Source organism: Mesorhizobium sp. M0136 (assembly GCF_040322515.1).
Taxonomy (GTDB): Bacteria; Pseudomonadota; Alphaproteobacteria; order Rhizobiales; family Rhizobiaceae; genus Mesorhizobium.
Genome location: NZ_JAMYTP010000028.1, coordinates 1 through 53923, shown reverse-complemented (window position 1 = coordinate 53923; position 53923 = coordinate 1). Strand labels below are relative to the sequence as shown.

60 protein-coding genes and 1 pseudogene (1 of these 61 cut by a window edge) are annotated in these 53923 nt (G+C 62.8%); 35 read left to right on the top strand and 26 right to left on the bottom strand.

Annotation, left to right across the window (positions count from 1 at the left end):
• Together NKJ35_RS26630 and NKJ35_RS26625 are read left to right on the top strand one after the other, a co-directional pair.
• A protein-coding gene (locus NKJ35_RS26630; RefSeq protein WP_254817449.1) for a carbohydrate ABC transporter permease crosses the window boundary here: on the top strand, positions 1–48 show its end. It extends 810 nt beyond the left edge of the window; only the last 48 of its 858 coding nucleotides appear in the window; its start codon lies beyond the left edge, outside the window; the stop codon is at positions 46–48.
• 27 nt (positions 49–75) lie between these two features.
• Positions 76–2058, top strand: coding sequence for a glycoside hydrolase family 127 protein (locus NKJ35_RS26625; RefSeq protein ID WP_352650370.1), 1983 nt, complete (start codon positions 76–78; stop codon positions 2056–2058).
• Here the strand turns inward: NKJ35_RS26625 and NKJ35_RS26620 are convergent.
• Positions 2045–2785, bottom strand: a complete 741-nt coding sequence (locus tag NKJ35_RS26620; protein ID WP_352650369.1) for a gamma-glutamylcyclotransferase — start codon at positions 2783–2785, stop codon at positions 2045–2047. The two genes, NKJ35_RS26625 and NKJ35_RS26620, sit on opposite strands and share 14 nt — an antisense overlap.
• 309 nt (positions 2786–3094) lie before the next feature.
• Between NKJ35_RS26620 and NKJ35_RS26615 the strand changes: the two genes are divergently transcribed.
• Positions 3095–4252, top strand: coding sequence for a putative hexosyltransferase (locus NKJ35_RS26615; protein ID WP_352509451.1), 1158 nt, complete (start codon positions 3095–3097; stop codon positions 4250–4252).
• On the top strand, positions 4239–4871 hold the full coding sequence (locus NKJ35_RS26610) for a hypothetical protein (protein ID WP_352509452.1): 633 nt from the start codon (positions 4239–4241) through the stop codon (positions 4869–4871). The genes NKJ35_RS26615 and NKJ35_RS26610 overlap by 14 nt, the downstream gene beginning before the upstream one ends.
• On the opposite strand, the gene NKJ35_RS26605 is transcribed toward NKJ35_RS26610, so the two are convergent.
• The 5 genes and pseudogenes from NKJ35_RS26605 to NKJ35_RS26585 all read right to left on the bottom strand — a co-directional run.
• Positions 4868–5308 (bottom strand): GtrA family protein, encoded by a 441-nt coding sequence (locus NKJ35_RS26605; RefSeq protein ID WP_352650367.1) that lies wholly within the window; start codon positions 5306–5308, stop codon positions 4868–4870. The two genes, NKJ35_RS26610 and NKJ35_RS26605, sit on opposite strands and share 4 nt — an antisense overlap.
• Positions 5301–5993, bottom strand: coding sequence for a class I SAM-dependent methyltransferase (locus NKJ35_RS26600; protein ID WP_352650365.1), 693 nt, complete (start codon positions 5991–5993; stop codon positions 5301–5303). Before NKJ35_RS26600 ends, NKJ35_RS26605 begins: the two co-directional genes overlap by 8 nt.
• On the bottom strand, positions 5968–7008 hold the full coding sequence (locus NKJ35_RS26595) for a glycosyltransferase family 2 protein (RefSeq protein WP_352650388.1): 1041 nt from the start codon (positions 7006–7008) through the stop codon (positions 5968–5970). Before NKJ35_RS26595 ends, NKJ35_RS26600 begins: the two co-directional genes overlap by 26 nt.
• Before the next feature lie 473 nt (positions 7009–7481).
• Entirely contained in the window at positions 7482–7613 is a 132-nt protein-coding gene (locus tag NKJ35_RS26590) for a BBE domain-containing protein (protein WP_352650386.1), read from the bottom strand.
• A gap of 789 nt (positions 7614–8402) precedes the next feature.
• Positions 8403–8763: pseudogene (locus NKJ35_RS26585) on the bottom strand (FAD-binding oxidoreductase); the annotation flags it as partial.
• 328 nt (positions 8764–9091) lie between these two features.
• Here NKJ35_RS26585 and NKJ35_RS26580 point away from each other — a divergent pair.
• Positions 9092–10099 carry an AraC family transcriptional regulator gene (locus tag NKJ35_RS26580; protein WP_352452294.1) on the top strand — a complete coding sequence of 336 codons (1008 nt, stop codon included), beginning with the start codon at positions 9092–9094 and terminating at the stop codon, positions 10097–10099.
• 131 nt (positions 10100–10230) lie between these two features.
• On the opposite strand, the gene efp is transcribed toward NKJ35_RS26580, so the two are convergent.
• On the bottom strand, positions 10231–10797 hold the full coding sequence (efp, locus tag NKJ35_RS26575; protein ID WP_352650363.1) for an elongation factor P: 567 nt from the start codon (positions 10795–10797) through the stop codon (positions 10231–10233).
• 114 nt (positions 10798–10911) lie between these two features.
• Here efp and epmA point away from each other — a divergent pair, with 114 nt between their 5' ends.
• Positions 10912–11958, top strand: coding sequence for an EF-P lysine aminoacylase EpmA (gene epmA / locus NKJ35_RS26570; RefSeq protein ID WP_352650361.1), 1047 nt, complete (start codon positions 10912–10914; stop codon positions 11956–11958).
• Between the two features lie 46 nt (positions 11959–12004).
• Here epmA and NKJ35_RS26565 read toward each other — a convergent pair whose 3' ends face one another.
• Positions 12005–12175, bottom strand: a complete 171-nt coding sequence (locus tag NKJ35_RS26565) for a hypothetical protein (protein WP_352650359.1) — start codon at positions 12173–12175, stop codon at positions 12005–12007.
• A gap of 104 nt (positions 12176–12279) precedes the next feature.
• Between NKJ35_RS26565 and NKJ35_RS26560 the strand changes: the two genes are divergently transcribed.
• Positions 12280–12954: a DUF8692 domain-containing protein gene (locus NKJ35_RS26560; protein WP_352650358.1), complete on the top strand. Its 675-nt coding sequence runs from the start codon at positions 12280–12282 to the stop codon at positions 12952–12954.
• A 12-nt stretch (positions 12955–12966) separates the two neighbouring features.
• Here NKJ35_RS26560 and NKJ35_RS26555 read toward each other — a convergent pair whose 3' ends face one another.
• Together NKJ35_RS26555 and NKJ35_RS26550 are read right to left on the bottom strand one after the other, a co-directional pair.
• Positions 12967–13278: an ABC transporter permease gene (locus tag NKJ35_RS26555; RefSeq protein ID WP_352650356.1), complete on the bottom strand. Its 312-nt coding sequence runs from the start codon at positions 13276–13278 to the stop codon at positions 12967–12969.
• Positions 13272–13412, bottom strand: coding sequence for a hypothetical protein (locus NKJ35_RS26550; RefSeq protein WP_352650354.1), 141 nt, complete (start codon positions 13410–13412; stop codon positions 13272–13274). The genes NKJ35_RS26555 and NKJ35_RS26550 overlap by 7 nt, the downstream gene beginning before the upstream one ends.
• Before the next feature lie 20 nt (positions 13413–13432).
• Between NKJ35_RS26550 and NKJ35_RS26545 the strand changes: the two genes are divergently transcribed.
• The 8 genes from NKJ35_RS26545 to lpxK all read left to right on the top strand — a co-directional run bounded on the left by NKJ35_RS26545 (position 13433) and on the right by lpxK (position 19669).
• Positions 13433–13657: a hypothetical protein gene (locus NKJ35_RS26545; RefSeq protein WP_352650352.1), complete on the top strand. Its 225-nt coding sequence runs from the start codon at positions 13433–13435 to the stop codon at positions 13655–13657.
• Complete coding sequence (locus tag NKJ35_RS26540) at positions 13657–13860, top strand: hypothetical protein (RefSeq protein WP_352650350.1); 204 nt, start codon at positions 13657–13659, stop codon at positions 13858–13860. The genes NKJ35_RS26545 and NKJ35_RS26540 overlap by 1 nt, the downstream gene beginning before the upstream one ends.
• A gap of 224 nt (positions 13861–14084) precedes the next feature.
• On the top strand, positions 14085–15428 hold the full coding sequence (locus NKJ35_RS26535; protein WP_352650348.1) for a TldD/PmbA family protein: 1344 nt from the start codon (positions 14085–14087) through the stop codon (positions 15426–15428).
• Positions 15415–16221 (top strand): 3'(2'),5'-bisphosphate nucleotidase CysQ, encoded by an 807-nt coding sequence (locus tag NKJ35_RS26530; RefSeq protein WP_352650347.1) that lies wholly within the window; start codon positions 15415–15417, stop codon positions 16219–16221. The genes NKJ35_RS26535 and NKJ35_RS26530 overlap by 14 nt, the downstream gene beginning before the upstream one ends.
• A 74-nt stretch (positions 16222–16295) precedes the next feature.
• Positions 16296–16541, top strand: a complete 246-nt coding sequence (locus NKJ35_RS26525; protein ID WP_023674378.1) for a DUF4170 domain-containing protein — start codon at positions 16296–16298, stop codon at positions 16539–16541.
• Positions 16542–16546: 5 nt separating this feature from the next.
• Positions 16547–17326: a lysophospholipid acyltransferase family protein gene (locus NKJ35_RS26520; RefSeq protein WP_023717166.1), complete on the top strand. Its 780-nt coding sequence runs from the start codon at positions 16547–16549 to the stop codon at positions 17324–17326.
• Positions 17323–18639, top strand: a complete 1317-nt coding sequence (gene waaA / locus NKJ35_RS26515; protein ID WP_254817457.1) for a lipid IV(A) 3-deoxy-D-manno-octulosonic acid transferase — start codon at positions 17323–17325, stop codon at positions 18637–18639. Before NKJ35_RS26520 ends, waaA begins: the two co-directional genes overlap by 4 nt.
• A gap of 1 nt (position 18640) precedes the next feature.
• Positions 18641–19669, top strand: coding sequence for a tetraacyldisaccharide 4'-kinase (gene lpxK, locus NKJ35_RS26510; protein ID WP_352650345.1), 1029 nt, complete (start codon positions 18641–18643; stop codon positions 19667–19669).
• 253 nt (positions 19670–19922) lie between these two features.
• Here lpxK and NKJ35_RS26505 read toward each other — a convergent pair whose 3' ends face one another.
• Both NKJ35_RS26505 and NKJ35_RS26500 read right to left on the bottom strand, forming a co-directional pair.
• The gene (locus NKJ35_RS26505; RefSeq protein ID WP_031211156.1) at positions 19923–20156 is read right to left on the bottom strand and encodes a DUF2093 domain-containing protein; all 234 of its coding nucleotides are present in this window, start codon (positions 20154–20156) and stop codon (positions 19923–19925) included.
• A 230-nt stretch (positions 20157–20386) separates the two neighbouring features.
• A complete protein-coding gene (locus NKJ35_RS26500; RefSeq protein ID WP_352650343.1) occupies positions 20387–21313 on the bottom strand; it encodes a LysR family transcriptional regulator in 927 nt (308 codons plus the stop codon).
• Positions 21314–21403: 90 nt separating this feature from the next.
• On the opposite strand from NKJ35_RS26500, the gene NKJ35_RS26495 reads away from it, so the two are divergent.
• Together NKJ35_RS26495 and NKJ35_RS26490 are read left to right on the top strand one after the other, a co-directional pair.
• Positions 21404–22297, top strand: coding sequence for a DMT family transporter (locus NKJ35_RS26495; RefSeq protein ID WP_352650342.1), 894 nt, complete (start codon positions 21404–21406; stop codon positions 22295–22297).
• A 124-nt stretch (positions 22298–22421) separates the two neighbouring features.
• Positions 22422–23120, top strand: coding sequence for a hypothetical protein (locus tag NKJ35_RS26490; protein ID WP_352650341.1), 699 nt, complete (start codon positions 22422–22424; stop codon positions 23118–23120).
• 89 nt (positions 23121–23209) lie between these two features.
• Here the strand turns inward: NKJ35_RS26490 and mutL are convergent, their stop codons facing one another.
• On the bottom strand, positions 23210–25069 hold the full coding sequence (mutL, locus tag NKJ35_RS26485) for a DNA mismatch repair endonuclease MutL (RefSeq protein ID WP_352650384.1): 1860 nt from the start codon (positions 25067–25069) through the stop codon (positions 23210–23212).
• A 604-nt stretch (positions 25070–25673) separates the two neighbouring features.
• Positions 25674–26576, bottom strand: a complete 903-nt coding sequence (locus NKJ35_RS26480) for a LysR family transcriptional regulator (protein ID WP_352509566.1) — start codon at positions 26574–26576, stop codon at positions 25674–25676.
• A gap of 103 nt (positions 26577–26679) precedes the next feature.
• Between NKJ35_RS26480 and NKJ35_RS26475 the strand changes: the two genes are divergently transcribed.
• Positions 26680–27669 carry a zinc-dependent alcohol dehydrogenase family protein gene (locus tag NKJ35_RS26475; protein ID WP_352509568.1) on the top strand — a complete coding sequence of 330 codons (990 nt, stop codon included), beginning with the start codon at positions 26680–26682 and terminating at the stop codon, positions 27667–27669.
• A gap of 17 nt (positions 27670–27686) precedes the next feature.
• Here NKJ35_RS26475 and NKJ35_RS26470 read toward each other — a convergent pair whose 3' ends face one another.
• Positions 27687–28589, bottom strand: coding sequence for a LysR substrate-binding domain-containing protein (locus NKJ35_RS26470; RefSeq protein ID WP_352509569.1), 903 nt, complete (start codon positions 28587–28589; stop codon positions 27687–27689).
• A gap of 91 nt (positions 28590–28680) precedes the next feature.
• On the opposite strand from NKJ35_RS26470, the gene NKJ35_RS26465 reads away from it, so the two are divergent.
• From NKJ35_RS26465 to NKJ35_RS26445, 5 genes are all read left to right on the top strand, one after another.
• Positions 28681–30231, top strand: a complete 1551-nt coding sequence (locus NKJ35_RS26465) for a trimethylamine methyltransferase family protein (protein ID WP_352650339.1) — start codon at positions 28681–28683, stop codon at positions 30229–30231.
• A 41-nt stretch (positions 30232–30272) separates the two neighbouring features.
• Positions 30273–31922, top strand: coding sequence for an ABC transporter substrate-binding protein (locus NKJ35_RS26460; protein WP_352650338.1), 1650 nt, complete (start codon positions 30273–30275; stop codon positions 31920–31922).
• Between the two features lie 105 nt (positions 31923–32027).
• Complete coding sequence (locus NKJ35_RS26455; RefSeq protein ID WP_352650336.1) at positions 32028–32507, top strand: DUF3828 domain-containing protein; 480 nt, start codon at positions 32028–32030, stop codon at positions 32505–32507.
• A gap of 4 nt (positions 32508–32511) precedes the next feature.
• Positions 32512–33063: a hypothetical protein gene (locus NKJ35_RS26450; RefSeq protein ID WP_352650334.1), complete on the top strand. Its 552-nt coding sequence runs from the start codon at positions 32512–32514 to the stop codon at positions 33061–33063.
• A gap of 11 nt (positions 33064–33074) precedes the next feature.
• The gene (locus tag NKJ35_RS26445) at positions 33075–34259 is read left to right on the top strand and encodes a mandelate racemase/muconate lactonizing enzyme family protein (protein ID WP_352650332.1); all 1185 of its coding nucleotides are present in this window, start codon (positions 33075–33077) and stop codon (positions 34257–34259) included.
• Positions 34260–34288: 29 nt separating this feature from the next.
• On the opposite strand, the gene queF is transcribed toward NKJ35_RS26445, so the two are convergent.
• Entirely contained in the window at positions 34289–34750 is a 462-nt protein-coding gene (queF, locus tag NKJ35_RS26440; RefSeq protein WP_023674394.1) for a preQ(1) synthase, read from the bottom strand.
• Positions 34751–34864: 114 nt separating this feature from the next.
• Here queF and NKJ35_RS26435 point away from each other — a divergent pair, with 114 nt between their 5' ends.
• Positions 34865–36910 carry an oxidoreductase gene (locus NKJ35_RS26435; protein ID WP_352650331.1) on the top strand — a complete coding sequence of 682 codons (2046 nt, stop codon included), beginning with the start codon at positions 34865–34867 and terminating at the stop codon, positions 36908–36910.
• Positions 36911–37051: 141 nt separating this feature from the next.
• Here the strand turns inward: NKJ35_RS26435 and NKJ35_RS26430 are convergent, their stop codons facing one another.
• Positions 37052–37459, bottom strand: a complete 408-nt coding sequence (locus tag NKJ35_RS26430) for a hypothetical protein (protein WP_352650330.1) — start codon at positions 37457–37459, stop codon at positions 37052–37054.
• Between the two features lie 117 nt (positions 37460–37576).
• On the opposite strand from NKJ35_RS26430, the gene NKJ35_RS26425 reads away from it, so the two are divergent.
• The gene (locus NKJ35_RS26425) at positions 37577–38005 is read left to right on the top strand and encodes a MarR family winged helix-turn-helix transcriptional regulator (protein WP_352650328.1); all 429 of its coding nucleotides are present in this window, start codon (positions 37577–37579) and stop codon (positions 38003–38005) included.
• Positions 38006–38026: 21 nt separating this feature from the next.
• Entirely contained in the window at positions 38027–38269 is a 243-nt protein-coding gene (locus tag NKJ35_RS26420; protein ID WP_352650326.1) for a type II toxin-antitoxin system Phd/YefM family antitoxin, read from the top strand.
• Between the two features lie 5 nt (positions 38270–38274).
• Here the strand turns inward: NKJ35_RS26420 and NKJ35_RS26415 are convergent, their stop codons facing one another.
• Positions 38275–40347, bottom strand: a complete 2073-nt coding sequence (locus NKJ35_RS26415) for a putative bifunctional diguanylate cyclase/phosphodiesterase (RefSeq protein ID WP_352650325.1) — start codon at positions 40345–40347, stop codon at positions 38275–38277.
• Positions 40348–40611: 264 nt separating this feature from the next.
• Between NKJ35_RS26415 and NKJ35_RS26410 the strand changes: the two genes are divergently transcribed.
• Together NKJ35_RS26410 and tdh are read left to right on the top strand one after the other, a co-directional pair.
• A complete protein-coding gene (locus NKJ35_RS26410; RefSeq protein WP_352650323.1) occupies positions 40612–41799 on the top strand; it encodes a glycine C-acetyltransferase in 1188 nt (395 codons plus the stop codon).
• 53 nt (positions 41800–41852) lie between these two features.
• Positions 41853–42887 carry an L-threonine 3-dehydrogenase gene (gene tdh, locus NKJ35_RS26405; RefSeq protein ID WP_352650321.1) on the top strand — a complete coding sequence of 345 codons (1035 nt, stop codon included), beginning with the start codon at positions 41853–41855 and terminating at the stop codon, positions 42885–42887.
• A gap of 66 nt (positions 42888–42953) precedes the next feature.
• Here tdh and NKJ35_RS26400 read toward each other — a convergent pair whose 3' ends face one another.
• On the bottom strand, positions 42954–43391 hold the full coding sequence (locus NKJ35_RS26400) for a MarR family winged helix-turn-helix transcriptional regulator (RefSeq protein ID WP_352650319.1): 438 nt from the start codon (positions 43389–43391) through the stop codon (positions 42954–42956).
• A gap of 153 nt (positions 43392–43544) precedes the next feature.
• On the opposite strand from NKJ35_RS26400, the gene hmgA reads away from it, so the two are divergent.
• Genes hmgA through NKJ35_RS26375 form a run of 5 tightly spaced genes read left to right on the top strand, consistent with a single transcriptional unit; the run spans position 43545 to position 47688 of the window.
• The gene (hmgA, locus tag NKJ35_RS26395; protein WP_352650317.1) at positions 43545–44858 is read left to right on the top strand and encodes a homogentisate 1,2-dioxygenase; all 1314 of its coding nucleotides are present in this window, start codon (positions 43545–43547) and stop codon (positions 44856–44858) included.
• A 10-nt stretch (positions 44859–44868) separates the two neighbouring features.
• The gene (locus NKJ35_RS26390) at positions 44869–45768 is read left to right on the top strand and encodes an MBL fold metallo-hydrolase (RefSeq protein WP_352650315.1); all 900 of its coding nucleotides are present in this window, start codon (positions 44869–44871) and stop codon (positions 45766–45768) included.
• A gap of 48 nt (positions 45769–45816) precedes the next feature.
• Positions 45817–46839: a fumarylacetoacetate hydrolase family protein gene (locus NKJ35_RS26385; RefSeq protein ID WP_352650313.1), complete on the top strand. Its 1023-nt coding sequence runs from the start codon at positions 45817–45819 to the stop codon at positions 46837–46839.
• Positions 46836–47129: a hypothetical protein gene (locus NKJ35_RS26380; RefSeq protein ID WP_352650312.1), complete on the top strand. Its 294-nt coding sequence runs from the start codon at positions 46836–46838 to the stop codon at positions 47127–47129. Before NKJ35_RS26385 ends, NKJ35_RS26380 begins: the two co-directional genes overlap by 4 nt.
• Before the next feature lie 4 nt (positions 47130–47133).
• Positions 47134–47688 carry a DinB family protein gene (locus NKJ35_RS26375; protein ID WP_352650310.1) on the top strand — a complete coding sequence of 185 codons (555 nt, stop codon included), beginning with the start codon at positions 47134–47136 and terminating at the stop codon, positions 47686–47688.
• Here NKJ35_RS26375 and NKJ35_RS26370 read toward each other — a convergent pair whose 3' ends face one another.
• The 3 genes from NKJ35_RS26370 to hppD all read right to left on the bottom strand — a co-directional run bounded on the left by NKJ35_RS26370 (position 47689) and on the right by hppD (position 49471).
• Positions 47689–48066 (bottom strand): type II toxin-antitoxin system VapC family toxin, encoded by a 378-nt coding sequence (locus NKJ35_RS26370; RefSeq protein WP_352650308.1) that lies wholly within the window; start codon positions 48064–48066, stop codon positions 47689–47691. It abuts the gene before it with no gap.
• Positions 48063–48287, bottom strand: coding sequence for a type II toxin-antitoxin system Phd/YefM family antitoxin (locus tag NKJ35_RS26365; RefSeq protein ID WP_254817725.1), 225 nt, complete (start codon positions 48285–48287; stop codon positions 48063–48065). The genes NKJ35_RS26370 and NKJ35_RS26365 overlap by 4 nt, the downstream gene beginning before the upstream one ends.
• 68 nt (positions 48288–48355) lie before the next feature.
• Positions 48356–49471, bottom strand: a complete 1116-nt coding sequence (gene hppD, locus NKJ35_RS26360; RefSeq protein ID WP_352650307.1) for a 4-hydroxyphenylpyruvate dioxygenase — start codon at positions 49469–49471, stop codon at positions 48356–48358.
• Positions 49472–49610: 139 nt separating this feature from the next.
• Here hppD and NKJ35_RS26355 point away from each other — a divergent pair, with 139 nt between their 5' ends.
• Positions 49611–50078 (top strand): Lrp/AsnC family transcriptional regulator, encoded by a 468-nt coding sequence (locus NKJ35_RS26355; RefSeq protein WP_352650305.1) that lies wholly within the window; start codon positions 49611–49613, stop codon positions 50076–50078.
• Between the two features lie 9 nt (positions 50079–50087).
• Here the strand turns inward: NKJ35_RS26355 and NKJ35_RS26350 are convergent, their stop codons facing one another.
• The 4 genes from NKJ35_RS26350 to aztA form a co-directional block, all read right to left on the bottom strand.
• Positions 50088–50426 carry a protein tyrosine phosphatase family protein gene (locus NKJ35_RS26350; protein WP_254817489.1) on the bottom strand — a complete coding sequence of 113 codons (339 nt, stop codon included), beginning with the start codon at positions 50424–50426 and terminating at the stop codon, positions 50088–50090.
• Positions 50427–50608: 182 nt separating this feature from the next.
• Positions 50609–51550, bottom strand: a complete 942-nt coding sequence (aztC, locus tag NKJ35_RS26345; protein ID WP_352650304.1) for a zinc ABC transporter substrate-binding protein AztC — start codon at positions 51548–51550, stop codon at positions 50609–50611.
• A 22-nt stretch (positions 51551–51572) separates the two neighbouring features.
• Complete coding sequence (gene aztB, locus NKJ35_RS26340; protein ID WP_352650382.1) at positions 51573–52448, bottom strand: zinc ABC transporter permease AztB; 876 nt, start codon at positions 52446–52448, stop codon at positions 51573–51575.
• On the bottom strand, positions 52448–53254 hold the full coding sequence (aztA, locus tag NKJ35_RS26335) for a zinc ABC transporter ATP-binding protein AztA (protein ID WP_352650302.1): 807 nt from the start codon (positions 53252–53254) through the stop codon (positions 52448–52450). Before aztA ends, aztB begins: the two co-directional genes overlap by 1 nt.
• Before the next feature lie 211 nt (positions 53255–53465).
• Here aztA and NKJ35_RS26330 point away from each other — a divergent pair, with 211 nt between their 5' ends.
• Positions 53466–53810, top strand: a complete 345-nt coding sequence (locus NKJ35_RS26330; RefSeq protein ID WP_023674415.1) for a RidA family protein — start codon at positions 53466–53468, stop codon at positions 53808–53810.
• The last annotated feature ends 113 nt before the right edge of the window (positions 53811–53923 follow it).

Genomic DNA, 53923 nt, shown 5'->3' with positions numbered 1-53923 from the left:
CTGCAGCGCTTCTACATCCGCGGCCTGATGGCAGGGGCCGTGAAGTGACCAATCGAACCGAACCGGAGTGAATTGATGACCGCATCGCAATCCGCCAGTCAGGGCGCCAAGCCGAAACTCGCCTTCCGCCCGCTGCCGGTGCCGCAGGTCGACGTGCGCGGCTTCTGGGGCGACCGCGTCGATGCCGTCGCCTCGAAGACCGCCGGCATCCTTTACGACCGCTGCGTCGAGGCGCGCATGCTCGAGCAGATCGACCCGGACCGGCCGTCGCCGGGCGTCGTCATTCCCTTCCACTCACCTTCACCGGACGAGGCCGCCACCGCCGGCAACGAGTTCACCGGATCGACGGTGACGACGCAGATGTTCTGGGATTCGGATTGGGGCAAGACCATCGAGACCGCCGCCTATTCGCTCTACCGCCGCCGCAACGACGAGCTGGAGAAGAAGATCGACGCCGTCATCGATATGTACGGCAAGCTGCAGCAGCCCGATGGCTATCTGTCGAGCTGGTACCAGCGCATCCAGCCCGGCCTGCGCTGGACCAATCTGCGCGACTGCCACGAGCTCTATTGCGCCGGCCATCTGATCGAAGGGGCCGTCGCCTACTACCAGGCCACGGGCAAGCGCAAGCTGCTCGACATCATGTGCCGCTATGTCGACCATATCGCCGAGACGTTCGGTCCCGAGCCCGGCAAGAAAAAGGGCTATTGCGGCCATGAGGAGATCGAGCTGGCGCTGGTCAAGCTGGCGCGGGCGACCGGCGAGCGCAAATATATGGAGCTTGCCAGATACTTCATCGACCAGCGGGGACTTGAGCCGCATTATTTCGACGAGGAGGCGCGGGCCCGCGGCGCCGACCCGAAGGCGTATCATTTCAAGACCTACGAATACAACCAGTCGCACAAACCGGTACGCGAGCAGGATAAAGTCGTCGGCCATGCGGTGCGGGCGATGTATCTCTATTCGGGCATGGCCGACATCGCCACCGAATATGGCGACGACACGCTACGGGTGGCGCTCGACCGGCTGTGGGACGATCTCATGACCAAGAACCTCTACGTCACCGGCGGCCTCGGGCCGTCCTCGCACAATGAGGGTTTCACCGCCGACTACGACCTGCCCAACGACACCGCCTATGCCGAAACCTGTGCTTCGGTCGGCCTGGTGTTCTGGGCGAGCCGCATGCTCGGCATGGGTCCCAATGCGCGCTATGCCGACATCATGGAGCGGGCGCTTTACAACGGCTCGATCTCGGGGCTGTCGCTCGACGGCTCGCTGTTCTTCTACGAAAATCCGCTCGAAAGCCGCGGCGCCCACCACCGCTGGAAATGGCATCGCTGCCCGTGCTGCCCGCCCAATGTCGGGCGCATGGTCGCCTCGATCGGCAGCTATTTCTATGGCCTGTCGGACGACGCACTCGCCGTCCATCTCTATGGAAACGGCACGGCTCGTTTCGATATCGCGAGCCGGCAAATAGAGCTGAGCCAGACCAGCAATTATCCCTGGGACGGTGCGGTCTCGATCTCCGTCGAACCGGAAGCGCCGACCGCGTTCACCTTGCACCTGCGCCTGCCGGGCTGGTGCCGCAAGGCAACGCTCAAGGTGAACGGCGCCGATGTCGATCTGGCTGCTGTCACCAGCGACGGTTATGCCGCGATCCGCCGCGAATGGCGCAAAGGCGACCGCGTCGAGCTCGACCTCGAAATGGCGGTCGACCGTCTATACGCCAACCCCCAGGTGCGGCAGGATATCGGCCGCGTCGCACTGGCGCGCGGCCCGCTGATCTATTGCGTCGAGGAGACCGACAATTCCAGCCAGCTGCACCGCATCGCCCTGCCTCGAACGGCCGACATCGAGGCGCATCAGCAGCCGAACCTTCTGGGCGGCGTCGTGACACTTTCGGCGATCGCCAAAAAGGAGGCTTTCGAAAACTGGGAAGAGGGGCTCTACCGCACCGAACCGCCTGCGGTGGAGGAAGCGAAGCTCACCGCCGTGCCGTATTTCGCCTGGGACAACCGCGACCCCGGCGAGATGCTGGTCTGGCTCAGGGACGAATGAAGCCCGGCGGCAGCGCCCGACCGATCTCCTCGGCCACAAGTTCCTGCAACTGCCAGAGATTGCGGTCGCGGATGCCACAGGCGTCGAGATGGCGAATGGTCTCGAACAGATATTCGGCGCCCGAACCCCAATGGCCGACGGCGTTGGCCAGGGTCGCCGCTATCGCTCGCTTGTCGAGTTTGCCGGCATAGCGCGGATTGGCGCGATCGACAACGAAACCAAGCGCTTGGCCCATGCCGTCGGCTGTCCTGACCTGCAGCCAGCGCGGCACGTTGACGGAGGGCAGGATGGTCATCTCGCGGCGCAGCAGCGCTTCGAGATTGGCCGCCACGGGCTCGGCGATCTCGAACACCATGCCCTGGCATTGGCCGCCGCGGTCGAGCGCCATCATCAGGCCGGGCTGCTCGACGGTGCCCCTGAAGCGCTGCACCGTAAAACAGAACGAACGGTGCCAGCCCGTCGCCACGGCCCGTTCGCCACCCCTGACCTCGCCGGCCGGCTTCCACAGCAGCGAGCCATAGGCGAACAGCTTCAACGGCCCGGCCGGCGCGCCGGCCAACACCTCGTCGCGAATGCGCGCGTAATCGGCATCGGTCATGTAGACCATGCCCGGTGTCGGCCCGGCATCCTCGACCGCACGCAAGGTGCGGGCGACCTGCGCCTCGGTCAGCGCCATCGGTGTCTTGCGCGGCGAACGCCGTGATGCGGCGGAAATGACCTTGCTCATCCTCATGCTCTCAGCCTTGCCGCCATGTTGCCGAAGGCTGAAAGATTCTCAAGGGCCGAGTACACCAGCGCGGTATCAGGATTCGAACTGTCGTGTACAACAGCTTGACTGCACAAATACCTACGCGACGGGTTAAACGCGTCGACTGAACCCATTTCAACGTGATGCAGCGAGATGCTGGTCTGGCTCAGGGACGCCGGATCGCTGGTATCACCAATTTGAGCCGCCAAATGCATGCCTTGAATTCGCCCGGGCGCGCGTCATCTAGCTTTGAGTGGCGCCAGTCACTTGAACGGGTGGAGGCAGATTGTGGCGCTCGAAGCTGTCGCGCGTCCCGGCGGTCGCTATATTGCGGTCGCCGTCGTGGCGGTGCCATTGCTGTTCGTCGTCGGTGGACTGGCCATTCGCTATGCGGCATTTGCCTCGATCTCGGCGGAACCAGGCTTCGCAGCCTATGCCCAGGCGCTCTGCCGGTGGGATTGCGCGTGGTATGTCGACATTTCCGAACACGGTTATGAGCGCTTTCCCATTCCAGGCCAGAGCAATGTCGGACGCTGGGGCTTCTTTCCGCTCTATCCGATGCTGGTGGCGGCAATCCGGTCTGTTTTCCCTTTGCCGACGATACTGCTCGCGTCGATCGCATCGATTGCGTGCAGCTACGCGGCCTGTCTGGTGGCGTGGCCGCTGCTCGAGAAGAACATGCGCGCTTATGTGCTGTATTGCGCCTTTCTGCTCAGCGGCCCGTTCTCCTTTCACTTCACGACTTTCCTGACCGAACCTCTTTTCGTGCTCCTGACGTCGTGCGTTTTTCTGGCACTCAAACGCTCCAGCTATCTGACCGCGGGGCTGTCATCGGCTCTGCTGTCGGCAACCAGGCTCGTCGGAGTGCTTGTTGTATTTGCGACCGTCATTCAGATGTTCAGGGATTACCGCGCAAAGGGCGGATCGGCGCTTTCGTTCCCACGTTGGGTGCTTGGCCGACCGGATCTGCTCGTTGCAATTCTCATCTCGCCTGCCGGCTTGTTCGCCTACATCCTGTTCCTCTATCTGACGGTCGGGGACGGCTTTGCCTTCCTGCACGTCCAGCGCGCGTTTGGACGGGTGGCGGGCAATCCGCTCGCCTTCATATGGGATGGACTCTCGGCCGTTCCGACGACTGGATGGCTGCCTACGGCGCCGCAATGGAGCGCGCTCGCCGCACTCATAGGACTGGCATTATCGGCGGTTCTGGCGGTTCGCAGGCAATATGGCGCCGCGCTGTTCTGCGCCTGCTGCATCATCCTGCCGCTGATCACGAACCTGGCCTCCATGGTCAGATACGTCATTGGGCTGGCGCCTCTGACAATGTTGCTGACCACGTTGTTGTCGGCGTCGAAGCTGACTTTTCTTTCGGCTCTGGGTCTCTTCCTTGGCGCCTGCTATTTCATGACGGTGGCATGGATCGGGGGCTATCTTGCCCTGGTCTAGCACTCCGGGCCCGCATCGGCGCGCGGCCTCGCTTGGCGGCTACACGCTGGCGGCGGTTCTGGCCGGGGCGGAAGTCATCATCCTTGCGCTTGCTGTCAATCCAAACGTCAATGCCGACTATCGCGCCTATTACATCGACTGGATGACAACCTGCCTCAATCGCGATGCGGTCGGCAGCTACACCCTTGGCCAGACGGTGTCGTTCCGGTCCGACGGAGCCAAAAAGGCAGCCGGCATGAGGGTCTGCGGCTGGTCGGGACCGGTAGCCGACGGCACCCATTCGCTGGGCGAGACCTCGCGGCTTCGCCTGAAGATACCGCCGCTCCGCGACGGCCTGACGGCTACGCTGCAAATGGCCGCCGTCATTCGCCCGCCACAGGTCACGCAAAGGGTCGTGATCTCGGTAAACCGCGTTCGGGCGCATGCGGTCACGCTGTCCGGCAAAGAGCCACGAACGGTCTCGTTCGTTATCCCACCGGCGGCTCTCGCCGAGGCTAAAACACTCGACATCGCTTTCGACTACCTCGACGGCATTCCGCCAAGTCCGGCCGCCAGCAACATCTACAAGCGCTCCATCAAATTGTTGTCGCTCCGGCTCGATCCCATTGAGGCGGATTAGGGCAGGCGATCACGCTGCTGGCCGCGTCTTCGCTGCGCGAAAACCCAGCGGTCGAGCATGAGAAGATTGACCGCCGGAACAAGCAAGCATGTAACCAGGATGGCGATGATCGGTGGAAGGCCGAATTTCGCGGTCAAAAGTGCCGGCGCCGCGTAGGCAACGGCGAAGCTTGTCGCCGTCAACAACAGAAAACGCGGAGCCTCCGATCGATGCGATCCGCTCGACGCGAAGGTCACGAACTTATGCGCGAGATAAGAAAACAGGGCGGCAGCGGTATAAGCCGCGAGCGAGGCACCGACCGGCGAGAGGCCGAACCGTTGCCATTTGACCAAAGCGGTGGCCATCACTGCATATAGGATCGTTGCAACAATGCCGACCGACCCGAAGCGCGCCAGCAGCCTCAGCCCAGCGTCGCCGGTCGAACGGCGCTCAGACATGCGCACTGCACGCATACTGCGCTCCAAGCGGCAGGGCGGAAAGCAGGCGCTCGACCTTTTTGGCCAAGGGCGTTGCCGAGGGTAGCAGCAGAAAATGCTCGGAGCGGATGTCGCTGAAGCCTGTTTCCTGAAAGAGGGACCTTGCTCTGGCGGCTTTGAGCAGGACTGCGTCCTGATCGAACGGACACCGGAACACCGCAAGGCGCGTCATCGGATTATAGGGATTGTGCTCGATGATGCAGGCGATGCCGCCTGGCCGCACGACGCGCCGGATTTCCAGGAAGAAATCGAGCCAGGAGGAGGGCGTAACGTGATGGACGACGCAACTGGCGAAAGCCAGATCGAACGTGCCGTCCTCATAAGGCAGCCCCTGCGTGCTGCAGGTCCTGTAGGCCACACGCGGATTGTGTTGGCTGGCGCGCAAAATCGAGTCTTGCGAGACGTCGCAACCATCGAGGCTGTCGAAAGCGCCGTCGAGATAGGGGTGGAGCGAACCGATGCCGCAGCCGACATCCAGCGCCCTTACAGCCGACCCACCCTGCCGAAGCTTTCGCTCGACCACCAAACGCCGCAGCAGGTCCGCCTTGGCGATAAGGAAGAAGTCGTGCCTGAGTCCGGAAAACCGGATGGACCCTTCGACCGCCTCGCCATAGTTGGAATTATAGCTGTCGAAGAGTTCGCCCATTGGCGGGGACTCCACTCCTGGGCTTGTGAAACGATTGGCGGCGCTTACCAGAGACGGCACGCATCGCCTCGTCGAAGCCGGTGAGCCGATCGATCACGTACAGCGGGCGGCGTTTCACCTCGGCGTGGATGCTGCCGACATAGAGCCCGACCACGCCGGTCATGAAAAGATTAATGCCGCACAGGAGCGACACGATCACCACCGTGGATGTCCACCCGGCAATGACGCCGGCTTCAAAAAACCAGGCAAACATGGCGTAGGCACCAAAGACCACCGCCAGCGCGGAAATGGCCAATCCGCCCCAGAGCGCCAGGCGCAACGGCTTCTCGGAGAAACTGACGATGCCGTGAACCGCAAGGTGCATCATCTTCCAGAACGGGTATTTGGTCTGGCCCAGGGTTCGCGCGTGGCGCTCAAATGGCACTGCCGTCTGCTTGAAGCCCATCCAGCCGAACATGCCCCTGACGAAGCGGTCATGTTCGGGCATATGCTTGAAGGTTTCCAGCGCCTTGCGGCCGACCAGGCGAAAGTCGCCGACGTCGCGCGGAATATCGACCGACGTCATTTTCTCCAGCAGGCGATAGAAAAGACTTGCCGTAAAGCGCTTGAACCGGGATTCGCCGTCGCGCTTGACTCGGCGCGCATAGACGATCTCGAAGCCTTCCTTCCACTTTGCCACCAGATCGAGAACGACCTCCGGCGGATCCTGCAGGTCGGCATCCATGACGATGACGGCATCGCCCGCAGCGGCATCCATACCGGCGGTAATGGCCATCTGGTGGCCGAAATTGCGGGAAAATTCGATCAGCCGAAAGCGCGGCTCGGCGGCAACCACCTTTCGCAGGTATTCGACGCTTCCGTCGCAGCTTCCGTCATCGACGAAGATGGCCTCCGTGTCGCCGTCCAGCCGGCCGATCAGCCAACTGATCCGCTCGATCAGCCGAGGCAGCACCTGTTCTTCATTGTATATGGGCAGGACCAGCGAGTAGCGAGGCGGTGACCTGTTCACCGTCATTCCAGGGTCGTGGACCACAGACTCTCGCATGCGGTTGAAAATGGAACGCAAGCTACAAAGTTCCAAAGGCACTTAAGAAACTGCTAATTTATCTAATTCTGGAGGGAATACCGGTTCTCGATGAGCACTGGAGGGTGTCGTCGTGAGGTCGGACGTCCACATCGAGGCGTAAACTATCGGTGGCTGCTGGCGCGATCGGCCTGGCGAGAAACAGTCGTTGAGGCATAACGCGTTGACCGCGAGGCCTACTCCCGGACTTGCCGATTGAAGCGGGCTGCGGGTCACCCTAAGGGTGCGGGCCGACCGCTTTTGACGCATGCCGGACATCGCTCATGGAACACGGTCGGCGAGCGCGGCCGAGTATCCCGCTTGCCGGCTAGCGAGCGCCCTGACCGGCCGCCTTATCGTACCGGCCGAGGCTTAGCTGGCCCCGCAACCGGTACGACACTTGCCGGCCTGGCCGGTCGCCGCCGTCAAGCAGCCGGTCGAATGTTGTGGTTCACCCGGAAGAGGTTGTTTGGGTCGTATTTCTTCTTCAGCGAGGCCAGGCGCTCATAATTGTAGCCATAAGCCGCCTTGAGCCTTCCTTCGCCCTCGTCATCCATCATGAAGTTCAGGTAGGCGCCACCCAGATCGAACGGATGCACGGCCTCCCAGTAGGCCTTGGTCCAGCGGGTCACCGGCCCGGCTTTCTGTGGGTCCGGATCGATCCCGGCGATGACCATCGACCAGGTCGCATCCCGGTAATTCCAGGGTGTCTCGTCTTTGCCGACGCGATGGACCGCGCCGTCGATCGGGTAGAGGTGCATGAGCGATAGCTCGCTCGGCGTCTTCGCCGCCTGCTCGAGATGGGCCTCGATCGCCTCGTCGGACAGCGTCTTGACGAAATCGCCCCGCCAGTACCACTGCATTCCCTTCGGGTAGAGCCCATCGAACATGCTCTGCACTGCGGGATAGGGCATCGTTCCCATCCAGTTGAACCAGGGCGCGGGCAGCGCATCGAGCAGCGGGGCCAGCGCCTCTCTGCCCTTTTCCTCCGGGCCGTTGTAGCAGCACATCAGCAGGCACATCCGCTTTCCCCAAAACTCTTCCGGGAACGGTGCGCTCGAGAGGACGGTCTTGAGCCCGAGAAAGATCCCGAGTTCCTCGGGCGCGTTCGGCAGGAACTCGCGGTAATGCTGCATGATGGTGCGGGCGTGGCGCTGATCCCATGCGATCGGCCCCGCAAAGACCATGCTGACCTGGTGGAGCTTGAACACAAAGCTGGTGACGATGCCGAAATTGCCGCCGCCGCCGCGAAGCGCCCAGAACAGGTTGGGGTTCCGCTCCCTGCTGGCGGTGACGAAGCTTCCATCGGCAAGCACGACATCGGCCTCGATCAGATTATCGATGGTCAGGCCATATTTGCGCGTCAGATAGCCATGGCCGCCGCTCAGCGTCAGTCCGGCGACCCCGGTGGTCGAAATGATGCCAGCCGGTACGGGCCAGGCCAAAGGCATGGGTGGCATGGTCGACGTCGCCCTGAGTGCAGCCCGCGCCTACCCGCGCCGTGCGGGCATCCGGATCGACGCGCACACCGTTCATCGCCGACAGGTCGATCACCAGACCGTCGTCGCAACTCCCCAATCCTGGTCCGTTATGGCCGCCCCCACGTACCGCAACCAGCAAATTGTTGTCGCGGCCGAAATTCACCGCTGTGATCACGTCGGCGACGTCGACACAGCGGGCGATGATCAGCGGCCGCTTGTCGATCATGCCATTGTAGAGCTTGCGGGCCTCGTCATAGCCGGCGTCGCCGGCGCGGATGACTTCGCCTCGCAGGCTTGCTGCGAATTTGGTGATGTCTTCATCGTTCATGACATTCCTCCCTGTTATTGGACCTGTCGGCCGGCCGACGAAACGCTAATCCCGTCCGCTGTTCCCGCAAATGTCACATCGTCCATTTCTGTTGCCCGATCGTTCAGAGTAGGATTAGACCGGATGGATAGTTGCCCGGGCGGCCATATTGCCGGATAGTTCGAGATGCCTGGCGGAAAAACTCGTTGTCAAAGGGAGTAGCCGATCGTTTCCGGAGGTGTAGTGCATGGATGTCCTTTCCGATGTGCTCCGAGCCGTTCGCCTCACCGGTGCGATCTATTTCGACGTCGACGCCAGCTCTCCCTGGGTCGGCGAGTCGCCGGGCACGGCCGACATTGCCGCCGCCGTCATGCCGGAGGCAGAGCACATCATTTCTTTTCATGCCGTGATGTCGGGCTCGTGCTGGGCCGCGCTGGGAGACGATTCGGTGCCGCCGGTGCTCGTGAACGCCGGTGATGTCGTTGTCTTCCCCGGTGGTGTTCCGAACGTGTTGAGCTCCTCGCCGGGGGCGCGGGGCGAACCCAATATGGCGATGTATTATCGGCCGATAGACGAGAGCCTGCCGTTCGCGGTGATCCATGGTGGCGGCGGAGACGAGCGGACCCGGTTCATTTGCGGGTATCTTGGCTGCGATGCGCGTCCCTTCAATCCTCTCCTCGCCGCGTTGCCGGCCATCCTGTGCGCCCGCAAGCCCGCCGATGGAAGCAGCTGGGTTATCGACCTTTTTCGGCTGGCGCTGGCCGAAGGTGGCAGTGGGCGGGCGGGCTGTGAAACGATACTCGCCAAGCTGAGTGAGCTGATGTTTGTCGAGATCATCCGCCGTCATCTCGAGACCCTCCCCGACGATTCGCGCGGCTGGCTGTCAGGCCTACGGGATCCACATGTCGGCGAGGCGCTCCGGCTCATCCACGCTCGCCCCAGGGAGGAATGGACATTGGACCGGCTCGCCCGCGAAGTAGGGCTCTCGCGCACGGCATTTGCGAGCCGCTTTACCCACTATGTCGAGGTCTCCCCCATGCACTATCTTGCTCGCTGGCGTCTGCAACTGGCAGGACGCTTGCTCGAACGGCCCGAAATGAGCATCGCGCAAGCGGGTGCCGAGGTCGGCTACGAGTCGGAAGCCGCCTTCAATCGCGCCTTCAAAAAGTTCGTCGGCATTCCACCTGGCACCTGGCGAAAGGGACGCTCGGCGTTGCTCGAGGCTCAGAAATTGCCCGCTGGCGTCGTGCAATAGGAAAGAACTGGCAGGGCGTTGACGCTTCGGTCTGCGTGCAGCGTCCCAATGCTCGAAAGCCCCTGGCACAAAGCGGTAGACGATGACCGGCCGCCGCGACGCTTTCGGCGAGGCGTGTCAGACTTCGCGCCTCAATCCTTCGCGCGCTCGACATAGGCGCCATCGGCCGTCATCACTACCACGCGGGTGCCGGCGCTGATGTGTGGCGGCACCAGGGTACGCACGCCGTTGGACAGCGTTGCCGGCTTGTAGGACGAGGACGCCGTCTGGCCCTTGGTCACCGGCTCGGTCTCGACCACCTCGAAAGTGGCGCGCTGCGGCAGTACCAGCGAGATGGCGATGTTGTTGTATTGCGAGATCTGCGCCGGCATGCCTTCCACCAGATAAGGCGCCATGTCGCCGACCACGCTTTCCGGCACCGCGACCTGGTCGTAAGTCTCCGGATTCATGAAGTGAAAGCCTTCGCCGTCACGGTAGAGGAACGTGTGCTCGCGCTCCTCGACATAGGCGCGCTCGACCTGCTCGGTGGTGCGGTAACGCTCGGAAACCTTTACCCCGTCGGAGATACGCCGCATGTCGAGCTGGGTGACCGGCGTACCCTTGCCAGGATGAATGTTTTCGGCAAAGAGGATCACATAAAGCTTGCCGTCCTTTTCGACGACGTTGCCTTTGCGTAAGGAGCTGGCGATGACCTTCACGGGTTTCCATCCTGATAAAATTTGTTGGCGCAAATCGGCTGGAGAGGCCGTTGCGTGCGGCCTAGCGCATCTTGGCCGCAATCGCCAGCCCTCTGTGCAATTCCCCTGAAGCCGATGACCGCCGCCTCGCCGTGGTGGACGCCGCATGTCCACGCCGACCGCCGGCCGCGGCTGATCCTGCGCAATGCCATTGCCGCCGGGATGCGCGACTGGTTCGCCCGCCGCGACTTCGTCGAGGTGGAGACATCGGCCCTGCAGGTCTCGCCCGGCAATGAAGCGCACCTGTCGGCCTTTGCCACCGAGGCGATCGGGCCGGACGGGCAGCGCCAGCCGCTCTACCTCCACACGTCGCCGGAATTCGCCTGCAAGAAGCTGCTTGCCGCCGGCGAGGAGCGCATCTTCAGCCTCGGGGCTGTCTGGCGCAACCGCGAGCGCGGCCCCTTGCACCATCCTGAGTTCACCATGCTCGAATGGTACCGCGTCGGCGAGACCTATGAGAGCCTGATGCGCGATTGCGCCGAGCTCGTAGCGCTGGCGGCCGAACGGGCCGGAGCGAAGCGTTTTAGCTTCCGGGGCCGTGAAGCCGATCCGTTCGCCGAGCCGGAACGGTTGAGCGTCGCCGAAGCTTTCATGCGCCATGCCGGCATCGATCTGCTGGCGACGGTTGCAGCCGATGGCAGCACCGACCGCGCGGGGTTGCATGCCGCCCTGGTCCTGGCCGGATTGCGGACCGCGCCCGACGACAATTGGGCCGACCTGTTCAGCCGGGTGATGGTCGAAAAAATCGAGCCGGCGCTGGGGCAGGGGCGCAACACCATTCTTTTCGGATATCCGATCTCGGAGGCGGCATTGGCCCGGCCGAGCGCCGACGATCCGCGCACCGCCGAGCGCTTCGAGCTCTATTGCTGCGGCGTCGAACTCACCAACGCCTTTGGCGAATTGACCGATCCGGCCGAGCAGCGCCTGCGCTTTGCCGCCGAAATGGATGAGAAGCAGCGCGTCTATGGTGAACGCTACCCGATCGACGAGGACTTCCTCGCCGCGCTCGCCATCATGCCGCAGGCGAGCGGCGCCGCGCTCGGCTTCGACCGGCTGGTAATGCTCGCCACCGGCGCGCTCAGGATCGACGACGTGATCTGGACGCCGGTGACTGGTCCCTGACGATAGGTTGGGCTGACCGACGCGTCAGATTTGGACCAATTACATGTCAGGCCAGGCCGCCGCTGGCTCCGTCGGCCAGAAGATTAGCGACGACGAACATCGACAGACCCATCATCAGCGTGCCGGCGGCGGTGATTGCCGGGAGAGCTTTTCGCGCGGCCGTTGGCACTGGCCGGGAACTGCACCACGACGACTGGTTATGGGCGAAGCGCTGCAACCGTTCCGTGTGTTGCCGCGATCATGGTGGGCCGGCATAGTGCTGGCGGAGTTCGCGGCGCAGCGGAGCTAGCGGCCAGCGTACTCAGAATGGGCCTGGGCACAATGCCAGACAAGAACGCGCTGGACGCAAAGCATGGCGGCGAATGGACAATGTCCTGGCGCTTGGTCATACTTGCGGCCGCAGCGATTAACGTTGTGATGCTCTTGGCAGCGCTGTTCGTCGCGCAAATTCTTGGTCTGGACGCTACGATCTTCTATCGAGATCCATCTGCAGCCGCCGACGTCGGCTTCTATACGGGGTGGATTTCGTCTCTAGGTGCCTCATTATGGATCGGCACCGGCGCTGCGACCCTGTTTGCTGGTCGGCTCACGCGCCGATGGGATTGCACTTTTCTCGGGGGCCTTACCCTGGTCTTGGGCCTCGACGACCTGTTGTTGATCCATGAGGACGTGCTGCCCGTTGTTGCGATACCAGAGATTGTTCCCATGATTGTCTATGCCGTCGCCGGGTTGTTCTGGTTCTTTCGGCTGCGACGGAAGACATTCGAGGGCACGATCGTATTTGTGGCCGCAGGCTTCCTACTCGCGATGTCGGCAGCGATCGACCAGCTGGGCGAGCTGTTTCCAACCCCGGATTCGGCGGTCGACATCGCCGAAGACGCCGTCAAAGAGCTTGGCATCTTTCTTTGGGCGGCAGGTGCCGTCGGGTACGCGGCGATGGTGACACGATTGGGCCGCCCGTGGGTGGATCCAGCCGATCCCAACTCTACAGGCTGACTGCCGCACATGCTATGAGCCAACGGCGGTGATCACCACCGGCACGATCAGCGGCGACAGCAGCAGCGGCATGACGATGCGGCGGCCGGGAAACTTTTCGTCGGAAAGCGCAATCGCTGCAAACGTGCCGAGTGTCGTCGCGATCAGCGTCGTCCCGAACGCAACGATCAGGCTGTTCCCGATCGCCGATTGCCAGCGTTGGGTGCCGAGCACGACCGCGTACCAGCGCGTCGAAATCCCCTCCAGCGGAAAGATGAAGAGGGCGCCGCTGTTGAACGACAAGGGAACCGGAACGAGGATCAGGAGGAGAAACAGGATCACCATGCGAGGCCCTTGGGCACGGAGGCGATGAGGCAGGCGAGGGGGAAGACCAGTATCAGCGTGGCCAGCGTCTCCGCCGCGGCGACGAAGAATGTGGGCATGAACACCTGCAGGAAGATCGCCTGCTCCGGCGGCACTCTTTCAATGCCTCCAATTCGTGCGCCAATCGCTTCCGGCGGCCACCCGCGCCAATGCGCTGGCGCTCGCCGGTCTGCTGGCCGAGGCCCTGACGGCCTGGGAGGAGGTGGTGGCGGACGCTGACCTGGCAGACTTGCCGCGCTCCAACGGCTGTCTCTACTTGTATCGTCGCGAGAGCGATTTCGCCAAGGCCGCTGGGGCAGGGCGCTGCGCGCCGGGTTTGGCGTCCATCAAGAGGTTCTGATGCCGGAAGCGGTGGCCGCGCTGGAGCCCGGCCTGCCCGCGACCGGGGCCAGCGGTCTGTACTTCCCGGACTCGATGAATGTCACCGATTCCCGGCCCGTCATCGGTCCGTCGCGCGGCAGCTCCAGGGTGATCCATGCCTTCGGTCATGGTCATCTCGGCCTGACACTCGCGCCGATCACCCGCGCCTGGTCGCCGAGCTGATCATCGGTCCCGGCGATCCAGCGCGTCTCGCGGCGTTTTCGGCTGATCGCTTCCGCGCCTGATCGATCGAACATTTCGCCGTCGGGTTGCGATCAGGAGTCGCGCCGACCTGGGCTGGATGCCCCCTGATTGTCCGCTTCTCCCATTGCAGAAGCCGCGCCGGGACAATAGATGGTGCATCGACGGCTGCCCTTCAGCCGGCCGGAAATAACAGGATCATGCGCATGACCGATACGCTCGACGCAGCGAAACTGACCGATCGCGTCGCAGCCCTGGTCGAGGCTGCCAAACGGGCCGGCGCCGATGCCGCCGATGCGGTTGCGGTGCGCGGCCGTTCGACCGGCGTGTCGGTGCGGCTCGGCAAGGTCGAAGGCACAGAGGCGTCCGAGAGCGAAGACGTCTCGCTGCGTGTCTTCGTCGGCAAGCGGGTAGCGAGCGTTTCGGCAACGGCGGCATCCGACCCCAATATGCTGGCCGAGCGTGCCGTCGCCATGGCCAAAGTGTCGCCCGAAGATCCCTATCAGGGTCTGGCCGATCCGGCCTTCCTGGTCAAGACGCCGCGCGACCTCGATCTGTTCGACGCCACTCAGGTATCGGCCGACCAGTTGAAGGAAGCAGCCCTTGCCGCCGAGGCGGCGGCGCTTGCCGTCAAGGGCGTCACCAATTCGGCCGGCAGTAGCGCCAGTGCCGGGCTGGGCGGCCTTGTGCTCGCCACTTCGCATGGGTTTGTCGGCCATTATGTCGCGTCGCGCTTTTCGCGCTCGACCAGCGTGATCGCCGGCGAGGGCACCGGCATGGAGCGCGATTACGAATTCTCCTCGCGTCAGCATTTTTCCGATCTCGACGCGCCGGAAGACATCGGCCGCAAGGCCGGCGAGCGCGCCGTACGCCGTATTGGCGCGCGCAAGGCTGCGACCGGGCCGGTCGACGTGGTGTTCGATCCGCGCGTGGCGCGCGGCATTGCCGGCCATCTCGCTGGTGCCATCAATGGCGCCGCAGTGGCGCGCAAGACCAGCTTTCTGCGCGACATGATGGGCAAGAAGGTGGCTTCGGCCGCAATTACCGTCACCGACGAGCCGCTCCGGCGCCGCGGCCAGGCCTCGCGCCCGTTCGACGGCGAAGGCGTCGAGGGCGAAAAACTGTTCATGGTCGACAAGGGCGTGCTCAACCACTGGTTCCTGTCGACTTCCGCGGCGCGGGAACTCGGCCTCGTCACCAATGGGCGCGGCTCGCGCAACGGCTCGTCAGTCTCGCCGTCATCGACCAATCTTGCAATCGAGCCTGGCGAACGGACGCCGGAAGAGCTGATCAAGTCGCTCAAGACCGGCTTCTACGTCACCGAAGTGTTCGGCCAGGGCGTCGACATGGTGACTGGCGAATATAGCCGCGGCGCTTCCGGCTTCTGGATCGATAACGGCGAGCTGGCCTATCCCGTCGCCGAGGTGACCATCGCCTCCAATTTGAAAACCATGTTCCTCAACATGGTTCCGGCGAGCGATCTCGACCGCAATTTCGGCACTGCCGCGCCCACGCTTTTGATCGAAGGAATGACCCTTGCCGGAGCTTGATCCGGCCGTCTCGGCCGGCGCTACTGAAGACCTGCAGCTGCTGCTCGACGCTGCCCGCGAGGCAGGGCTCATCGCCATGCAGTACTTCAACAACAATCCGCAGGTGTGGATGAAGGGCGGCACCTCGCCGGTCAGCGAAGCCGATCACGCCGCCGACAAATATCTGCGCGAAACCTTGCTGGCGGCCCGGCCGGACTACGGCTGGCTGTCGGAGGAAACCGTCGACGACCCGGTAAGGCTTATCGCGCGCCGCACCTTCGTCGTCGATCCGATCGACGGCACGCGCGGCTTCCTCGAGGGCTTGCCCACATGGTGCGTCAGCGTAGCGGTGGTCGAGAACGGCCGCACGCTTGCCGGCGTGCTCGACTGTCCGGCGAAGGGCGAAATCTATTGGGCGCTGCCCGGCGAGAGCGCGTTCCTGAATGGCAAGCGCATCAGCGTGCGTCCGCCGTCGGAAACGGCCGAAATCGCCGGACCGAAGCCGATGATCGACCTGCTGCCGGCGAAATGGCACAAACGGCTGAAGCGGGTGCCCTATATTCCTTCGCTCGCCTACCGGCTGGCGATGATCGCCGGCGGCCAGCTCGATGCCACCTTCGTCAAGGCCAACGCGCATGACTGGGACATCGCTGCGGCCGATCTCATCCTGCGCGAGGCAGGCGGCGCCGTGCTCGATCGGCACGGCCGCGCGCCGCTCTATGCCGGCGAAGTGATCCGTCACGGACCGCTCGCCGCCGGCAGCGGCGAACTCCTCGCCGTGCTCGCGGGCGTCATCGCCGGGCTGGACAATTGAGCGCTATCAATAGTTCCAAAGTCGGCGGCTTTGGTCTAGACCTGTCCCAAACTCACGATATGTGAAGGATCGACATGGCCGCTGAAGACGGAAAGAAACAGCTTTTGCACCTGGTGTTCGGCGGCGAACTCAAGAAGCTGGGCGGCACCGAATTCCGCGATCTCGACGCGCTCGACATCGTCGGCATTTATCCGGACTACCAATCGGCGCACGCCGTCTGGAAGGCCAAGGCGCAAGCTAGTGTCGACAATGCCCATATGCGCTATTTCGTCGTTCACCTGCACCGCCTGCTCGACCCCGAAAACAAGGCTGTCGGTTGACATCGATGAACCATGAAGCGGTCAAGCGTTCAGCCCCGCGGTCGGCGGTCAGACGTCGCAAGCCGAAGACGTTCTGGCGCAAGATCCGCGAACCGCTGGCGCAGTCGCGATTCGTCAAGAATGCGCTTGCCGCGCTGTTTGCGTATTTCGTCCGCCTTGTCCGCTTGACCAACCGCATGGTCGACGGATCGGCCAAGTTTTCCGGCGGCGCCTATGCGCAGCTCGAGCCTGGCATCATCGCGCTCTGGCACGGCCAGCATTTGCTGACCCCGGCCTATTATCCCAAGGGACGGCCGCTGGTTGCCATGGTGTCGCGCAGCGCCGATGCCGAGCTCAACGCGCTGATGGTCGAGAAATTCGGCATCGAGGCGGTGCGCGGCTCTGGCGGGCGCGAAAGCGCAAGGCATCTCGACAAGGGCGGGGCCAAGGCGCTCATCGCCCTCAAAAAGTCGCTCGCCACCGGCAAGAATGTCGCCATGATTGCTGATATTCCCCACGGCACGCCGCGCGATGCGGGGCTGGGTGTCGTCCTCCTGGCGCGGCTGTCCGGCCGGCCGATCCTGCCTGCCGCGATAGCCACCAGCCGCCGCAAGGTGATCGAGGGCAGCTGGGACAAGACGACGATCAACTTGCCCTTCGGCCGCTCCTCGATTGTCGTCGGCACGCCCGTCTTCGTGCCGGCCAACGCCGACGCCGCGGAAATGGAACGCAAGCGCCAGGAGGTCACGGCCTCGCTCAATGCCGCGACCGCCGAGGCCTATCGCCTTGTGGACGGTTCGAAATGAGTATGCGCTGGGCGCGCGCCTTCCTGACGGCATACCGTTTCGCCGGGGCCGCCGCCTACCCGCTGGTCGGACCTTACGTCGCCTGGCGCACTTCCAGAGGCAAGGAGGACCGCATTCGCCGGCGTGAACGCTACGGCGTCGCCGGACGCGAGCGCCCTGAAGGCCCGGTGATCTGGATCCATGCAGCCAGCGTCGGCGAGACCATCGCCGTCGTGCCGCTGGTCGAGAGCATTCTCGATTACGGCGTCAACATCGTGCTGACCACAGGCACGGTCACCTCGGCGCAGGTCGCCGAAGAACGGCTGGGCGACCGCATCATCCACCAATATGTGCCGCTCGACCTCAAGCCGGCGGTCAGCCGCTTCCTCGACCATTGGCAGCCGGACCTGGCGATCATCGCCGAATCGGAGATCTGGCCGATGACCATCCTGGAACTCGGCGCCCGCCGCGTGCCGCAGGTTCTGGTCAATGGCAGGCTGTCCGACCGCTCTTTCAAATCCTGGAAGAAGCGCGCCAACATTGCCGAAGCATTGTTCGAAAATCTCGCCCATGTCGTTGCCCAATCGGATCTCGATGGCGAGCGCTTCCTTTCGCTCGGCGCCCGGCCGGTCACCGTATCCGGCAATCTCAAGGTCGACACCGCGCCGCCGCCGGCCGACGAGCGGGCACTGGCGGCGCTGAAACGCCAGATCGGCGGTCGCCCGACCTGGGCGGCGATCTCGACCCATGATGGCGAAGAGGCGGTCGCCGCTGAAGTTCACGCCATGCTGCACAAGCGCCACCACGGGCTTTTGACGATCATCGTGCCGCGCCATCCCGATCGCGCCGGGCAGCTGGCGGCCCAGATTTCCGGCATGGGCTTGAAGCTGGCGCAGCGCAGCAAGGGCGACAGGATCACCGCCGACACCGATATTCTGCTCGGCGACACGATCGGCGAGATGGGGCTTTATCTGAGACTGACGGAAATCGCCTTTGTCGGCCGTTCGCTGACTTCCGAGGGCGGCCAGAACCCGCTGGAACCGGCCATGCTAGAGACGGCGGTGCTTGCCGGCCGCAATGTCCAGAATTTTCGCGAGGCCTATCAGCGCCTGCTCGATAGCGGCGGCGCCAAGCTGGTGCGCGACCGCGATATGCTAGCCGGCGCCGTCAATTTCCTTTTGACCAACGAGGCGGCCCGCCATGAGATGATGGCGGCGGGCGCGGCGACGGTCGACGAGATGCGCGGTGCGCTGGCACATACGCTCAGGTCGCTCGAGCCCTATATCCAGCCGCTGGTCGTCAAGTCGCGCCTGAAGGGCGCGAACGGGCGCTGACGTGACCTCGGAAGCGCCGCCCTTCTGGTGGGAAGAGCCCGACTGGCGGGTCACGGCGCTGTCGCCGCTCTCCGCCATCTATGCGCTTGTCGCCGGTCGCCGCATGCGGCATGCACCGCGCGAAAAGGTCGAGGCGCCGGTGCTCTGCGTCGGCAACTTCACCGTCGGCGGCACCGGCAAGACGCCGGTGGCGATCGCATTGGCCGAGCAGGCCCGGCGCATGCAGCTCAACCCGGGTTTCCTGTCGCGCGGCCATGGCGGCTCCTTCGCGCAGCCGCATATCGTCGATCCGCACCACGACGCCGCCAAGCATGTCGGCGACGAGCCGCTGCTTCTGGCCGAACACGCGCCGGTCGCGGTGACGCCGAACCGGGCCGCCGGCGCCAGGCTTCTGCTGGAGAAGGTCGGCTGCGATTTCCTGATCATGGATGACGGTTTTCAGAGCGCGCGCATCCACATCGACTATGCGCTCGTCGTCGTCGACGCGCGCCATGGCATCGGCAATGGCTGCGTCATCCCCGGCGGGCCGCTGCGGGCAAACATCGTCGACCAATTGGTCTTCACCAGCGCCTTGCTGAAAATGGGCGAGGGCACCGCGGCCGATACGGTCGTGCGCCAGGCAGCGCGCGCCGGCAGGCCGATCTTCGAGGCGCATACCGCGCCGAGCAGCAAGGTGACGCTGGCCGGCAGGCGGTTCCTGGCGTTCGCCGGCATCGGTCATCCCGACAGGTTTTTCGACACCGTAAGCGAGGCCGGGGGCGAGCTTGCGCTGACCCGACCATTTCCTGACCATCATTTCTACAGTGCGGACGAGCTTGCCGAATTGGCGGCGACAGCACGTAAAGCCGGGCTTGGCCTCATTACCACCGCCAAGGACGCTGCCCGCCTGCGTCACGGCGCAGCACCGCCGGAATTCCTCGAAGGACTCGATGTGCTGAAGATCGACACTGTGTTCGAGCTTGACCACGTGCCGCAGCGCATTATCGACGAGACGCTGGATGCCTGGCGGCAGCGCAGGCTGAGGGGCTGATCAGCAGCTTGAGCACCGAGGCGATGTAGGACTGGAATTTGCAGCTTTCCGCCGGTCGAGCGTATTTTGTTCTTGCTTTGTGCCGGCAGCTATGCTACTAATTTGAGTATGGTGATGATTCGCCGGTGACCCGCCCTCGAGCGCGAGGCGGGTTTTTTATTTCAAGATAGCCTTTAAGGTTTCGGTGTTGCCGGCCTGACGCGGCGGCAGAGGGCGCAGGGTCGCAACGGGGCGACTCTCCATTTGCGCTGGACTAGCGTCGGCGGCGCAGTTCCGGATGCGCTTCGATCTCGCGGCGCAGCGAGGCGGCGGCATTCACATAGGGTTCCTGCCTGGCGACACTCCAGTATTTAAGCTCGTCGAGCGGGATGCTCTCGCCGGTCACCGCGCAGCGCACGAAGGCGCCGGGGCTGGTCACCTGGAAGTCGCCATCGAGATAGCGGATGCGGGCTTCCTTGCCGCCGGGTCCTTCGAAACGGTTCATCATGGGGTGGTGCCGAAATTCATGACGATGTCATCGCCACAAATTGCGGCGAGGTCAAGCTTGGTTGGCCTTGCCTGGTTCTGTTTCTGGCGACACTTGCTCAAACAAGCCGGCAAAGCGAATGCCAATGCATGTCGCGCAAAAGTGTGCGGCGGTTTTCCGCGACATGCATAAAGACAAGAACCTGAAGCACGTCGCATGATGCCGGTCGAACGCGACGCGCCTTAGGCATCTCATTCCTCGGCCGTGATAAACTGCTCGATCTTTTCCGCTGGCAGCCCGGCCTGGACGGCGATGCGCCGGGCGAGTTCGGCGGCGGCTGCGCGCGGCCGCCCCAGCGGCCGGTCGAGCCAGTAGGATATCGGGCTGAGAACGCTGCGTTCGTCGACGGCGACGATGCGGCCCGACTTCAATTGGTCCACCGTCAACGGCGGACGTGCCAGCGCAATGCCGAGCCCGTGCGCGGCGGCGTCGAGCACGAGGTTGTAGTCCTCGAAACGGCGGTCGTGCGGCCGCGGCCGATAGTCCATCTCCTGCGCCGCAAACCAGGCGCGCCAGGCCGAAGCGTCGGAATCGTTGATCACCGGAAATTCGAGCAGCCGGGCAGGATCTCCGCGGCCGATCTCCCTGGCCAATTCCGGCGAGGCGACCGGGAACACATATTCTTCGAAAAGCTGCACCGAGACCCGGCCCGGAATGCGGCCGCGCCCGCAGCGGATCGACAGGTCGATGCCTTCGTCGGCAAGATCGCCCTGGCGGATGTCGACGTCGAGCATGATGCGTAGCTTGGACGGGTGGTTCTCCAGCGCCGCCATGCGCGGCATCAGCCACAGCCCGCTGACCGAGGGGATCGAGGTCAGCCGCACCACCGCCGTGCCGCGCGGCTCAACCCAGCGATCCGAATTGCTGGCGATCAGGGCGAAGGCTTCGGTGGTGCGCAGATGCAGGCGGTTGCCCTCGACGGTCAGCGAGACGCCGCGCGCGCCGCGATCGAAGACTTTCAGCCCGAGCCAACCCTCGAGCTTGGCGATCTGCCGGCTGACGGCGCCATGGGTGATATTGAGCTTCTCGGCCGCAGCCGAAAAGCTGCCGGTCCGAGCCGCGGCGTCGAAGGCGCGCAGCGTTTCGAGCGGCAGCATCGGGTCTAAGCTGTGATCCATAGTCACAGGTGATCCTCGATTTGTTCGTTTGTCAACCGACCCGCAATAGCGTTTCTCTACTTCATGGCATTGGATCGCGAGGACACCCAGATGAGCGCTTACACCGGCGCGTTGAATACGACACAGCGCATGGATGCCGCGGCTGCCATCGCGGTGGCGCTGACGGTGGTCGGCTGGGCCTCGGCCTTTCCGGCGATCCGCGCCGGCCTTGCCGCTTTCGGGCCGCTGGAACTTGGCGCGCTGCGCTTTGCCATCGCCGCGGTTCCGGCGGCGATCTTTCTCGCTGTCAAGCGGCCGGCACTGCCCAGGCTCGATGAACTCTGGCGCTTTGTCTTCGGTGGCGCCGTCTTCGTCGCGCTGTACACGGTGATGCTCAATTTCGGTGAACTGACCGTTTCGGCCGGTGCCGCCGGCTTCATCATCAATGTCAGTCCGATCTTCACCGCCATCATGGCCATGGCGCTGCTCGGCGAACGCTTCTCGGGCCTGGCCTGGGCCGGCACATTCCTGTCCTTCGCCGGTATCGGCATCATCGCCATGGGCGAGGGGCAAGGGCTCCATTTCAACAGTGGTGCGCTGCTTGTCCTCGGCTCGGCATTGTGCTCGGCCGTCAACACCATCGTCCAGAAGCCGCTGTTTGGCCGCCACCACCCGCTGACGATCTCTGCCTCGAACATGGTTCTTGGCGCGCTCTGCCTGTCGCCCTTCCTGCCGAGCGGTCTGGCGCAGGCGGCGGTCGCCGACACCGCCGGGCTCGGCGCGGTCATCTTTCTTGGCATCGTGCCCAGCCTCATCGCCTATGCCGCGTGGGCAACAGCACTTTCCCGGCTGCCGGCCGCGCGCGCTTCCAATTTCCTCTACCTGGTCTCGCCGGTCGCGACGCTGATCGGCTTCTTCTGGCTGGGCGAAGTGCCGACAGTGCTCGGCATCATCGGCGGCGCGCTGGCGCTTGGTGGCGTCATCGTGGTGAATTTGAAGAGATGAATCAGATGGTTGAGGCCTTTTGCCGACTCAAACCGGCTACTGACGGCCATTGCGATGCAGACACGAGCCAGGCGGGTGTCTATGTTGATCGCGTTGGCGAAGCGCAGTAAGGGTCGACATGGGAATGCAGTTTATCTCCGCAGTTTTTTTCGTGTTGCTGCTCAGCCAAAAAGCCGCCGCGGGTTGGTATCAGGTCGAAAATTACGAAGGTTTCATTGGGCCTAACCCAGTCCACCTGTCGCTGCAGAGGAATGACAGTTTCGGCAGCGGGATTACGGTCGAGGGGAGCTATTTCTACGACGCGAAGCAAAGCCCGATAGCCGTGTACGGCAAGATCAACGGCACCAGCGTGTCCCTTTGCGAGGTTGCGGACGACAAGGAATTCGACCGGGTGCTGGTCATGGGATCGAAAACGCCCGTCGACACTACTGGATGCCCATTTTCTCTGGACATTGGTGAAAGCGGTGCAACGGGGGCATGGAGCAAGGGTGCGGACAAACATCCCGTTACGCTCAAGAAAGTTGCGAGCCTGGACGATACCGGCGACGGGAAGATTGATGGAACCGTTGAGATTCCGTTCTGGGCGCAGACCGCCACCGATAGATTTGCGGGAATCTACGCGAAAACCGACGCCGGCATTTGCATGGAAAAGTTGCTAGTCATCAGCAAGCGCAGCAAGAAAGTCGTTCAAGAGATCGTTTTCGATGACGAAGATTGCGACGCGGGCATGCTGATGACACCAATCTATATGAACGTTCAAAAACACACGGAAAACCGTCGAGATTATTTCTGTAAGCTTTCGCGGCGGCGGCGCCGGCTATAGCATGGACTATGCTTTCTCTCCTAAAACCAAAAAGTATCATAAATTGGTGAACTGAGCGGGTGCCCGCTTGGCATTGCGCAGGGTAAGGCTTACCGCCTGCCGAACAGCCTCTCGATATCCGACAGCTTCAGCTCGATGTAGGTGGGGCGGCCGTGGTTGCAGGTGCCGGAGCCGGGCGTCGCCTCCATCTGGCGCAGCAGCGCGTTCATCTCTTCGGGCTTGAGCAGACGGCCGGAACGCACCGAGCCGTGGCAGGCCATGGTCGCGGCTATTTTGTCCAGCCGCTCCTTCAGCGTGTCGACCGTATCGTTGTCGGCGATCTCGTCGGCGAGGTCGCGCACCAGCTGCTGGACGTTGGTCTCACCAAGCATCGACGGCGTCTCGCGCACCGCGACGGCACCGGGGCCGAAGCGCTCGATGCCGAGGCCGAAGCGGGCCAGCGTCTCGGAGTGCATGGCGAGCCGCTCGGCATCTTCCTCCGACAGATCGACGATTTCGGGCAGCAGCAACATCTGTGACGGCACCGCGCGTGAGTGCAGCGCATTTTTCAAGGCCTCGTAGACCAGCCGCTCATGCGCCGCATGCTGGTCGACGATGACAAGCGAATCCCTGGTCTGGGCGACGATATAATTCTCATGCACTTGCGCGCGCGCCGCGCCCAGCGCCGTGCCGAGCAGCGTCTCAGCCGCTTCATTGATCCCGGCGCGCACGTCGGCGCTGTGCAGCGGTCCGGCGTCGAAGGCCGTCTGCTCGCCCTCACCGAGGCCGCCATTTGCAGAGCCCATATCGAGCGGCCGCTGTGGCGAGCGGGCAAGATCGAACCCGGCAAAGCCTGAGGCCCGATAGGCGGCCTCGTAACTGCGGTGACCGTTGGCCGGCCCGCCATGCGCATAGGATGCCGCGCCTGGCCGGAACGCCGCCATCATGCCGGCGGCCCCCGTGGTGGCGGCGCGGATGCCGGCATGGGCCAGCGCTTCGCGGATGGCGCCGACGATCAGCCCGCGCACCAGCCCCGGGTCGCGGAAGCGCACGTCTGCCTTGGCCGGGTGGACGTTGACGTCGACGATCGCCGGATCGAGCGTCAGAAACAGCACAGTGACGGCATGGCGGTCGCGCGGCAGCACGTCGGCGAAGGCGCCGCGAATGGCGCCGGCGATCAATTTGTCACGCACCGGGCGGCCGTTGACATAGGCGTATTGCTGTAGCGCGTTGGCGCGGGTGAAGGAGGGGACCGAGACATGGCCGGTGAGATGCACGCCGTCCCGCATCGCGTCGATGGCGATCGCATTGTCCGGAAAGTCGGCGCCCATCACCTGTGCCACCCGGCGCAGCCGGCCTTCCGTGCTGTCGTCGGTCGCCGGCAGTTCCAGCGTCGAGCGGTCCGGGCCGGCCAGGGTGAAGCGCACGGTGGGGAAGGCGATGGCGATGCGCTTGACCACGTCGCCGATGGCCGAGCTTTCGGCGCGCTCGCCCTTCATGAATTTGAGCCGCGCCGGCGTGGCGAAGAACAGGTCGCGCACCTCGACCGTGGTGCCGCGATTGGCCGCGGCCGGCCTGACGGCGGCGACGCGGCCGCCGTCGATGCCGATCTCGGCGGCGTTTTCACTGGACGCGGTGCGCGAGCGGATCGACAGCCGCGCCACCGAGCCGATCGAGGGCAAGGCCTCGCCGCGAAAGCCGAGCGAGCGGATGTCGTGAATGTCGTCGGCGAGCTTGGAGGTGCAATGGCGCGCGATCGCCAGCGCCAGTTCCTTTTCCGGAATGCCCGAGCCGTCATCGCTGACGCGGATCAGGTTCAGCCCGCCGCCGGCGGTGACGATCTCGACTCTGGTAGCGCCGGCATCGAGCGCGTTCTCGACCAGTTCCTTGACCACGCTTGCCGGACGCTCGATGACTTCGCCGGCGGCGATCTGGTTGATCATCGTTTCGGAAAGCTGGCGGATGGGCATGGCAGCACTATAGGCGGATTCGTGGCCGATGCGGGAGGGGGAGAATAGCGTTGATTGTTGCAAGGCAGGGAGACTGCTCCGTTGCGCTCCGTCCCACCCCCCTCTGGCCTGCCGGCCATCTCCCCCGCAAGGGGGGAGATCGGATGTCGCCTCGGCCTCCGCCAGTCTCCAATGTCTCAAAGGTTGGCGGGACGCATGAACCGCCAATCTCCCCCCTTGCGGGGGAGATGGCCGGCAGGCCAGAGGGGGGTGCTGTCCCGCCACGATGTAGAGATAGGAATATTGTTGAAGTGAATGGGCTTGGCCCCCAATTGACTTAGTGGATTTAGTCGGGCGAAGGCCAAAATCTGAAGCGAATGGCCGTTGGAGGCGACATTTGGACGTCATCCTAGATTACTTAATGGTAAAGTTCGCTCGATGGATACAGCGTCGAAAGAGTCGTATTGCAAGAGTAATTTTGTTCACTATTTGGACGATTATTTCAATATCGCTAACAGTTGTTCTGGTTTACCTCCTGTATATTCGAAATCTTACCATATAGATTATTGTTCAATCGTCGGGTCGTTCTCGAGGAAATCCGCGTAGCTGACCGCGACCGTGCACTTCAAGTCATGAGCTTGGGCAGCGCTGCCGCCAGTGCGTCGACGGCAAGGCGGACTTTCATCGGCAGATGTGGCGTCTGCAGCCAAAGGGCATGAACGTCGTAGAGAAACCGGGATTGTTCCGGCAATAGCAGGACAAGCGCGCCCGCCTGGATGCGCTGGCGAACCAGCCAGTACGGCAGCCAGGCGAGCCCCATGCCGGCGGCCGCGGCATCGGCGATGGCATCGAGATCGTCGAGCCGGAATCTGCTGACGGGCCGGATCTCCATCGCGGGCTGGCCGTTGCGCGGAAACAGCCACGGCTGAACGGCGCGCCCGGAACGGCGGTAGATGATCGCGTGATGGCGGCCCAGGTCATCTATTTCCTGCGGCTGGCCGTGGCGGTCGAGATAGGACGGCGACGCGCAGACGACCATGTGCTGGCGCGCGATGCGACGCGCCATTACCCCGGCCTGGTCCTCCAGGTCGCCCGTTCTAATGGCAAGATCGCAGCCGTCCTCGGCGAGGTCGGCGAGGGCGTCGCTGAACGACAGGTCAAGTTCCAGCGCCGGATATTGCTGCGCAAGCCCGAACAGGATCGGGGCAACGCAGCGCCGGCCGAAATGCACCGGCATGAGCACGCGCAGCTTTCCGCGCGGTTCGGCAAGCTGGTCGGCGGCGAGTGCATCCGCGGCCTCCGCTTCGGCAAGCACCAGCCGGCAGCGTTCGTAATAGGCGCGCCCGAAATCCGTCAGGCTTTGGCGGCGCGTGGTCCGGTTGATGAGGCGCACGCTCAGGCGCTCCTCGAGAAACCGGACATGCTTGCCGACCATCGGCCCGGACAGATCGAGAGCGGCCGCCGCGGCCGCGAACGAGCCCAGATCGACGGCTTTGACGAACACGGCCATGCTCGTAAGGCGATCCATATTCAAAACCTATAGTTTCTGCTGATCTACTCAAGCGGCTATTTATCCGCCTGATCGCCGCTGGCATAGGTGATTCAGTTCAAATATTTTGGAGTTGTGACCGATGACGCGTGTCGTTCGTTTTCATGAGCTTGGTGGTCCCGAGGTTCTGCGCATCGAGAATGTCGACATGCCTGCGCCCGGGCGAGGCGAGGTCCAGATCCGTGTCAAGGCGTTGGGTCTCAACCGGGCCGAGGCGCTGCTCCGTTCAGGCAGATATATCCAGACTGCGCCGTTGCCTTCCGGTCTTGGGCTTGAGGCCGCTGGCCTCGTCGAGATGGTGGGCGAAGGCGTGAGCGGTTTTGCGCCGGGCGATGCCGTCAGCATCGTGCCGCCATTGTCGATGGTCCGCTGGCCTGCCTATGGTGAGATTGCCACATACCCCGCCGAGCTCGTCGTCAAGCACCCGCCGGCGCTGAGCTGGGAAGAGGCCGCCGCCGCGTGGATGCAATATCTCACGGCCTATGGTGCGCTGATCGACATTGCCAAACTTGGCAGGGAGGACGTTGTCGTCATCACCGCGGCATCGAGCAGCGTCGGACTTGCGGCGACCCAGATTGCCAACCTGATTGGCGCGACCCCGATCGCGGTCACACGGACGTCCGCCAAGAAGCGGGCTTTGGTTGCGTTCGGCGCGGCCCACGTCATCGCTTCGGCAGAGGAGGATCTGGAAGCCAGGCTGAAGCAAATCGCCGGCCCGGACGGCGTGCGCGTGGTGTTCGACGCCGTCGGCGGTCCGATTTTCGAGCCTCTGACGGCAGCGATGGCACCGGGTGGCATTCTCATCGAATATGGCGGATTGAGCCTCGACCGGACACCCTTTCCGCTACCTGCAGTGCTGGCGAAGACACTGACGCTGCGCGGTTATCTCATGCATGAGATCGTGCGCGATCCGGTCCGGCTGCAGGCCGCCAAGGCGTTCATCCTTGACGGACTAAGCTCGGGTTCGCTGAAGCCGGCAATCGCCAGAACCTTTCCGTTCGACCAGATCGTCGAGGCGCATCGTTATCTAGAAGCGAACGAACAATTCGGCAAGATCGTCGTGACGGTTTGACCGGGCATTTATCGGCATCACGCCTGCGCTGCCAGCCAGTCCCGCACCTTGCGGGCGTTGTCGCTGAGCTCGCGGTTCCTCGACCAGATGACATGAAAGCCCTTGCCGGTCGTCATCGCGTGGCCGGTGACGCGCACCAGCAGCCCTGATGCCAGCAGCCGCTCGGCGAGGTGACCCCAGCCGAGCGCGATGCCTTGCCCTTCCATGACTGCCTGGATCACCAGCGCATAGTCGTTGATGCGCAAGCCACGTCCGGCATCGGCGATGTCGACACCGGCCGAGGCGAACCACTCGTCCCAGCTCGCGGCCTCGCGAAACGGCTCTTCGAGATGGATGAGGCGGTGCGATTGAAGGTCCGCGACACGCTCCGGCAGCCCGAACCGGGCCACATAACTCGCGCCGGCGACGGGGAATATCACTTCATCGGCCAGCGGCAGGGAATGATAATCCGGCCATTCCCTGGGCTCGCCGCCGCGGACGCCGAGCGGGATGTCCTCGGCGATGATGTCGAGATCGCGGTCGGCGGTCTGGATGCGCAGGTCGATGCCCGGCAATTCGTCGCGAAACTGCTGCAGGCGCGGCATCATCCAGAATGAGGCGAAGGCGGTCGAGGCGGCGAGCGTCACATGCGCGCCGACGGCGATCTGGCGCAGATCCTCCGCCGACTTGCGAATGTGCGACAGGCCGAGCGAGACGTCGGCATGGAAGCGGTCGCCGGCCTCGGTAAGGCTGACTTGCCGGTGGCGGCGCTGGAAGAGTTTGGCACCGAGCTGTTCTTCGAGCCCGCGGATCGCATAGGACACGGCAGCCTGCGTCATGCCGAGCTCCCGTCCGGCGGCGGTAAAGCTCGACAGCCGCCCGGCGGCCTCGAAAACGATCAGGCTGCCCGCCGACGGCAGCAGGTGGCGCAAGCTTCGCATAAGCTGACCTTATACAAGAGATCAGGATTTTCCAGCGTCACAGCTGCATTTTGTCTGGCTAGATTGGTCGAGACAGGAAGATGGAGCCTCCATGAACGCACCGGCCGTTGAAGTGAGCGAACACACCAATCGTCGCGCGGGTGGCCGCCTGGGGCGCAAGGCGCTGCGAGGCGCACCCGTTGCGTCATTTCCGACCCTGGTTCGCAAGATTCCGGTGTATCAGATGGTCCCGGACGAGGCGGTGGAGCTGATCCACCAGGAATCGCTCTCGATCCTCGAAGAGGTGGGATGCGAGTTCCGCGACGACGAGGCGATCGCACTGTGGAAGGCAGCGGGCGCCGATGTCTCCGAGACAAGGGTCCGCATAGACCGCGCCCTGCTGATGGAGCTCATCTCGAAGGTCCCGTCGGAGTTTACGCTCAATGCGAGGAATCCCCAGCGTTCCGTACGTGTAGGTGGCAACAACTCCATCTTCGTGCCGATGTACGGGGCGCCTTACGTGCGCGACCTCGACAACAACAGGCGCTACGGCACACTCGCCGACCTCCACAATTTCCACAAGCTCGCTTACATGGCGCCGGCGCTGCACTCGTCGAGCTCGATCATCTGCGAGCCGATGGAAATTCCAGTGCCGAAACGTCACCTCCACATCATCCATTCGGCGCTGAAGCACTCCGACAAGCCGTTCATGGGTATCGTGACGTCCAGGGATCGAGCCGAAGACACGATGGCGATGGCGGGCATCGTGTTCGGCGAGGACTATGTCCGCGACAACCCGGTCCTGGTGGCGATCACCAACTGCAATTCGCCGCTGGTCTGGGATGCCACCATGCTGGACGCGATGAAAGTCTATGCGCGCCACAACCAGCCGCTGATCCTCGCGCCCTTCGCCCTTTGCGGCGCCTCCACTTCAGCCTCTGCCGTCGGTGCGGTCGCGCAGGTCAACGCCGAAGCGCTGGCGGGCGTCGCGTTCACACAGCTGTTGCGTCCGGGTTCGCCGCAGATCTACGGACAGTTCATGGTGACCGTCGACATGAAGACCGGCGCTCCCATGGGCGGCACGCCGGAGGCGGCCCAGATGATGTATCTCATGGGCGCGCTGGCGCGGAAGTATCGGCTGCCGTGGCGCACGTCCGGTTTCCATGTCGGCTCGAAGCTGAACGACGCCCAGGCGGGCTACGAGGCGAACATGCTGATGCATGCCGCCATCCTTGCCGGCGCCAACTACATCTGGCACTCCGCCGGTTGGCTCGAGGCCGGCCTGACCTGCGGCTATTCGAAATTTGCCACCGACTGCGAGCAGCTTGTCGGCTGGTACAAATATGCTGGCGGGCTGCCATTCGACGATTTCAAGGAGGCTATGGCGGCTATCCGCGAGGTCGGACCGCAGGGCCATTTCCTCGGCACCCAGCACACGCTCGAACATTTCGAGTCCGCCTTCTTCATACCGAGCATCATGGACTTCAATTCGTTCGAACAGTGGAAGGCGGAAGGAGCAAAGGACCACGACACCCGCGGCCGCGAGAAAGCGCGCAACATGCTCGCCGATTACGAGGAGCCGAAGCTCGACGAGGGCATCGCCGATGGTCTCAAAGATTTGATTGCGCGGCGCGAGGAGAAACTGCCGGACAGCGTTAGTTGATAACGGGCGAAGACCCGATGGGAACCATAACGGAGGAAAAAATGACACTCTTCAGAAGCAACGGTGATCGGGTACCGAGCGCCATCGAAGCGATGGCCAGCGAGGCTCGTGCAGGTCGTGTGGATCGGCGCGAGTTTCTGGCTCTGGCAAGCGCCTTCGGCGCATCGACGGCCCTTGCCTACGGCATGATCGGCCTTGCCGTGCCGCAGCGGGCTTTGGCTGAAGAGCCGAAGAAAGGCGGCACGCTCCACGTTTCGATGTCGGTGAAGGCACAGAAGGATCCGCGCACCTACGACTGGGTGGAACTTGCGAACATTTCACGCTGCTGGCTGGAGCCGCTTGTCCGCTACACCCGCCAGTTTACATTCGAGCCGGTTCTGCTCGAAAGCTGGGAGGTCAACGACGACGCCACCGAATATGTGCTGCATGTTCGCAAGGGCATCGCCTGGAACAACGGCGATGCTTTTAGCGCCGATGACGTGGTCTACAATCTGACGCGCTGGTGCGAGAAGGCTGCAGCCGGCAATTCGATGGCCGCGCGCGTCGGTGCGCTGATCGATGCAAAGACCGGCAAGGCCAGGGAAGGGGCGATCAGCAAGGTCGACGACAACACGGTGAAGCTGAAGCTGAACGAACCGGACATCTCGCTGATCCCGAACTTCACCGACTATCCGGCGCTGGTGGTCCATCGCAACTTCGACGCCGACGGCGCCAATCCGATCGAGAAGCCGATTGGCACCGGGCCGTTCGAACTGGTGTCTTATGCGGTCGGCCAGAAAGCGGTCGTCAAACGTCGTGAGACTGGCAAATGGTGGGGTGGTGAAGCGCTTCTCGACGGCGTCGAATTCATCGACTACGGAACCGATTTCAACGCCTCGATAAATGCATTCGACTCCGGCGAAATCGATCTCAACTTCGAGACGCCTGCCGACTTCATAGACATCCTCGACAAGATGGGACTGGTGAAATCGGAGGTCGCGACAGCGACCACGCTCGTTGCCCGCACCAACATCACGCACAAACCCTACGATGACAAGCGAGTCCGCAACGCCCTCCAGATGGCCGTCGACAACCAGGCGGTGCTCGAACTTGGTTACGCCGGGCGAGGGACCGTTGGTGAAAACCACCACGTCAGCCCGATTCATCCGGAATACTACGCGCTGCCCAAGAAGACCCGGGACGCCGCGGGCGCCAAGAAGCTGATGGCGGAGGCCGGGCAGGCCGACTTCGAGCATGAACTGATCACCGTCGAGGACGATTGGCAAAAGAACACTGGCGACGCGATTGCCGGCCAGTTGCGCGATGCCGGGATCAAAGTGAAACGCACGGTGCTGCCGGGTTCGACCTTCTGGAACGACTGGACGAAATATCCTTATTCCATGACCATCTGGTACATGCGCCCGCTTGGCGTCCAGGTGTTGGCGCTCGGCTATCGCACCGGCGAGGCCTGGAACGAAACCGGCTACTCGAACCCTGATTTCGATGCCAAGCTCAAGCAGGCTCTCTCGCTCATCGACGTCGAGAAGCGCCGCGAGGTCATGAAGGACATCGAGCAGATCCTGCAGGATTCGGGCGTCATCATTCAGCCGTTCTGGCAGAAGCTGTTCAGCCACATGAACGAGAAGGTGAAGAACTACGGTGTCCACCAAACCTTCGAGATGGATCTCCAGAACGTCTGGCTGAACGCCTGAGTTGCCAGCAGAGGACGCGTTGCAGGATTTCATGGACCGCAAGAAAGCCGACGGGCAAGATGCGTGGTACTGATAGCTTCCGTCAGTGAACAATCGGGGACACGCATGAAACTGCCACTTTTTGTTGCCGCGCTTTCGATGGCCTTGCCGGCGGCCGCGTTTGCCGGCCCCGCTGCCAACGCCGTGAAGTTCTTCTATGTCCCGTCGGTCAAATTCGAGGCCGATGCACAATATCGCGACCGCTTCACCGCGCCAGTGACGAAACTGTTCGAACTGAACGACAATGCGGCAAAGAACCATCCGGATGAAGTTCCCTGCATCGACTTCGCCCCTGGTCTCGATGCGCAGGACTATGACGAGAAGACCGTGGCCAAGACGCTGACGCTGGCCGAAACGCTGGATGGCGACAGCGCCGAGGTGACGGCGACCTTCAACCTTTTTCTGGAAGGGGATGATTCCAAACGCGAAATGGTCTGGTCGTTGAAGAAGATCGACGGCCAGTGGAAGGTCGCCGACATCACCTCGAAGACCAGCGGCTGGACGCTGAGTGCGCTCGAATGCCTGGCCGGGCAGTCGCCGGAGTGATGCCGTGCTCCGCTGCCATCCCTGGCTTTTGGCGACTGCGTGCCTGCTGGCCGGATTGAGCAGCGCCGCCGCTCAGGGCCTGTTCGGCGCGCCGCCCGCAAACGCGCCGGCCGACAGTGCGGCACCGCCGAAGGCAGTTTTGCCGCCGGCAGAAAACGCGCCGGCCACACAGCCGGGCTCGCCGACGGCGGTGGTGAAGCCGTTCTATGAGCATGCCGGGCTCGAGGTCGATCCGGCTCAGCGGGGCCATTTCACCGACCCGGCAAAGTCGGTGCTGGACAAGAGCGATGCGCTGCGGAAGTCGGGGCAGGGCGAGTGCCTCGATCCCAACATGGCACTCGACAATTCCGAATACGACAAGGCGGAGATCGACAAGAGCCTGAAGACAATCGAAGCGATCAAGGGCGACGAGGCCAAGGTCGTCGTCGCCTTCGTCGTCGCCGGCAACCCGCACCGGCTGGAGTGGAAATTCAGGAAAGTCGACGGGGACTGGAAAATATCGGACCTACTCTCGGTGACCGGCGAATGGGCGCTGAGCCAATACCAGTGTGAGTGAGAACGGAACCGATGAAGATCATCAACATCCGCGTCACCCACGTCAACGTCCCGCTCGATGCTCCGTTCTGGTGGACCGCTGGTCTCTACGGCGGCGCCTCGAAATCGATCATCGAGGTCGAGACGGACGAAGGCGTGGTCGGACTGGGCGAGGCGCCATGGTGGCATTTCGGCGAGGTGATCAAGGCCGAGATCGCGCCGGCGCTGATTGGCGCCGATCCGCTCGACATCGCCGACTGCGAGGCGCGCTGTGTGCCGCCCTGGCAGATCACCGCCAACACCGGCGAGAACGCAGCCACGGTGGCGTTCGGCGCCGTCGACCTGGCGCTGTGGGATATAAGAGGCAAGGTCTTCGGTATGCCGCTCTATAAGCTGCTCGGCGGCGCGGTGCGCAAGGACATTCCGTTTTCGGAATATTTCGCCTTTCGCCCCGCTCAAGGCGGAGCCGGCGGCGAGATGACCGCCGAAGCGATCGTCGACTACTGTCTCGGCATGCGAGAACAGCACGGCTCGACGATCTTCGAGGGCAAGCTGATCATGGGCGATCCCGAGCTCGAGATCAGGACAGTGCGCATGCTGCGCGAGGCGCTTGGCGACAAGGCGCAGATCAAACTCGATTCCAACATGCAGTGGTCGCTAACCACAGCGCGCTGGGTACTGCGCGAGATCGAGCCGTTCAACATCCGCAATTACGAGGATCCGGTCGCGACCTTCGAGGAGATGGCGGCGCTGCGCCAGCATTCGCGCATTCCGTTCTCCACGCACATCCCGGATCTCAGGCGGGCAGTCGCGCTCGGTGCGCCGGATTACTTCGTCTGCAATTTCGCAGCACTCGGCGGATTGTCGAAAACTCTGAAATTCATCGCCGCCTGTGAGGCGATGGGCAAGGGGTTCTGGTGCTATTCGAACGATCTCGGCATCATGACATCGGCTTATTTGCACGTCGTGGCGGCGACACCGTGGATCACCGAAGCATCGCAGTCGCTGTTTCGCTGGCAGATCGGCGATGTCATCAAGGACGGCCCATTCCGGCAGACCGGCAATACGGTGCGTGTGCCGGAGGATGACGGGCTGGGCGTCGAGCTTGACCCTGCCGCCATGAAACGCTGGTCAGCACACTTCGCCGAACATGGGCCGATGCACCATTTCAGCGATCCGAACAATCCCGGGCGTTACCGGCGGCTGCCGCTCAACTGATGCAACATTTTCTTCGTAGTAACTCAGGCTCACCCGCGCCCGCGATAGGGGGCGACGCCGGTGTCGGGCAGCCACACACCTTCCGGCGGTGCGCCGGTTTGCCAGAACACGTCGATCGGAATGCCGCCGCGCGGATACCAGTAGCCGCCAATGCGCAACCACAATGGCTTGGTCGCGGCGATGATACGGCGACCGATCATGACGGTGCATTCTTCATGGAAGGCGCCGTGGTTGCGAAACGAGGTCATGAACAGCTTGAGCGACTTCGATTCCACCAGCAGCGCGTCGGGTGCGTAGTCGATGACGATATGGGCGAAGTCCGGCTGGCCGGTGACGGGGCAGAGCGAGGTGAATTCCGGGCAGGTGAAGCGAACGATGGCCGGCGGGCCGTCGCCGCGCGAAAACGGCACGGTTTCCAGGACGGCCGCTTCAGGGCTCTGTGGCGCCTCGACGTTGGTGCCGAGCTGGGTGAGGTTTTTCGTATCGGTCATGAGCAGGTTCCTTGCTGCATGTCGCCCAAAACTGCGCAGCGATTTTGGGACAGCGACATGCGTAAAAACAAAAATTTGCCGCTCATTAGCACAATTTGAAACAGCAGGAAGACGATGACTAGCAACGACCCGCTCCTCCAGCCCTATCAGCTCAAGCATCTGACGCTGAAGAACCGGGTGATGTCGACCAGCCATGAGCCGGCCTATTCAGAGGACGGCATGCCGAAGGAGCGGTACCGGCTCTACCATGCCGAAAAGGCCAAGGGCGGCATGGCGCTGACCATGACCGCCGGTTCGGCGATCGTCTCGCGCGACAGCCCGGCCGCTTTTGGCAATCTGCATGTCTATGACGACCGCATCGTGTCGTGGCTCGCCGAGCTGACCGATGCCTGCCACGAGCACGATTGCAAGGTGATGATACAGATCACCCATCTCGGCCGCCGCACCGGTTGGAACAAGGCCGACTGGCTGCCAGTCCTGTCGGCTTCGCCGGTTCGCGAACCCGCCCACCGCGCCTTTCCCAAGACTATCGAGGACTGGGACATCGAGCGCATCGTCGCCGACTATGCCGCTGCCGCCCAGCGCTGCCAGGCTGCCGGCCTCGATGGCATCGAATTCGAGGCCTACGGCCACCTGATGGACGGCTTCTGGTCGCCGGCCACCAACCAGCGCGACGATGATTTCGGTGGCTCGCTCGACAACCGGCTGCGCTTCACCGGCATGGTGCTCGACGCGGTGCGGGCGGCGGTCGGCCAAAAATTCGTCGTCGGCATCCGCATGGTCGCCGACGAGGATTTCGAGAAAGGCCTGTCGAAACAGGAGGGCGTCGAAATCGCCAGGCGGCTGGCCGAATCCGGCAAGGTCGATTTCCTCAACATCATCCGTGGCTCGATCGAGACCGATGCCGCGCTGACCAAGGTCATCCCGGTGACCGGCATGCGCTCGTCACCACATCTCGACTTCGCAGGGGAGGTGAGAGCGGCGACGAAATTCCCGACCTTCCATGCGGCGCGGATTTCCGACGTCGCCACCGCGCGCCACGCCATCGCCACCGGCAAGCTCGACATGGTCGGCATGACGCGTGCCCACATTGCCGACCCGCATATCGTCAAAAAAGTGATGGAGGGCCGCGAGCACGAGATCCGTCCTTGCGTCGGCGCCACCTATTGCCTCGACCGCATCTATGAGGGCGGTGAGGCACTGTGCATCCACAATGCGGCGACGGGCCGCGAGGCGTCGATACCGCATATTATTCCGAAAACCGAGGGACCGAAGCGGAAGGTGGTCGTCGTCGGCGCCGGCGCCGGCGGGCTGGAGGCGGCGCGGGTCGCCGCCGAACGTGGGCACCAGGTGACGGTGCTGGAAGCATCGAGCCAGGCCGGCGGCCAGGTGCGGCTGGCAACGCAGAACCCGCGCCGCAAGGAATTGATCGGCATCATCGACTGGCGTCTGGCCGAACTCGACCGGCTCGGCGTCGAGATCCGCTACGATAAATGGGCGGAGACGGACGACGTGCTGGCGCTGTCGCCGGACGCGGTGGTGATCGCCACCGGCGGCCTGCCGCAGAACCCGCCTCTGACAGCGGGCGACGATCTCGTCACCTCGAGCTGGGACATCATGGCCGGCAGCGTCAAGCCGGCCGAGAACGTGCTGCTCTATGACGACAATGGCGGCCATCAGGGCATGGGTGCCGCCGAACTGATCGCCAATAGCGGTGCCAGGCTGGAGCTGGTTTCACCGGAGCGCTTCTTCGCGCCGGAAATGGGCGGCATGAACCATGTGCCCTACATGCGCGCCTTCCAGGAAAAGGGTGTCACGGTGACCATCAACACACGGCTACGTTCTGTGCGGCGCGAGGGCAACCAGCTGATCGCCGAGCTCGCCTCCGACTTCGCCGATGGCTGGCGCGGCGAGCGGCGCGTCGACCAGGTGGTGGTCGAGCATGGCACGCTGCCACTCGACGATCTCTATCTGGCGCTGAAGCCGCTGTCGAAGAACGCCGGCGCGATCGATTACGAAAAACTGGTCAATGGCGGCGACATCTTCCCCGTGCGCAATCCGCAAAGTGGCTTCGTGCTCTTCCGCATCGGCGACGCAGTTGCCTCGCGTAACATCCATGCCGCAATCTATGACGGCATCAGGTTCGGCTTGCGGATCTGAGGAATATTTTGGATTGATTGGTGGCGCGCAGCCGAACCTCCGTACGGAGAGCCACCACGGTACTTTGGTCCGGGCTGCGCGCCGCGCACGCCGCCCGGCCATCGCCGGGCACCGTACGACCTTGCGATTGCGGCAGGACGTTCAAAACATCCTGGCGGTGGCCATGCAGAATACGGTGATGACCAGCAGGCCGCCGGCGATGCGTTCGCCTTTTGTCATCTTGGCGCGCAACTGGGTTTGCTTCGCCGCATCAGCGCCGGCCAGCTGCCTGCTGGCGGAACCCACCAATGCGCCCTGAACCGCGGCTGCGATCAAGGCAGTCAAGATGCCGAGCGCCAGGACTTTTTCCATCGAACCGAAAGAACCGTTGTGGAAGAAATACCACAGCAGCAAACCCGTGAGGAAAACCACGCCGGCGGCGCCCATTTGCGGCCGGAAGAAACGTTCCGCCCTGATCTCCGGTTCGCGGGCAACCGCGATGGTGGTGCCGGCCCAGAACACACCCGCCATGACGTGAAGGCCGAGGACGATGATGTAGACATATTGCATGACCGCATTTCCTCTCTTGCCCGCCGCTAACCATATTGATAGATATCAAATGATTAGATGTCAACGCATAAGCTCGAGCCGGTTCCATCGGCTTTGCCCTTGTTCTAGTGTCCGACCATGACGCCCTTTGACCGCCCGCCGATCGGGATGAATCTCGCGCGCACCGCCAAGCTGGTTGCGCAGGCTTTCGACGCTGCCTTGGTCGAGGCCGGCGGCACGCTGCCGGTCTGGGTCACGTTGCTGTCGGTCAAGTCGCGGGAGCTGGCCAACCAACGCGAGCTCGCCGGCATGATCGGCATTCGGGGCGCAACGCTGACCCACCATCTCAACGCCATGGAGACGCAGGGCCTGCTGATGCGCCGCCGCGATCCCGAGAACCGCCGGGTTCACCAGGTGGAGTTGACCCAGGCCGGAGAGGCGTTGTTCCTGAAATTGCGCACGGCCGCGTTAGCCTTCGACAAACGGCTGCGGAAAGGGCTGTCCGACGACAGGCTGGCGGAGTTTGCACAGGTGCTGGCTGCGCTGCGGGCCAATGTCGAGAGCTAGAAATTAGGCTAGGAAGACGCCATGCGCGAAATTTCGCTGAAGGATGCCAGGGCTAAACTCTCGGCGGTGCTCGATCAGGTCATCGCGGGAGAACCGGCCGTCACCACCCGGCGTGGCCGCAAGCAGGCGGTCATTCTGTCGTTCCAGGACTATGAAAAAGCTGGCGCGTGTGCCAGCTTTGGACAATTGCTGGCAGCATTTCCCGGTGATGAGGATGACCTTCCGCCTCGGCCCATCAGGTCGGTTCGCAAGGCCGAACCATGACGGATCTACGCCCGGCTGCCCTGCAGCACTGTCAGCCTGGCCTTTTTCGGCGTCCGTGCCACCAGCCATTCACGCACCCTGTCCGGCGGCATCGGGAAAGCGATGGAATAGCCTTGCACCTGGTCGCAGCCGATCGCCATCAGCGAGTCGAGCTCGGCTTCGGTTTCGGCGCCCTCGGCAACGATCGAGATGCCGAGACCGCGGGCGAGCTCGGTGAGGGCACGCACGATCTTTGTGTTGCCGCTGTTCTCGTTGATGTTCTGGACGAAGCGGCGGTCGATCTTCAGCCGGTCGATCTCGTTTGGATTGACATGGCTGAGCGATGCGTAGCCGGTGCCGAAATCGTCGAGCTCAAGATGGATGCCGGCGGCGCGGATGTGCCGCAGCTTTGCCGCGATACCGGTCTTCTCGTCGTCGAGAATGACGGATTCGACGATCTCCAGCGATAGTTTGTGCGCGGGCAGGCCGGTCCTTTCCAGCGTCCCGAACAGGAAGACTTCGAAATCTGTCTCGCGCAGCTCCGAACCGGACACGTTGACGGCGATCCGGCCGAAGCCGATGCCTGCGCGGTTCCATTCGGCTGCTTCGTTGATCGCCTTGGCAATGACGATGCGGCCAATCTCGGACATCAAGCCGCATTTTTCCGCGATTGGAATGAACTCGCCCGGCGCGATCATGCCGCGTTCGGCATGCCTCCAGCGAGCCAAAGCTTCGATGCCACTGATGGTGCCGTCCGACAGCGACACCTGCGGCTGGAAATAGACTTCGAACGCCTTCTCCGAGATGGCGACCCTGATGTCGAGCTCGAGCTGCTTTCGGTTGTCGAGTTCGCGCCTCAGCTCATCGGAGAAGAACGACAAACTGCCGCCGCCCTGCTTCTTGGCGGAATACAACGCCAGATCGGCATGGACGAGCAGATCCTGCGCATTGTCGGCGTCGACAGGATAGACCGCAATCCCCGCACTTACGCCCGGATGGATCGTCGTGCCTCGGAATATGACCGGTTCATTGAGTTTGGCCAGCATGCGCCTGGCGACGATATCGATGTCCTCGGTGCTGCCGGCGTCGTTGAGGACGACGACGAATTCATCGCCGCCGAGACGCACGTTGAGATCCGACGTACGGCACGAATCACGCATGCGTTGCGCAGCCGCCACCAGCACATAATCGCCGGCGGCGTGGCCGAACGTGTCGTTGATCTGCTTGAACCGGTCGAGATCGAACTGCACCACGGCAACCCGTTCACGCCGTCGCTGCGCGGCATTGATCAACGTATCGAAATGCTCGGTCAGGAAGGTGCGGTTGTGCAGGCCAGTCAGCCCGTCATGCACGGCAATAAAGGCCATGGAATTGCGCGCATCGACCAGCTCGCGGGTCCTGCGCAAGATAGCATTCGACATCGGCCTGAAAATGAAAAGCGCCACCAGCACGATGACGCCGATGGTCGAGTAGAACAATGTGCGGTTAAGCTCGAGAAGTGTTTCGGATCGCTGGTCTGCAAAGGCGCTGATGCGCTGGCCAAGTGCGGCATAGCCCGACAATGTTGCGTTGGCAACGGAAGCGTTCAGGTTGACGCGCTCCTCTCCACCTTTGTAGCCACCATTGCCGGCCATGTTGAGCCGCGATTCGAACGACGAGATCAGGCGTTCGCCGTTGGCAATAAGCCCGACCGAGAAATAGTCGAGATGGAACGGCTTGGCGAAAAGCACGCTCTCGATCGATTTGGGATCGAACCTTGCCGGCGACGCCGGGTCGGCGGCGGTCCGCTCGAGCAGCAGATCGTAGTTCTTCTCGAACTCTACCGTCGCTTGCTTGAGCGCGGTAACCAGGGCGCGCTGTTGATCGCGCTGCGCGCTGCCTGTCGCTCCGGCAAGGAAGACGATGCGCTGCGACAGGGCTTTTTGTGTGCTGACAATATCGAGCAGCGCCTGATTGTGCCGTTGGGTCGCCATCACCTGTTGCAGCAGGATGAAGGAGGCCACGACCATGGCGGCGATGATCAGCAGAGCCAGCCAGTAGCCGGACTTGATCAGGAGTATGAGCCTGCCTGAAACGGCGTGCGCCGGCTGCTGCGACATTTTCTGATGCGGCCCTCTCGCCAACGAATTCTTGTGCGACAACCTTTGGCTTCAAAGTGTTAAAGGTTTGGGACGGCAGCAGGTCGGCGGCGGCGACCGTGGCGGGAAACCCGCAAAGTGGTTATTGCAATCTTTCGCAGCACCTCCGCATTTGAACATCGTGGCCTCTGCCGTGCCATTGCCGCCACCGAAGCGGTCGCTTTTGCGATGGATTTTTCGTCCGCGCGGCGCGACAGTCCTCATCGATCTCAACAGGGCCTGATCATGACCGCAGCATTCCTCTCCCACATCGACAGCGAGCTTGAAGGGCTGAAATCGGCAGGCCTCTATAAATCCGAGCGGGTGATAACCTCGACCCAATCGGCCGAGATCGAGGTGGGCGGCGAGAAGGTGCTGAATTTCTGCGCCAATAATTATCTCGGCCTCGCCGACAGCGCCGAACTGCGCGAGGCGGCCAAGCAGGCACTCGACCGCTACGGCTACGGCATGGCATCGGTGCGCTTCATCTGCGGCACGCAGGAAGAACACAAGCAGCTCGAGGCGACCATTTCTGACTTCCTCGGCATGGAGGACACCATCCTCTACGGCTCCTGCTTCGACGCCAATGGCGGCCTGTTCGAGACGCTGCTCGGCGAGGAGGATGCGGTCATCTCCGATGCACTGAACCACGCCTCGATCATCGACGGGGTACGGCTGTCGAAGGCAAAGCGCTTCCGCTACGCCAACAACGACATGGCCGATCTCGAAGCGCGGTTGAAAGAGGCGCGCGACTGTCGGTTCCGGCTGATCGCCACCGACGGCGTGTTCTCTATGGATGGCATCATCGCCAATCTGAAGGGCGTCTGCGACCTCGCCGACAAATATGACGCAATGGTCATGGTCGACGACAGCCATGCAGTTGGTTTCGTCGGCAGGAATGGCCGTGGCTCGGCCGAACATTGCGGCGTCGAGGGCAGGGTGGACATCATCACCGGCACGCTCGGCAAGGCATTGGGTGGCGCGTCGGGCGGCTATACGTCGGGCAGGAAGCAGGTGGTCGACTGGCTGCGCCAGCGCTCGCGGCCCTATCTGTTTTCCAACACGCTGATGCCGGCGATCGCCGGCGCCTCGATCCGGGTTTTCGAACTGGTCCGCAATGGCGATGCGTTGCGCCAGCGCCTATATGCCAACGCAGCGCGGTTTCGCTCCGAGATGGGCAGGCTCGGCTTTACACTGGCCGGCGCCGACCATCCGATCATCCCGGTGATGTTGGGCGACGCGACGCTGGCGCAGGAAATGGCCGCGCGCATGCTGAAGCGCGGCATCTATGTCATCGGCTTCTCCTTCCCGGTGGTGCCGAAGGGCCAGGCGCGCATCCGCACGCAGATGTCTGCCGCCCATTCCAGCGCCGACATCGACCGTGCGGTTGAGGCGTTCGCCGCAGTCGGTCGCGAACTCGGCGTGATTTCCTGAATGACCGGCAGTCGAAAAGCGATTCCGGATCAAGACCTTCAAGGGACTGCAGAATGTCGAACATGATGAAGGCGCTGGTGAAGGCCAAGGCCGAGCCGGGCATCTGGATGGAAGAGGTGCCGGTGCCGGAGATCGGCCCCAACGACGTGCTGATCAAGGTCCGGAAGACGGCGATCTGCGGCACCGACGTCCACATCTACAATTGGGATCAGTGGGCGCAAAAGACCGTGCCGGTGCCGATGGTGACCGGGCATGAATTCGTTGGTACGGTCGCCGATTTTGGCGCGGCGGTGACTGAATACAAGGTCGGACAGCGTGTCTCCGGTGAAGGCCATATCGTCTGCGGCCATTGCCGCAACTGCCGGGCGGGCAGGGGGCATCTGTGCCGCAACACGCTCGGCGTCGGCGTCAACCGGCCGGGTGCTTTCGGCGAGTATCTGGCGATCCCGCAGCACAATGTCGTGCCGATCCCCGACGACGTGCCGGACGAGATCGCCGCGATCTTCGATCCCCTGGGCAATGCGGTTCACACCGCACTATCTTTCGACCTCGTCGGCGAGGACGTGCTGGTCACCGGCGCCGGGCCGATCGGCATCATGGGCGCACTGGTGGCGCAGTGCGTCGGTGCGCGAAAAGTGGTCATCACCGACATCAACCCGGTGCGCCTGGCACTGGCAAAAAAGCTCGGCGTCCAGCATGTCGTTGACGCCTCGAAAGAAAAGCTGCGCGATATCATGCCGGCGCTCGGCATGACCGAGGGTTTTGACGTCGGCCTCGAAATGTCCGGTGCCGCACCGGCATTCCGCGACATGATCGATACCATGAACAATGGCGGCAAGATCGCCATTCTCGGAATCGCGCCCACCGGCTTCGAGATCGACTGGAACAAGGTCATCTTCAAGATGCTGCATCTGAAGGGCATCTACGGCCGCGAGATGTTCGAGACCTGGTACAAGATGATTGCGCTGGTGCAGGGTCCTCTCGATGTCAGCGGCCTGATCACCCACCGCATCGGCATCGACGACTACATCTCCGGCTTCGAAGCGATGAAGAGCGGCAATTCCGGCAAGGTGGTCATGGACTGGTGAGGCCCGAAGGAACACGGTGCGAACTGAAAGCTGTCCCGCCAAGGTGCCTGTAATTCTGGCAGGAACCTAGCTTTTCCCCAATGCCGCCTCCAGTGCTGCCACTCCGCCGACAATGGCCACACGCTCGGTGGGGCTCAATCTTGCCAGCAATTCCCGTTCAAATGCCTTCGCCAGCGGCACCATCTCGCGATAGGCGGCAACGCCAGCCTTGGTCAGCGCCAGATGCTCGACACGGCGGTCTTTTTCGTCAGGCGTCCGGCTGAGCCAGCGGCGCCGTTCGAGTTCGGCGACCGCGCGCGAAACCTTGGTCTTGTGCATGGCCGATTGCTCGCCGAGCGCCGTCGCCGTCATCGTGCCGTGCTGTCCAAGCCCGGCCAGCGTGCGCCATTCGGGCCGGGTCAGTCCGTGACGGTCCTTGTAAATCCTTGAGAATTCGCGGCTGACGGCATCGGCAAGCCGATAGAGCCGGTAAGGCAGGAAGGATTCCAGCTCGAGGATTTCCATGGTTGGCCTGACTGGGCATGCTGGCGGCTCATGCCGAAATCACCGTTGATGGTTACATTTTCAATGGTTACAGATGAAACCGGTATGGTCAACTCGGACCATCTTTGCGGACGAGCAAACGATGCTCCGAGACCATGAATTCGGGAGGGTTCCATGGCCTGCTCCTACATGCCGGGTTTCGGCAATGACTTCGAAACCGAGACTTTGCCGGGCTCGCTGCCGCAAGGGCGAAACTCGCCGCAGCGGCCGGCCTATGGCCTCTATGCCGAGCAGCTTTCCGGCTCCCCTTTCACCGCGCCGCGCGGCACCAATGAGCGCTCCTGGCTTTATCGGATAAGGCCGAGCGTCAGGCACACCGGCCGCTTCAAAGCGGCGAATTATCCGCTTTGGAAAAGCGCGCCGAACGTCGGCGACCACCAGCTCGCACTCGGCCAGTATCGCTGGAGCCCGGTGCCGATGCCCAAGGAGCCGACCGATTTCATTGCCGGCCTGCGCTCGATCACCACCGCCGGCGACGTGCTCGGCCAGACCGGCATGGCGGCACACGTCTATGTCGCCAATCGCTCGATGGTCGACGATCATTTCTTCAACGCCGACGGCGAGTTACTGGTCGTCCCGCAGGTTGGAGCCTTGCGCTTCGTCACCGAGATGGGGGTCATCGAACTCAGGCCGGGCGAGATCGCCGTGCTGCCGCGTGGTCTGGTGTTCAAGGTCGAACTGGTGGATGCCGAAGTGCGCGGCTATGTCTGCGAGAATTACGGCGCCAAGCTGACGCTGCCGGACCGTGGCCCGATCGGCGCCAATTGCCTGGCCAATCCGCGCGATTTCAAGACGCCCTGTGCCTGGTTCGAGGACAAGGAGACACCGTGCCGGCTGATCGCGAAATGGTGTGGTCAGTTCCATGTCACCGAGCTCGACCATTCGCCGCTGGATGTGGTGGCGTGGCACGGCAATTATTCGCCCTACAAATATGATCTTGCGACCTTCTCGCCGGTCGGTGCGATCCTGTTCGACCACCCCGATCCGTCGATCTTCACCGTGCTGACCGCGCCGAGCGGCGAGGAAGGCACCGCCAATATCGATTTCGTCATCTTCCCGCCGCGCTGGCTTGTGGCGGAAAACACTTTCCGGCCGCCCTGGTATCACCGCAACATCATGAGCGAGTTCATGGGCCTCATACATGGTCAGTACGATGCCAAGGAAGAGGGCTTCGTGCCCGGCGGCATCAGTCTGCACAACATGATGCTGGCTCACGGACCCGATGCATCTGGCTTCGAAAAAGCCTCGCGCGCGGAGCTGAAACCGGTCAAGCTCGACAACACCATGGCCTTCATGTTCGAGACACGCTTTCCGCAGATGGTGACCCGCTATGGCGCCGAGCTCGAAACCCGGCAGGACAATTACATCGACTGCTGGGCTGGCCTGAAGAAGCGCTTCAACGGCACGCCCGAGGGCGACTGGTCTTGAGCGCCGTCGCGTGACGGATCGTCTGGTGCTTCTTGGCTCGAAGGGCGGTCCCGCGCTGCGGCCGGGCGGGCCGTGGCCGAGTTCGTCGCTGCTGGAGATTGGCGGCCGCACCATTGTCGTCGATTGCGGGCTGGGCGTAACGCGCGGGCTGACCGGTGCCGGCATCAGCCTGAAGGCGCTCGACCTGATCTTCATCACGCATTTGCATTCCGACCATGTGCTGGAACTTGGACCGTTGATCCACACCGCATGGACGGCCGGCCTGGCAACAAAGGTCACCGTATTCGGCCCGCCCGGCACCGGCCATTATTGGCAACGCTTTTGCCAGGCGATGGAGTTCGACATCGAGATCCGCATCGCCGATGAAGGGCGGCCGGATCTCCGCGACCTGGTCTCGATCGTCGAGTTTGGTGAAGGCCAGGTGGCGCAAGAGCGCGGTCTCAAAATATCGGCCTTGCGCGTCGACCACCCGCCGGTGACGGACTGCTTTGCGCTGCGCTTCGATCATGCGAGGCAAGGCGTCGTCTTTTCGTCGGATACGGCGTTCTTTCCGCCATTGGCGGATTTCGCCCAAGGCGCCGACATACTGGTCCACGAGGCCATGCTGGAAGTGGGTATCGAGCGGCTGGTCGCGAAGACCGGCAACGGCGCAAGGCTGAGGGAACACCTGCTTGCCAGCCATAGCTTTGCCGAGGAAGCGGGCCGCATCGCCAGTGATGCAGGCGTCAAAAGACTGGTCCTCAACCATCTCATTCCCGCCGACGATCCCGAGATCGACGAGGCCGACTGGATTGCCGCCGTCAGGAAAACATGGGCCGGCGACTTGACGATCGCACGCGACGGCCTTGTTGTGGGGCTGCAGCATGATCCCGAAAAGTGGAAACCGGTTATCGGAAGAGATCATGCGTAAAACAAAAATCAAAAGCAGCACCAAAGCTGCGCCAGGAGAGGAAACCGCATGAAGCTTGCCACATTGAAGGATGGGACGCGCGACGGAAAGCTTGTCGTCGTCTCGCGCGACCTGACGCGGTTCACCGATGCTTCGTTTCTGGTGCGGACGCTGCAGGCCGCGCTTGACGGCTGGCATCGGATCGCGCCGCATCTCGCTGCCATGGCTGAATCGCTGGAGAATAATGCGGTGCCGTCGGCTCGCTTTCACGAGCATGACGCCCATTCGCCGCTGCCGCGCGCCTACCAATGGGCCGATGGCTCGGCCTATGTGAACCATGTCGAGCTGGTGCGGAAGGCGCGCGGCGCCGAGATGCCGGCAAGCTTCTGGACCGATCCGCTGATCTACCAGGGCGGCTCGGACGCTTTCCTCGCACCGCGGGACCCAATCCGCATGACCGACGAGACCCTTGGCATCGACATGGAAGGAGAGGTCGCGGTCATAGTTGACGATGTGCCGATGGGCGCAAGCCTCGAAGAGGCGCGGGCAGCGATCCGCCTGGTCACGCTGGTCAACGATGTGACGCTGCGCAGCCTGACCGGACCTGAGCTTGCCAAGGGGTTCGGCTTCTACCAGTCGAAACCGTCATCGGCCTTTTCGCCGGTAGCGGTGACGCCGGAAGAGCTGGGCGATGCCTGGGACGGCGGCAAGGTCAGCCTGCCGCTGCTGGTCGATCTCAACGGCAAACCGTTCGGCCGGGCGAACGCCGGCATCGACATGACCTTCGACTTTCCGGCGCTGATTGTTCACGCCGCAAAAACGCGGCCGCTGGCCGCCGGCACCATCATCGGTTCGGGCACCGTCTCCAACAAGCTCGACGGCGGGCCGGGCAAGCCTGTCTCGGCAGGCGGCGCCGGCTATTCCTGTATCGCCGAGTTGCGGATGATCGAGACTATTGAGACTGGCGAACCGAAAACGCCCTTCCTGCGCTTTGGCGATACCGCGCGCATCGAGATGAAGGACAGGGGCGGGCATTCGATCTTCGGTGCCATCGAGCAGAAGGTCGAGAAATACGAGGGGGCAAGAGAATGACGGGCGAGACATTCTACCTGCTGTGCGGTGTCTGGGCTCTTGTCATGCTGGCGATCTTCATCCAGGCAATCAGACTGAGCTACCGCATCGAGGCTCGCTCGCCTGACCTGACCAACCGCAGCGGCTTTCCGCGCAAGGCGATGATGTTTCACACCGTCACCAACACGAATGTCGCGCTGGACCAGGAAACGCAAGCCATGCGGCGGCACATGATCCGGCTTCTGCTGATCGTCATCGCCGGATTCGCGCTCATGTGGGCGGGCTTGTATTTGGTCCGGTCAGCGGCGTGAAGTCATGGACCTGCTGAACCATTTCCGCCGCATGGCAGCTAACAATCTGTGGTCCAACGACCGGCTCTATCGTGCCGTGCTGCAGCTTGAGCCCGGCGAATTCGAAGCTGAAAGGATAAGCTTCTTCCCATCGATCAAGGCAACGCTGAACCACATTCTGGCGGTCGATCACCTCTATCTCGATTTTCTCGAAGAGAGCGGCGTCGGCGCCGCCGCCCATGACGATTTTGTGCCGTTCAACGATGCCAAGGCGCTTTTTGTTGCACAGGCGGAGGCCGACCGGCGGCTGATCGCCTTTTGCGACCGCCTGTTGGCGGACGATTTCGAGCGCCGCGTTCTCACCGACCGGCGCGAGGACGGCATGATACCGGAACGGATCGGCGACCTGCTCGCCCATCTCTTCATCCACGACATCCATCATCGCGGCCAGGTGCACGCGATGCTGTCCGGCACCTCGGTGAAACCGCCGCAACTCGACGAGTTCTTCCTCGATTACGATGTGAAACTCAGGAAAGCGGAGGTTGAGCGGCTGGGCTTGCGAGACCAACTGCTTGGATAATCATGCCAAAGCTACATCGTAACGGGCGAAATGCGGGTCGGATGTCAGGATGGTGAGGTTCTCCACTTGCGCCTGCGCAATCAGAAGCCTGTCGAACGGATCACCATGGTGGTGGGGTAGGCCGCCGACGGCGTTCGCGTGCTGGAAGGTTACGGCGAGCGGCTGAAATTGCATCCTTGGAAGCAGCGTTGGCAGATCGTCCGGCGCATTAAGTTTTCTGATCGAACGTTTGATGGAAATTTCCCAGACGCTTGCCGCGCTCGCGAACACCACCGCTTCCGAAGCCAGAATAACGCGGTGGTGCTCGCTGAGACGGCGATCGTCCGAAATCGACCAGAGGATGATGTGTGTGTCGGCGAGAAACGGGCCGACCGTCATTTCACGTACTCATCCCACTCGGGACCGAGTTCATCAAAATCGTCCGCAATCCAGATCTTGCCCTTCAACGCGCCTATCCGCGGCAGGGGTTCGGCCACTGCCGGAGCTACGATACGCGCCGCCACCTTGCCGTGGCGTGTGAGCACGATCTCCTCGCCGGCTTCCGCGCGGCTGACGAGTTCCGACAATTTGGCCTTGGCTTCGGCAATAGAAACATTCATGACTCGATCCTTATGACCATAATTTAGGTCATAATTGATCAAACCACAAGACACCTCGGCCGAGCTGGCTACGCTGCCTTGCCGTCCACCCTCAGCACGCCGCGCTTGATCTGGTCCTGCTCGATCGATTCGAACAAGGCGCGGAAATTGCCCTCGCCAAAACCTTCGTCGCCCTTCCTCTGGATGAACTCGAAGAAGATCGGCCCGATCACGGTTTTCGAAAAGATCTGCAGCAGGATCTTGGTCGTGCCGCCGTCGACCACGCCTTCGCCGTCGATCAGGATACCGTGCTTCTTCATCCGCTCGATCGGCTCATCATGGCCGTTCACGCGGGCATGGGACATGTCGTAATAGGTCTCCGGCGGACCCGGCATGAACTTCAGGCCGTTGGCGGCCAGCCTGTCGGTGGCGCCATAGATGTCGTCGGTGCCGACGGCGATGTGCTGGATGCCTTCGCCATTGTACTTCTTCAGATATTCGGCGATCTGGCTGGTCTCGTCCTTGGACTCGTTGAGCGGGATGCGGATCTTGCCGCACGGCGAGGTGATGGCGCGGCTGACCAGGCCGGTGATCTTGCCGTCGATGTCGAAGAAATGGATCTGCTTGAAACCGAACAGGTCGCGGTAGAAATCCCACCATTTGTCCATGTTGCCGCGATAGACATTGTGGGTCAGGTGGTCGAGATAATAGAAGCCGACGCCTTCCGGCTTGGTGTCGCGCTCGCCCAGCCAGTCGAACTCGGCGTCGTAAGCCGACCCCTTCTCGCCGTAGGTTTCGATGAAATAGAGCAGCGATCCGCCGATACCGACGATCGCCGGCACATCGAGCGTCTTGTCGTTGCCTTCATAGGGCGTCGCGCCCTTGGCTACCGCATGGTCGAAGGCATGCCTTGCATCGACCACCCGCCAGGCCATCGAGGCGGCGCAAGGGCCGTGCTTGTCGACGAATTTCATGGCATGGGAGCCGGGTTCGGCATTGACGACATAATTGATGTCGCCTTGCCGCCAGACGGTAATATTCTTGCTGCGGCGCTTGGCGACCGGCACATAGCCCATACGGGTGAACAGTTCGGCGAGCTTTTCTGGCTCGGCATGCGCGAATTCGACGAATTCGAAACCGTCGGTGCCGGCGGGATTGGTCTTGCTGATCTTGGCGGGCGGTGCATCGTGCGGGAAGGGACCCATGGCAGTGTCCTCCAAAGCTGTTCGGCCCGGAAAGGCCATCTCAGCCCAATGATAGCAAGGACGCAGTGCATGGTGCTTGCATTCAAACGCTTGAAATGATCAGGTAATGCGTGAATTGTGCATGTATGGAGAGAAACCCATGGATGATGCGCGCATCGATCAGTTTGACCGCAAGATAATGGCTCTGCTGCAGACCGACGCGCGGCTGACCAACAACGACCTGTCGGAACGGGTGAACCTGTCGGCGTCGCAATGCTCGCGACGTCGCCAGCGGCTGGAGGAGGACGGCTACATCAAGGGCTACCGGGCGGTGCTCGACCGCGACAGGCTCGGCTTTTCCCTTGTCAACGTCATCTCTGTGACGCTCGCCACCCACAACCGCGACAATGCGCGGCGTTTCGGCGAATTGGTGGCGCGGCTGCCGCAGGTGCAGGAAGCGCATGCGCTGACCGGCGAGATGGATTATATATTGAAAGTGGTGACGCCCGACCTGAAGTCGCTGTCGGAATTCGTCAACAACGTGCTGCTGCCGCACGAATCCGTACAGCACGTGAAGACGGCGATCGTGCTGGAGACGCTAAAGGAAACCGGCGCGCTGCCGATCTGAGGGCGAATATCACCCCTTCGATTGCTGGATCAGCCCATAGAGATTGGTGCAGCGGGCGCCGGACCGGCAGTAGGCGAAGACCGGGCCTTCGAGTTCCTCAAGCGCCTCAGCCTGGTCCTCGACATTTTCGGCCGTGATCTGGCCGCTGATGACGGGGATGTAGCGGAAGGCGAGCCCGGCGCCCTCGACCGCCGCCTTGACGGTGTCGGCCGATGGCTGGCCGGGCTGCTCATCGTCCGGCCGGTTGCAGATCACGCTCTTGAAGCCGGCGGCCTTGATGGTCGCGACATCCTCGGGCTGGATCTGGCCCGAGACCGAATAGTCCTCGCTGATCTGACGGTATTCCATGGCGGTGTCCTCGCAATCTGGTTAGCGGCAGTCTTGCCACTCCCTGACCCGGTCGGCAATCCGCGCGAAAAGAAATCCATCCGCGCAGATAGAGATTTCGATGCCGGAAATCCAGCCGGACGGCGCCGCGTGTGCTTGGATGCGCCATACGCCAGCCCGGCTGGATGAACGAGGTCGATCGCTCAGCTGCCGAGGATCGCGCCTTTGATCTGGGTGATGTTGTTGTGCATCAGGTCGATATAAGTCGCGGCCGGGCCGTCGGGCTGCGACAGCGCATCGGAATAGAGCGTGCCGCCCACCTTGATGCCGGTCTCGCTGGCGATCTGCTCGATCAGCCGCGGATTGGTGATGTTCTCGACGAAGATCGCCGCCGCCTTGTCCTGCTTCACCTGGCTGACCAGCTTGGCCACGTCGGCGGCGGAAGGCTCCGACTCGGTCGATACGCCCTCCGGGGCCAGGAAGGTCAAGCCATAGGCCTTCTCGAAATAGCCGAAGGCGTCATGCGAGGTGATGACGACGCGCTTCTCTTGCGGGATCGACTGGATCGCAGCCTGCACTTCGCCCTCGAGCGTATCGAGCTTTTGCGTATAGGCGGCTGCATTGGCCTTGTAGCTGTCGCAACCCGCAGCGTCGGCCGTGCAAAAGGCGTCGGCGATGTTCTTCACATAGATCTTGGCGTTGGCGATCGACTGGAAGGCATGCGGATCGGTGACCGTCTTGCCGCCATCGGTTTCCGCGCCTTCGGCGGCGTCGGCCTCGGCGAATTCGGGTTTGAAATTGATCGGCGTGACCCCCTTGGTCAGCACGGCAATCGAAGCCTTGGTGGCGCTGGCGTCGACCAGGCGCTGCAGAAAACCTTCGAAATGCAGGCCGTTGACCAGCACGATGTCGGCCTTGGCCATGGCCACCGCATCGGCGGGGCTCGGCTCGTAGACGTGGGCGTCGCCGTCCGGCCCGACGATGGTGGTCAGATCGATGCGGTCGCCGCCGACATTCTTGGCGAAATCGGCGATGATCGTGAAGCTGGCGACCACTTTCAACGGCTCAGCAAAGGCCGACGAAGCGCCAAGGGCGGTTAACGTTATAACGCTCACGGCCAACGCGGTGCGAATCGATTTCAGCATGGACAGTTTCTCCTTGTTGGGATCAGGCAGTTCTGTGGCGGTGATGGACGATGCGGGCGCGCAGGATGCCGCGCGTGCCGAACAGGATCGAGGCGAAATAGACGACGCCGGCGAACAGGATGATGGCCGGGCCGGAGGGCAATGACGCATGGTAGGACAACAGCAGCCCGGCAATGCAGGAGGCAAAGCCGATCACTGTGGCCAACACGCACATCGGCTCGACACGAGACGTCCAGAAGCGGGCCGCCGCCGCCGGCAGCATCATCAGCCCGACCGACAGCAAGGTGCCGAGCGCCTGGAAACCACCGACGAGATTGAGCACGACGAGGCCGAGAAAGATGAAATGCACCGGGCTGCCCATCCGGCTGACCGAGCGCAGGAACAAAGGGTCGAGGCATTCGGCGACCAGCGCCCGCCAGAAGATGGCGAGGCTGGCCAGCGTCACCACGACGATGCCGCCGATCAGCGTCAGCGCCTCGTTGTTGAGCGCCAATACGGTGCCGAACAGCACATGCATGAGATCGACGCTGGAACCGCGGATCGACACCATAAGCACGCCGATGGCCAGCGAAATCAGATAGAAGGCCGCCATCGAGGCGTCCTCGCGCTGAATGGTGAAGCGCGAGACGGCGCCGGCGCCGAGCGCCACGATGATGCCGGCGATCAGTCCGCCGATAGTCATCGGCAGGATTTCCAGGCCATAAAACAGGAAGCCGGCGGCAGCACCCGGCAGGATGGCATGCGCCATGGCGTCGCCGGACAGGCTCATGCGCCGCAGCATCAGGAACACGCCGACCGGGCAGGCTCCGAGCGACAGCATCATCGAACCGGCGAGCGCCCGCTGCATGAAGGCGTAGTCGGCGAACGGAGCGACGAACAGACCGTAGAGCACGTCCATCACGCCGCCCTCGGCCCCGGGCCGTGATGATGGTCATGGTCATGCCCGTGGCCACTGTGCTGGTGATCATGCTCGCCGGGCTCACACCATGGCGCGTTGTCCTCCCAGGCTTCGTGGAAGCGGCGCGCACGCAACAAATTCTCCGGCCGCAGCGTCTCCTTAGTCTCTCCCCAGGCGATCGGCTGGCGCGCCAGCAGCAGTGTTTCGGGGAAATTCTGCCGCACCAGATCGAGATCGTGGACCACAACCATGATCGTGCGTTCCTCGCCGTGCCAGCGCTTGATCAGCGCGATCAGGTCACCGACCGTCTTGGCATCGACGGCGTTGAACGGCTCGTCGAGCAGGATGAGCTCGGCATCCTGCAACAGCACGCGGGCAAACAGCGTGCGCTGCAGCTGGCCGCCCGACAACGTGTCGATCGGGCGCTTCTCGAAGCCGCCGAGGCCGACGGCCATCAGCGCCTCGCTGACCGAGTCGCGATCTTCCCTTGTATAACGGCCGAGCATGCCACGCCGCGGCCACAGGCCAAGGGAAACCAGGTCGACGACACGCGCAGGAAAGGAGCGGTCGAGCTCCGATTGCTGCGGAAGATAGGCGGCGCGCACGCCGGGCGCCCGGATCACCGCGCCGGCCATCGGCTTCAGAACGCCGACGATGCCCTTCATCAGCGTCGACTTGCCGGAGCCGTTGGCGCCGACGACCGCTGTCAGCGATCCCTTGCGGATCGTACCATTGAGGTGGTGGACCGCAGGATGGCTGTTGTAGCCCAGCGTCAGGTCGCGGAAGGTCAGGCAGGTTTGGCTCATGTGACGATCCATGGGGCGACGATCGGTGCTGCAGGGGCGGATTCGATATGTGATGTTATTACATTAGTCAACAAGCCAATCGGGCGGAATTGCGGCCAGGCCGTCATGTTGTCTGCTTTGGCTTGGCTCAAGCGGTTCCGCTCGAGCGGTCTTGCCCCCGGCGAACCCGGCCCCTAAACAGGCACACCGACAAGAGGAGAAGGAATATCCAATGAGCATTCGTCGCATCGATGTGGGCCCGCGCATGAGCCAGATCGTCATCCACGGCAACACCGTCTATCTGGCCGGTCAGGTCGGCAAGCCGGGCGGAAACGTCGGCGCCCAGACCAGGGACATTCTGGCGGCGATCGACGAATTGCTGGCCAAGGCCGGCACCGACAAGACCAAGATCCTGCAGGCGATCATCTGGCTGGCCGACATGAGCACCTTTGCCGAGATGAACGCGGAATGGGACAAATGGGTGCCGCAGGGCAACACGCCGGCCCGCGCCACGGGCGAAGCGAAACTTGCCGGACCGGAATATCTGGTCGAGATCATTGTTACCGCGGCGATTTGAGGCCTAGCGCTTTCCCTTCTCCCCTTGTGGGCCTGTTGCGTAATTCGCTGATTGTGATTCTCTGAGACGAAGCTCGGAGGGAATCGCGATGGCAGTGAAGCAGATGGGCCAGT

Coding starts and splice junctions, on each gene's coding strand:
- NKJ35_RS26525 (WP_023674378.1), top strand. CDS start 16,296: ATGGCCGCTGAAGACGGAAAGAAACAGCTTTTGCACCTGGTGTTCGGC.
- NKJ35_RS26580 (WP_352452294.1), top strand. CDS start 9,092: ATGGATGTCCTTTCCGATGTGCTCCGAGCCGTTCGCCTCACCGGTGCG.
- NKJ35_RS26520 (WP_023717166.1), top strand. CDS start 16,547: ATGAACCATGAAGCGGTCAAGCGTTCAGCCCCGCGGTCGGCGGTCAGA.
- NKJ35_RS26380 (WP_352650312.1), top strand. CDS start 46,836: ATGACGGGCGAGACATTCTACCTGCTGTGCGGTGTCTGGGCTCTTGTC.
- NKJ35_RS26505 (WP_031211156.1), bottom strand. CDS start 20,156: ATGATGAACCGTTTCGAAGGACCCGGCGGCAAGGAAGCCCGCATCCGC.
- NKJ35_RS26400 (WP_352650319.1), bottom strand. CDS start 43,391: ATGGAAATCCTCGAGCTGGAATCCTTCCTGCCTTACCGGCTCTATCGG.
- aztB (WP_352650382.1), bottom strand. CDS start 52,448: ATGGACGTGCTCTACGGTCTGTTCGTCGCTCCGTTCGCCGACTACGCC.
- NKJ35_RS26355 (WP_352650305.1), top strand. CDS start 49,611: ATGGATGATGCGCGCATCGATCAGTTTGACCGCAAGATAATGGCTCTG.
- NKJ35_RS26330 (WP_023674415.1), top strand. CDS start 53,466: ATGAGCATTCGTCGCATCGATGTGGGCCCGCGCATGAGCCAGATCGTC.
- NKJ35_RS26370 (WP_352650308.1), bottom strand. CDS start 48,066: ATGACGGTCGGCCCGTTTCTCGCCGACACACACATCATCCTCTGGTCG.
- NKJ35_RS26445 (WP_352650332.1), top strand. CDS start 33,075: ATGAAGATCATCAACATCCGCGTCACCCACGTCAACGTCCCGCTCGAT.
- NKJ35_RS26415 (WP_352650325.1), bottom strand. CDS start 40,347: ATGTCGCAGCAGCCGGCGCACGCCGTTTCAGGCAGGCTCATACTCCTG.
- NKJ35_RS26435 (WP_352650331.1), top strand. CDS start 34,865: ATGACTAGCAACGACCCGCTCCTCCAGCCCTATCAGCTCAAGCATCTG.
- aztC (WP_352650304.1), bottom strand. CDS start 51,550: ATGCTGAAATCGATTCGCACCGCGTTGGCCGTGAGCGTTATAACGTTA.
- NKJ35_RS26555 (WP_352650356.1), bottom strand. CDS start 13,278: ATGGTGATCCTGTTTCTCCTCCTGATCCTCGTTCCGGTTCCCTTGTCG.
- epmA (WP_352650361.1), top strand. CDS start 10,912: ATGACCGCCGCCTCGCCGTGGTGGACGCCGCATGTCCACGCCGACCGC.
- NKJ35_RS26560 (WP_352650358.1), top strand. CDS start 12,280: ATGCCAGACAAGAACGCGCTGGACGCAAAGCATGGCGGCGAATGGACA.
- NKJ35_RS26595 (WP_352650388.1), bottom strand. CDS start 7,008: ATGACGGTGAACAGGTCACCGCCTCGCTACTCGCTGGTCCTGCCCATA.
- NKJ35_RS26385 (WP_352650313.1), top strand. CDS start 45,817: ATGAAGCTTGCCACATTGAAGGATGGGACGCGCGACGGAAAGCTTGTC.
- NKJ35_RS26500 (WP_352650343.1), bottom strand. CDS start 21,313: ATGGATCACAGCTTAGACCCGATGCTGCCGCTCGAAACGCTGCGCGCC.
- NKJ35_RS26625 (WP_352650370.1), top strand. CDS start 76: ATGACCGCATCGCAATCCGCCAGTCAGGGCGCCAAGCCGAAACTCGCC.
- NKJ35_RS26375 (WP_352650310.1), top strand. CDS start 47,134: ATGGACCTGCTGAACCATTTCCGCCGCATGGCAGCTAACAATCTGTGG.
- NKJ35_RS26420 (WP_352650326.1), top strand. CDS start 38,027: ATGCGCGAAATTTCGCTGAAGGATGCCAGGGCTAAACTCTCGGCGGTG.
- hmgA (WP_352650317.1), top strand. CDS start 43,545: ATGGCCTGCTCCTACATGCCGGGTTTCGGCAATGACTTCGAAACCGAG.
- NKJ35_RS26620 (WP_352650369.1), bottom strand. CDS start 2,785: ATGAGCAAGGTCATTTCCGCCGCATCACGGCGTTCGCCGCGCAAGACA.
- NKJ35_RS26535 (WP_352650348.1), top strand. CDS start 14,085: ATGACCGATACGCTCGACGCAGCGAAACTGACCGATCGCGTCGCAGCC.
- NKJ35_RS26590 (WP_352650386.1), bottom strand. CDS start 7,613: ATGGATGACGAGGGCGAAGGAAGGCTCAAGGCGGCTTATGGCTACAAT.
- NKJ35_RS26605 (WP_352650367.1), bottom strand. CDS start 5,308: ATGTCTGAGCGCCGTTCGACCGGCGACGCTGGGCTGAGGCTGCTGGCG.
- NKJ35_RS26495 (WP_352650342.1), top strand. CDS start 21,404: ATGAGCGCTTACACCGGCGCGTTGAATACGACACAGCGCATGGATGCC.
- NKJ35_RS26365 (WP_254817725.1), bottom strand. CDS start 48,287: ATGAATGTTTCTATTGCCGAAGCCAAGGCCAAATTGTCGGAACTCGTC.
- NKJ35_RS26425 (WP_352650328.1), top strand. CDS start 37,577: ATGACGCCCTTTGACCGCCCGCCGATCGGGATGAATCTCGCGCGCACC.
- queF (WP_023674394.1), bottom strand. CDS start 34,750: ATGACCGATACGAAAAACCTCACCCAGCTCGGCACCAACGTCGAGGCG.
- NKJ35_RS26350 (WP_254817489.1), bottom strand. CDS start 50,426: ATGGAATACCGTCAGATCAGCGAGGACTATTCGGTCTCGGGCCAGATC.
- NKJ35_RS26460 (WP_352650338.1), top strand. CDS start 30,273: ATGACACTCTTCAGAAGCAACGGTGATCGGGTACCGAGCGCCATCGAA.
- NKJ35_RS26475 (WP_352509568.1), top strand. CDS start 26,680: ATGACGCGTGTCGTTCGTTTTCATGAGCTTGGTGGTCCCGAGGTTCTG.
- NKJ35_RS26480 (WP_352509566.1), bottom strand. CDS start 26,576: ATGGATCGCCTTACGAGCATGGCCGTGTTCGTCAAAGCCGTCGATCTG.
- mutL (WP_352650384.1), bottom strand. CDS start 25,069: ATGCCCATCCGCCAGCTTTCCGAAACGATGATCAACCAGATCGCCGCC.
- NKJ35_RS26455 (WP_352650336.1), top strand. CDS start 32,028: ATGAAACTGCCACTTTTTGTTGCCGCGCTTTCGATGGCCTTGCCGGCG.
- NKJ35_RS26410 (WP_352650323.1), top strand. CDS start 40,612: ATGACCGCAGCATTCCTCTCCCACATCGACAGCGAGCTTGAAGGGCTG.
- NKJ35_RS26600 (WP_352650365.1), bottom strand. CDS start 5,993: ATGGGCGAACTCTTCGACAGCTATAATTCCAACTATGGCGAGGCGGTC.
- NKJ35_RS26470 (WP_352509569.1), bottom strand. CDS start 28,589: ATGCGAAGCTTGCGCCACCTGCTGCCGTCGGCGGGCAGCCTGATCGTT.
- hppD (WP_352650307.1), bottom strand. CDS start 49,471: ATGGGTCCCTTCCCGCACGATGCACCGCCCGCCAAGATCAGCAAGACC.
- tdh (WP_352650321.1), top strand. CDS start 41,853: ATGTCGAACATGATGAAGGCGCTGGTGAAGGCCAAGGCCGAGCCGGGC.
- NKJ35_RS26540 (WP_352650350.1), top strand. CDS start 13,657: ATGCCGGAAGCGGTGGCCGCGCTGGAGCCCGGCCTGCCCGCGACCGGG.
- NKJ35_RS26490 (WP_352650341.1), top strand. CDS start 22,422: ATGCAGTTTATCTCCGCAGTTTTTTTCGTGTTGCTGCTCAGCCAAAAA.
- waaA (WP_254817457.1), top strand. CDS start 17,323: ATGAGTATGCGCTGGGCGCGCGCCTTCCTGACGGCATACCGTTTCGCC.
- aztA (WP_352650302.1), bottom strand. CDS start 53,254: ATGAGCCAAACCTGCCTGACCTTCCGCGACCTGACGCTGGGCTACAAC.
- NKJ35_RS26465 (WP_352650339.1), top strand. CDS start 28,681: ATGAACGCACCGGCCGTTGAAGTGAGCGAACACACCAATCGTCGCGCG.
- NKJ35_RS26430 (WP_352650330.1), bottom strand. CDS start 37,459: ATGCAATATGTCTACATCATCGTCCTCGGCCTTCACGTCATGGCGGGT.